This window comes from Gordonia sp. ABKF26, from assembly GCF_041103195.1.
In the GTDB taxonomy this organism is placed as follows: domain Bacteria; phylum Actinomycetota; class Actinomycetes; order Mycobacteriales; family Mycobacteriaceae; genus Gordonia; species Gordonia terrae.
In genome coordinates this window covers 1-56,555 of record NZ_JBGCVZ010000005.1, presented here as the reverse complement: position 1 = coordinate 56,555, position 56,555 = coordinate 1, and the positions used below count along the sequence as shown (strand labels likewise).

The window sequence follows — 56,555 nt, the reverse complement described above, 5'->3', positions numbered from 1 at the left end:
AGCGAACACCTGTCCCGGACGCGGACGGATCGTCCGAGGAAGCGCTGAGAGTGTGAGCGTCGCATTGGCCCACCTGGTGGGCGCGGCCGTGCTGGGCGTGTTGGGTCCCTACGTTCTCGACCGACTGCCCCAACGATGGTCACCGCGGGTACTGATCACCGCATGGGTCAGCAGTATCGCCACGGCGGTAGGATTGTTGTTTCTATCGGCGCTGTCGGCGTTGTGGCCGGACCCGCCGCCGGCCGAACGCTTCGTTGACACCCTGGCTCGGTGCGCGGGAGCTGTCCTGCACGCGGTGCGCGACGATTTCAGCCAGGTGTACGGCATTGCCGTCGCCGTGGTGCTGACCGCCGTGGTAGCTCGCACCGCGATGTCGTGCGCTCGTCACACCCGCGATGTGCATCGCGTGCACCGTCTTCATCGCGACGTCGTTGCTGTGGTGGGCAGTACCGAACCCGACACCCCCGACGTGCTCTGGATCGATCACCCCCGCCCCATGGCGTACTGCGTCGGTGGTCGCAGTGGCTTCGTCGTGGCAACAAGTGCGCTGCGCACAGACGTGCCTGCCGAGGCGCGGGCCGCAGTACTAGCGCACGAGTTCGCCCATCTGAGGTCCCGGCACGACCGCGTTCTGGCGGTCTGCGATGTGATGGCACGTGCTCTGCCCTTTGTGCCGCTGTTTCGCCGGGCGCCGGCGGCAGTCGCGACCTTGATCGAAGCAGATGCCGACATGTCGGCTGCTCGGGTCACCAGCACAGCTGCCGTGCGCAGCGCACTCGCGCATGTGACCAGTCAGGGCGTAGGCCCCGAGACCCCCATGCCACGCTCGACGCGCTACCGATTGCTGATGCTCGAGAACGGCGCGATCGAGCCAACGAAGTCGACCTACGCTGCGGCGAGCGTGCTGCCCCTTCTGGGTGCTGCGCTGTGTACGGCTGCGGCACTTCCGGTGTTGTCAGTTCTCGTACATGGACTCACCGCGTAAGTCCCCGTCACGCCATATTCGCTCGACAGGCGCTGCTGCTGCTCGACACCCACGAGCGTCGCGTCAGTCTGCGCCACCGAGCGGCGGCCGTTGACCGGTGCTCGTCTCAGCGTGTCGATCGCACCCCGCGCGTGCCTTCGCTAGAGATACACCCAAGCCGGTCGTGTTATCGCGGCACCCTGCGTGATCGGTACATAGTGCATGGCGCGGTGCTGCGCAGCGCCACCTGGGCCCTAGGCCGAGGACCGTTACCCCTGGTGCACCAGCTGATGGTGGTCTCGGTCAGGCCCGGTGATCTTGGGAAGCCCTGGTGGCTGCGGGTCTCGCCGCCGCGGCGGTGCGACGGGTTTCTCTGCCGCCGGGGATGGTGGTGAGTTTCTTCGCCTACGGTCGCACCGCACGGCCTCGTGCTGGCCGCATCGCGCGGGCCGCGACCGCGGCCGCACCGCGGGCCACACACGTTGCCGCGGTCGCCGCGATCAGCCACAGCAGCAGGGGAGTGCCCTGAGCGAGGACAGAACCTGCGAGCAGGGTCAGTGCGAATGTCATCACGGCGGTGTAGCCGACTGCGAGGATGGCGAACCATCGCGGAACGGTCAGCGGGCGCCGCGATCGCGGGACGGGGGCCTGGTCGAGGGCCGGGTAGGGGTAGTTGCTCACGGTCGGCTCTCCGGGTCGGGATCTGTAGATGCTTCGTGGTCTCCGGTGGTCAACGGCGCACGACGAGCTTCTTCGGCCGCCTCGCTGGGTTGACCGTGCTGTGTGCCGACGTGGGCTTCGGCGCGCATCCGCTCCACCATGTGCGGGTAGTGCAGTTCGAACGCCGGACGCTCCGACCGGATGCGGGGGAGTTCGGTGAAGTTGTGGCGCGGCGGTGGGCAGCTGGTGGCCCACTCCAGGGAGTTGCCGAAGCCCCATGGATCGTCGACGGTGACGACCTCGCCGTAGCGGTAGCTGCGGAAGACGTTCCACAGGAACGGCAGTGTCGAGACGCCAAGGACGAACGCTCCGGCGGTGGAGATGATGTTGAGCGTGGTGAAGCCGTCTGAGGGCAGGTAGTCGGCGTACCGGCGGGGCATGCCTTCGGCTCCGAGCCAGTGCTGCACCAAGAAGGTGAGGTGGAAGCCGATGAACGTCAGCCAGAAATGAATCTTGCCCAAACGTTCATCGAGCAGGCGTCCGGTCATCTTCGGGAACCAGAAGTAGATGCCGGCGTAGGTGGCGAACACGATCGTGCCGAACAGGACGTAGTGGAAGTGGGCCACCACGAAGTAGCTGTCGGAGAGTTGGAAGTCGATCGGCGGGCTGGCCAGGAGCACACCGGTGAGTCCGCCGAACAGGAAGGTGACCATGAAGCCGACCGAGAACAGCATCGGAGTTTCAAAGGTCATGTGGCCCCGCCACATTGTGCCGATCCAGTTGAAGAACTTCACACCGGTCGGTACCGCGATCAGGAAGGTCATGAAGGAGAAGAACGGCAACAGCACCGCGCCGGTGACGTACATGTGGTGTGCCCACACCGCGACCGACAGGGCGGCGATGGCGAGGGTGGCATAGACCAGTCCTGAGTACCCGAACAACGGTTTACGGCTGAAGACCGGGAAGATCTCGGAGACGATGCCGAAGAACGGCAGCGCGATGATGTAGACCTCGGGGTGACCGAAGAACCAGAACATGTGCTGCCAGAGAATGGCGCCGCCGTTGGCTGGATCGAACAGATGCGCGCCGAACTGGCGGTCGACTTCGGCGCCGAGCAATGCCGCGGTGAGCAGCGGGAACACCAGCAAAATCAGCACACTGGTGACCAGGATGTTCCAGGTGAAGATCGGCATGCGGAACATCGTCATTCCCGGTGCGCGCAGACAGATGACCGTGGTGACCATGTTGACCGCGCCCAGGATGGTGCCCAGACCAGACACGGTCAGTCCGAGAAACCACATGTCGGAGCCGACGCCGGGTGAGTGGATGGCGTCGCTGAGTGGGGTGTAGGCCGTCCAGCCGAAGTCCGCGGCGCCACCCGGGGTGATGAAGCCGGCAATCGCGATGGTCGAACCGAACACGAACAGCCAGAAACCCAGTGCGTTGAGCCGCGGGAAGGCGACGTCGGGAGCGCCGATCTGCAGGGGCAGTACGAAGTTGGCGAAGCCGATCACGATGGGGGTGGCATACATCAGCAGCATGATCGTGCCGTGCATGGTGAACAGCTGGTTGTACTGCTCGGTCGAGAGGAATTGCATGCCCGGCGTCGTGAGTTCTCCGCGCATCAGCAGCGCCATTAATCCGCCGATGAGGAAGAACCCGAAGCACGCGACGATGTACATCATGCCGATCAGCTTGTGATCGGTCGTGGTCAGCATCGTGTAGATGAATGACCCTTTGGCCTTGCGCCGCTCGGGATAGGGCCGCGTGGCGACCACCTCGGGCGGGCGCGGGGACACCGCGGTCATGAGGCCTCCATCTGACTCGGAAAATGGCGGCCCTGATCGAAGCAACACGCGCATCGTGCGTGCGACTTCCCGGGCCGTTACTACGGACTGTAGTCGATTAACTACTAGGTAGCATAGTTGGTACTGGAATCCCGAGTCTCGACCGGGAGGCGACAGGACCGCGACGAAACGTCGCCTCCCTCATTGAGATGGCCCGACCAGTCCGTTGCGACCGTGCGCCGCAGGCACCCTTACCGCCAGAGGTCTACGCTTCCGGTGCTCGGCGGTTCATTGGGCGTGATAGTAGGTTCGGCGTCGCTGTCCGAGGGCAGACTGACGCCGCGTTCGGCGAGCCATCGCACCGGGTCGAGGGCGGCGCCGGATGCATCAGCAACCTCGAAGTGCAGGTGAGGCCCGGTCGAGTTACCGCGATTGCCCACCGTGGCAATGGGTTGACCGACCGTGACCGGCGCTGCCGCGTCGATGAGATTGTCGTCGTTGTGGCCGTAGGTCGTGATTGTTCCGTCGGCATGCCGGATGCGTACCCACAACCCGAAGCCTTCAGCTGGCCCCGAGTTGATCACTTCGCCGTCGGTGACCGCGAAAATCGGTGCCCCCAGGTCGTTGCCGATGTCCATACCCTGATGGCCGCGGCCGTCACCGAAGGTGGAGGTGACCCGGCCGTTCGTGGGAGCGACCACGGACCCCGGCGACGGCGACGAATAGACGGGTGGACCGGCTGGTGCCGGGTGCGCAGCCGCGGGATCGTGGGGACGCATCTCGAAAGCCAGAAGCGCCAGCAACCGCCCGATCGGCAGCGCGTCGACAATCAGTTCGGCGGCTGCTCGTCCCGCGCCGAGCACGGCGGCGAAGCATCCCACCGCAGTGATGGGATCATCCTCGGCTGGCACTGGCGGCTCGACTGGGCGCGCTCGATCGGCCAGACATGTGCTAACTGTTCGGATCTCGTCGGCGAGGGCTCCCATCGCCGGGCCGCCCAGTGTTGCCGAGATCGTCTCGGCGACCAGTTGGGCGAACTGCTGAGTCACGTGGGTGGCATCTGCGTCGGCTCGCGCTCGAGCGTCAATTGAGAAGCTCAGCAGAACCGCAGCAACGATTCCCGCGACCCCTAGTCTCAGACAGGGCCGCGGAGCGCCGCAGCGGCGGGTGAGAGACGACATAGGCATGCCAGCGAGACCTTCCGGAGACGGGCGCGACGCACTGACGTTCAGCACCACACGCCAGGTGCACATAAGGCCACGATCGGCAGCCCTCCATTCGAACCATAGGCCTCACAGGTCACAGCAGTAACACGATCCGATTGAGTGCCCATCGCAATTGCGGGCCTCTACTACTAGGTCATGTAGTTGCAGATGGCAGTGACTGCCAAGCCGGAAACTGGCCCGGAACAGGCCGTAATTCCAGCTAAGCGCATCTCTTTCACGGGGTGAACGCCGCAAAATGCACGTCGTGAGAAGTGAGGCTCCGGTCGGTGGGTGTCACAAAAACTATGGTCATGTTGACAATTCGAATGGTGATCTACCACGCTGCGTAGTAGATCAAGGTCGAGGAGCGCTGGTGCAGCAGGAGAGAAGGCGGGTATCCGCGGTGCGGGCGGCGGTCCTGGCGCTGATATGCGTGGTGCCGTGGGTAGCGACGGGTTGTGGTAGCGCGGGCGACGACGCCGTTGCGCAGGGGGGAACCTTTCAGTTCGTCTCGCCCGGCGGGCAGACGGTCATCACCTACGACCCGCCCGCGAGCCGTCAGAGGATCGCTGACGTCTACGGCCCTGACGTGGTGACCGACCAGACCATCGGACTCGACGACTTCGCAGGCAAAGTCGTCGTCATCAACGTCTGGGGTTCGTGGTGTGGACCCTGCCGGGGAGAAGCCGACGACCTCGAACATGTCTACGCCCAGAACAAGGCCTCGGGAGTCGAGTTCCTCGGTATCAATCTGCGCGACAACCGGCAAGCGGCGAAGGACTTCATTATCGACAGAAAGGTCGCCTTTCCCTCGATCTACGACTTTGCCGGTCTGACCCTGGCTGCGCTGACCACCCCAACGTCGGTGGTGCCGACCACCATCGTGCTCGACCGCGACCACCGTCCGGCCGCGGTGTTCCTCAAGGCCATCACCGCCGACGAACTCGGGTCAACAGTTCAGCGAGTTCTCGCTGAGCCTGTGGCACAACCCCAATGACCCCACAGTCGGTCGAAGTGCAGGCTGCGGTCGGCGAGACGTTTGCCGACCTTGTCGCCAGCGGTCCGCTCCTGCTGGCGCTGCTCGCGTGCGTGATCGCCGGGCTGGTGTCGTTCGCCTCACCGTGCGTGGTCCCCCTCGTTCCGGGGTATCTGTCGTATCTGGCTGGCGTGGTCGGCGCCGAGGCGCCTGCGGTGTCGGTGGGGGAGTCGAACAAGCGGGGTCGTTCGCGTGTGGCGCTCGCCGCAGGCCTGTTCGTCCTCGGTTTCACCGTGGTCTTCGTGGCAGCGACCGCCACCGTACTCGGAGTCACCACCACTTTCGTGGTGAATCGTGAAGTCCTCCAGCGCATCGGCGGCGTGGTCACCATCATCATGGGCCTGGTGTTCATCGGGATGGTGCCGACACTGCAACAGGAACGACGGTTCGCCCCCCGCCGCGTCTCCAACATCGCCGGCGCTCCGCTGCTCGGCGGGGTCTTTGCACTCGGGTGGACCCCATGCCTAGGGCCCACGCTCGCGGCGGTCATTGCTACGGCCAGCGGCACCGAAGGTGCCACCGCAGCCAAGGGCGTCGCGCTGATCGTGGCGTACTGCGCCGGCCTGGGTATTCCTTTTGTCGTGCTTGCGTTTTCCTCGGCATGGGCGTTGCGCAGCCTCGGCTGGTTGCGGACCCACGCCCGCATGATCCAGATCGTCGGCGGCGCCATGATGATCGCGGTAGGTATCGCCTTGATCACCGGCCTGTGGGATCAATTCATCGTGTGGGTCCGCGACGCGTTCATCACCGATACCCAACTACCCATCTGAGGCCCGTAGTGGCGGCGCCGGTTCGACGGTCGCAGCGGCCACAGGTTTCCGGTCACCGCACCGTCACGAGACCCACCACCACCGGCATCACGCCGCCGACGTCGGGCCATCTCAGCACATCCCGATTCAGTCGTGACGTGATCCGCCGGTTCCGTTCCGCCCCGGTCTGTCATATAGTCACATGCGCATGTATTGATGTATGTGGACAGCGTAGCCATCTGGGTGTGGATGAGAGGGAGTACGACGCATGGGAGCCGGACACAATCACGGACCAACCGACCCCGCATCCAGCGACTCGTCGCTGCGTGTCCGGCTGGCGATCGCGTTTGCTCTGACGGGGATCATCGTCGTGGCCCAGCTTGTCGGGTCGGTGATCACGGGAAGTCTTGCGCTGCTGACCGACACCGCACACGCCGCGACAGATGCGATCGGTTTAGCGGTTGCGCTCGTCGCAGCAACCGTGATGCACCGCCCGGTCAGCAAAACCCGCACCTGGGGACTGCGGCGCATCGAGGTCATCGCCGCTCTGGGGCAGGCCTCGCTGCTGCTCGCTGTGGGCCTCTACGCTGCTGTCGAAGGCGTACGACGACTGTTCTCGCCACCCGAGGTGCCCTCGACCGAACTCCTGCTCTTCGGAGTCATCGGACTCGTGGCGAACATCGTCGCCATGCTCGTGCTCGCCTCGGGACGCGGCGCCAACTTCAACATGCGAGCGGCGTTTCTGGAGGTCCTCAACGACGCACTGGGATCGCTGGGTGTGATCGTCGCCGCAATCGTCATCGCTACCACCGGTTTCCAACAAGCTGACGCGCTGGCCGGGTTGTTCATCGCCGCGCTCATCGCACCCCGCGCCCTCAAACTCATGGCCGAGACGACGCGGGTGCTGATGGAATTCACCCCGAAAGGGATCGATCTCGACGACGTCAGGGCCCACATCCTCGAGATGGACCGTGTGCACGACGTGCACGACCTTCACGCATCGACGGTGGCCACGGGCCTACCGATCATCAGCGCTCACATTGTGGTCGATGACGACTGCTTCCAGGACGGCCACGCCCCCACCATCTTGGATGACATCCGGACCTGCGTGGCGACTCACTTCGCCATCTCCTTCGAGCATTCCACCTTCCAGCTCGAGACCAGCGCCCAGCGCCACCACGAGGAAGCGTTAGCCACCCATCACCCGTGAAGGATCACATCGGCGTCACACCACACCTGCGGTCTGGGCGAGTGCAGATCTCTGCTACACGAGTCTGCCGTCTCGGGCCGGGCGCTACCGCGGAGGTGTCACATCAGCGTCGACCAGTACCACCAGAAACGGTGGGCGATCAGGGCGATCACTGTCAGCACCCACACCAGCGGTACCACGGTGTGCACCGTGAGGATCGCATCGAGGGCTCGGCGCGCTGCCCCGGGTGGGCAGAAATGGTCGGCATTGCGCAGGCTCACATACCAAAAGGCAACCACGACAACCACCCACACGGCCATGCAGTACGGACAGAGCGCGTTGATTCGGTACAGGCTCTGGAGGATCAGCCAGTGGACGAACACCACCGCACCCGTCAACCCACTCTGCAGCCCGATCATGACCCAGGTGGGCGGTCGGCTCCCCATCAGGACCGCGACAGCAATCAGCGCGGAGAAGCCGGCAATTCCGAGCAGTGAGTTGGGAAACCCGAAGACGACCGCCTGGGGGGTGTCCATCACCGATCCGCAATTGACGATCGGGTTGATACTGCAGGTCGGTGTGTACGCCGGATCGGTTGCCAGTTCGAACTTTTCAACCGTCAGCGTGAACGCAGCGATGAGCCCGATACCTCCGCAGACCGCAAGTATCCACCCGAGCAGTCGCGGAGACACGGGGAATCGTGTCACTGGCGCCGAGGGTGAGGATGGCGAGGCCTGGCGGGGTGGTGGTGGGACGGTCACTGGCGTATTGCGGATTCGAGCGCCGAGCTCAGATCGTCATAGCTCTCGGGTTTGATCAGTTCATCGTTGATGAAGAAGGTGGGTGTACCGGTGACACCCAGCGCTTTGCCGTCAGCGACATCGCGGTCGACAAGTTCGCGGGTGGCCTGCGAGTTGTAGTCGGCGGCGAATCGATCCATGTCCAGACCGAGCTCCTGGGCATAGGAGAAGAACAGATCATCCAGCGGTACCCGCTGCTCACCCCAGCTGCGTTGGGTGTCGAACATCTTGCGGTACATCGGTTCGAACTGGCCTTGCTCGGCCGCGGCAGCCACGGCCCGTGCCGCGCGGTCAGCGTTGAAATGCCCGGGGAGCGGGAAGTAGCGGACCACGAAAGTGACCTGATCGCCGTATGTTTGGCGAAGCTGCTCCACCGCCGGGTATGCCGCCCCGCACCCTTCACATTCGAAGTCCAGGAATTCCACGAATGTTGCCTTGGACTCGGTCGGAGTCGATAGACGTGGGGAATCATCCCGTACCGTCATGCTCGCCTGGGCGGCAGCCTGTTCGCTGTCGGCGGCCCGGGACACCACGAACACCACTGTCAGCGCCAGGCAGAACACGAACACCACGGCGAGTGAGATCTTGACGGTGCGGCTCACCGGGGCACCCTCGACTCGAGTCGAATCTTCAGCGCTTGACCTGCCACGATGTTCACTCCCGTCAAACTACTACTACGTTAGCTAGTAGTTTACAGGCGCACGGCCCCGACCGGGCGACCGCGGGCGGATCGGTGCGCTCGACAAACTTCGGTGAGGGGTGCGGTGCGCGGTGGCGAGTTCTTCGGGTGCTCAGCGGGCCGGTGCGTCGTTTCCACCGATGCTTCATCCGGTGCTGCGCAGCGCTGCTGCCGTCGGCGCCGGCGGCATGCTGTACCTGAGTTTCCCTCCGCGTCAGCTGTGGTTCCTCGCCCCGTTGGCTATTGCGGTTCTGGTGGTGACGCTGCGGGGGCGGTCGTTGTGGGCGGCATCCGGCTATGGCTATCTGGCTGGGCTGGGGTTTTTCGTGCCTTTGCTGCCGTGGGTCGGCATCTATGTGGGTGCGGTGCCGTGGCTGGTCTTGGCAGCAGTCCAGGCGGTGGCGTTCGGGATCTTCGGGGCGTTGGCAGCAGCACTGGGCAGATGGCGCGGCGCGCCGGTGTGGTTGGCAGGCGCCTGGGTGGCAGTCGAAGCTGTTCGTTCCCGGATACCGTTTGGCGGTTTCCCCTGGGGCCGAATCGCATTCGGTCAACCGGACGGGTTGCTCCTGCCGTTGGCGGCGCTGGCCGGCGCGCCGGGGTTGTCGTTCGTTGTGGTGCTGCTCGGCGCGGCCCTGGCCGCGGCGGCGGGGGCCGTGGTCCGCCGGCAGCCTCAGACGTTGGCCGGGCCTGCGGCCACGGTTGCCGTGATTGGACTGCTGGTGTGGACGATGACGCCCGCGGGGGGAGGCGATGACGCGGGGGAGCGGGCGGTGACGGTGGCAGTGGTGCAGGGCAATGTGCCGCGGCTGGGGTTGGATTTCAATGCTCAGCGACGCGCAGTCCTCGACAATCATGTCCAACGCACCCTCGACCTGGCAGAGGAGATCCGCTCTGGGCGGGTCGTGCGTCCCGATGTGGTGGTGTGGCCGGAGAACTCATCCGACATCGACCCGTTCGGTAACCGCGATGCTGCGGCGCAGATTGATCGTGCCGCGCGGGCGATCGGGGTGCCGATCCTGGTGGGAGCGGTGATCGCCGGGAGCAACGGCACGTCCCGCAACACATTGGTGGTGTGGGATCCGGTTACCGGTCCTGGTCAGGAGCACGACAAACGTCAGCTGGTGCCGTTCGGGGAGTACTTGCCGCTGCGGGAACTGATGACACAGCTGTCGTCCTACGCCAGCCGGGCCGGCAACTTCGTTCCTGGCACAGGCAATGGTGTCGTCGATCTTGCAGGTGAACCGGTGGCGGTAGCGACCTGCTACGAAGTCGCGTTCGACGATCTGGTGACCGAATCGGTGCGCGCCGGCGCGCAACTGATCGCCGTACCGACCAACAACGCGACGTTCGGGCGCACCGAGATGACCTACCAGCAACTCGCGATGTCGCGGGTGCGGGCAGTCGAGCACGGTAGGGCGGTAGTCATCGCAGCAACCAGTGGGGTGAGCGCGGTCATCGAGCCTGATGGGACCGTTGCACAACGCACAGCGCTGTTCACCCCCGATGTCCTCATCGCGCGGGTGCCGCTGAGGACAACGACGACCCTGGCGACGCGGATCGGAGCAGCAGGAGAAGGGATCTGTGCTGCCGCGGTCCTGGCGGCACTGGTTGTACGCACGTGGAGATCACGCCAACGAACCTGACGCGGCCGTGGTGCCCTCAGTGGCGTTCGCGATGAGACGTTGGCGAGCTACTCGGTGTGTCATCGGCGTCATCCGACGGGCTCGAACAGCAGCTGCACCCTGGTTCTGTTGTGGCAGCACAACTCGTGCTGGTCGCCGCGCCGCGGAATCGTGGAGTCGGCAGCAGGGGCGCCTCGGGCACCGGCCGTGGTTGATCGGTGGTGGTGGCTGATACCGGGGCGCAACAGGCGTCGCCTGTGTCGTGGTAGGCCGCCACCGAGATGTTGAGCTTGCCGGGGGTTACCCGGGGCACGGCGCCAGCGCCTGGCAGTGCTTTCGTCCGGGCGGCGCGAATCGCGTTGGCGATCACCAGCACTTCTGCGAGTTCGTGGACGAAGACCACTGTGGCCAGGCCGAGGACGCCCGTGGCGGCCAGCGGAATCAGAACACCGATGATGGCCAGAGAGAATCCTATGTTCTGCACCATGATTCGGCGTGCGCGCCGAGCGTGGGACAGCACTTGCGGGAGATGGCGGAGATCTTCGCCCATCAACGCCACATCGGCGGTTTCGATGGCGACGTCGGTACCCATCGCTCCCATCGCGATTCCGACATCGGCGGTGGCCAACGCTGGGGCGTCGTTGACGCCGTCGCCGACCATGGCGATCGCCTGCCCGCGCGCCAGTGTGGGCAGCAAGTCGGCTTTGTCTTCGGGAAGCAGCTCGGAATGGACGGTGCTGATTCCGGCCGCCGTCGCCAAGGCGTGTGCGGTGCGGTCGTTGTCCCCGGTCAGCATGACCGAGTTGACACCCAGCGCCGTCAGCTGAGCGACCGTTTCAGCGGCCTCGGGGCGGAGCTCATCGCGGACGGCGATGGCGGCGACGACGGTGCCATCGCGTTCGATCAGCACGACGGTGGCACCGTCGCTCTGCAACCGGGTGACATCGCCGGCGAGCGCGCCAGGATCGAGCCACCCGGGTTTGCCCAGGCGCAGGTGCTGTCCGCGTATCTGGCCGGTGAGTCCGTGACCGGCGATCGCGGTGACGTCCTCGGCAGGTGAGCCCAGAGCAGGTGCGGCCGCAAGAATCGCGCTCGCCAGCGGGTGCTCGCTGCGTGCCTCGAGCGCGGCGGCATAGGATAACGCGTCCTCGCGGGTGATCTCGGGGGTGCTCACCACAGCGATGACCTCCGGAGTGCCGCGTGTCAAGGTGCCGGTCTTGTCCAGTGCGACGACGCGAACCCGTCCCAACTCCTCCAGGGCAGCACCGCCTTTGACCAATGCGCCCTGGCGGCTGGCGGCGCCGATCGCGGCGACCACCGTCAGCGGCACCGCGATCGCCAACGCACACGGGGACGCAGCAACGAGGACCACCAGGCCGCGTTCGAGCCACACCAGGGGATCACCAAGCAGCGCACCGATACCTGCCACGAGCGCCGCGAGCACCATGATGGCCGGGACCAGGGGGCGGGCGATACGGTCGGCGAGACGTTGGCCGGCGCCTTTGCGTTCCTGCGCTTGCTCGACGATGTGAACGATGCGGGCCAGGGAACTATCGGCGGCGCGGGCGGTCACGCGGACTTCGATCGCACCGCCACCGTTGATGGCGCCGGCGTAGAGCAAGTCGCCCGGACCTGCCTCCACGGGAACAGATTCGCCGGTGATCGCCGACAGGTCCACGCTGGTAGTGCCCGCGGTGATCGTCCCGTCGGTCGACGCGCGCTCACCGGGACGCACCACCAGCAGATCGCCGATGATCAACTCATCCGGCGACACGGTGATCTCACGTCCCTCACGAATCACCGAAGCAGTGGGCGGAACCAGCGCGAGCAGCGACCGCAGCCCGCGCCGGGTCTTGGTGACCGCGTAATGCTCGAGTCCTTCAGCGACCGAGAACAAGATTCCGAGTAGCGCAGCTTCGGGTATTTGGCCCAGCGCCACAGCCCCGATCGCGGCGATCGTCATCAGCGTTCCGACACCGATGCGCCCGCGGCGCAGCGACCTCAGCGCCGACGGCACGAACGTTGAGGCGGCTACAACTGCCGCCAGCAGTTCCAGGACGACGCCCGCGGTCTCTGATAGAGAGCCTCCGATGATCCAGCCGAGCGCGAGGAACACTGCTGCTGCGGCGGCGAAACGCAACTCGCGCACCTGCCACAACCGGACCGGGCCCTGATCGACCTCAGCCTCGAGGTCGGCGGAATCGGAGGGTCCGCAGCATGCGTCAGCCATGAGCATGTCCCTGCACTGTGGCTGCCGACGGTGTCGTCATGGCTGCGGTGGAGAGTCCTGCAATCGCTAGGACCGCTGTCACGAGAGCGTGGCCGGAGGGGGTCAACGCATACATCACTAACCGTCCGTGGCGGCGCCCGGTCACCAGGCCGGCACCCTTGAGTAGGCGCAGATGGTGCGAGACGAGGTTCTGCGCCAGGCCTACCACCCACGCGAGGTCGCAGACACAGAGTTCGTCCCCCGACAGCAACGCCGTTGCCACTCGCAGCCGGGTCGGATCACCGAGTGCACGAGCTCCGGTGGCGGCACGGTCGATTGCGGTCACATCGGGTAACGCAGTCCGGATAGTTTCCGCGTGCGGCAGATCGAGACACAGCAGATCGCACGTGTCCACCGACTCCTGAGTCATATCAACATCCTTACGTTCATTGATATGACCCATGTTAGGCATGCCAGTACGGATATCTCAACACCCGTCGATATGTCGAGTGGCGTCGACACGCTCTCGAGCCAGGGGGCGGGGCGCTTAGGTGTCGGTGTTGCCCTTCTTCCACTGTGACCACGGGATGTTCCAGTCGCCGAGTCCATCGACTCCCGACAGCGTGTCGGCGTTGGTGTTCTTGACCGTGACGGGGTCACCGCGCAGGGTGTTCTTCACGAGCCATTCCGCGTCTGCGGGACTCAGGTTTGGGCAACCGTTGCTGACGTTGCTGTTGCCTTGGGCCGACATCGACCACGGCGCGCCGTGCATGTAGATGCCGCTGTAGGACATCTGCACCGCCCATTGAACGGGTGTGCGGTATCCCGCTGCGGACTCGACAGGCACTCCGTAGGTGGACGAGTCCATGATGATGTGCTCGACGCGATCTCCGATCATGTAGATGCCGCGGGGCGTCGGAGTGCTGTCTTTGCCGAACGAGGTCGGCATCGTGCGGATGACCTTGCCGTCTCGTTTGACGACGATCGTTTTGGTGTTGTCGTCGGCAACGATTTCCTGAGCTCTGCCAATGGTGAAGTCGTAGGACAAGTTCTCGTCGCCGTAGAGCCCGTCGCCGAGGTTGACTCCGTAAATGTTGACGGCGACACTGACTTTAGTGCCCGGTGTCCAGAAGCGTTCGGGCCTCCACCGGACCTCGGAGTCGCTGATCCAATAGAACGCACCCTGCATCTTGGGGTCAGACGACACGGTGATCGCCGCCTGCGCCTTCTTTCGGTCGGGGATGGGATCGGCGAACCGCACGCCGATCGTGTGGGCGATCCCGACGGTTTTCTCGCCGAGGATGGCCGCGCTGGTCAACGATTCCGGCGAGGTCGTGGTGAAACGTTGCGAGACGACCGATCGACCGCCCACGCCCACAGCCTCGGCTTGAACGGAATACCGCTTCGAATATCCCAGGGGCTGGGTGCTTGTCCACGTTGAGCCGTCCTCGCTCAGCAAGCCCGCCAAGGGACGGCCGCTGGCTGTGGGAATACGGACGTTAGTCAACGCGCCGCGACTGGCCGTGACAACAATAGGAAGCCCAGGTTCGACAACCGCGTTGGGCGCAAGTCGCCCGCCACCTTCAGTGGCCACAGCGATGGAAGGCTGTGTGATGTCGGCGAAGCTGTCGACGGCCTGAATCTCGTTGCTGAAGGCGGCACCTCCGGTCGAGCTGCACGAGGTCAACACCATCACCACCGCCGTCAGCGTTGCGAGCATCAGCAGTCGCGGAATACCGGCCCGGACCGACCAGCGACATTCACGAGAGCCCGAGCACTGCGGCTGCCCACCGTGAGTCGCCCGGCGATCACGTGGCTCTTCGGTAGCTCGAGTCCCTCTTACGCGGCCCATCGATTGTCGAACCCTCCCACTCGGCGCTGGACTAGGTTTACTAACCACGATAGTAGTTGAAGGCTGTGGGCTCCTTTACCCGCTGCACCGCGTGAGAGAAGGTTCGAAACGTCTCGTGGTGGGCGACCGCCGAGCCACCACGTCGACCTCACTATTGCCGTGTGGCGACACCCAACAGGTAGTCGCCGCCGATGCGTGTTCGCCACCGCTCGCCGACGTCGAGACCGTGGTGGGACAACTCGTGCAGGAATTCACCGGCGGTGAACCGATCCTCGCTCGGATGGTCAAACAGCACTTGGTAGGTCGGCCGAGCAAGGGCGGTCGCGGTGACCTCGTCAAAGAAGAACCGCCCACCCGGTTTGAGTACGCGGGCCACCTCGTCCAAGGCTTCCCGCCAGTTCGGGATGTGGTGAATGATCGCGAAGTCGAAGACTGCGTCATAAGTACCGTTCTGCCCGCCGCCGACGTCGTGAAATGCTGAACGCAGGTCCGTTGCGCTACCTCGGGCGAGGTGTGCCCTGCCGGTGTGTCGGCGTAGGCGGTGGTGAGCGCGAGAAATCATCGCCGGATCGAGGTCTACCGCGTCGACGCGCGCGGCGCCGAACTCGTCGAGGATCAGCCGGGTGCCGTACCCCGACCCGCACCCCAGCTCAGCAACGTGCGCTCCCGGGGTCCGTCCGCCCAGCGCAGTCAAGACACGCGCCTCGTAGCGCTGCAGCCACCGCCGGGGCGGCGAGTTCACCAGGACAGTCTCCATGCGGTTCATCAACATTGTTGACCACCCTCCCTCATCATCGGCGGAGACCGCTTATTATCGTCTGGTGACGATCAATAGCATGGATGGGTGTTGCACGTCGAGAGCCGGAACGAATGTGGACGCGGCGGTGGCGTTGTTTCACAGCCTGTCCGATAGCACCCGTTTGGCGATTGTGCGTCGTCTTGCCGGCGGGGAGGTCAGGGTCGCCGACCTGGTAGGGGAGTTGGGTTTGGCGCAGTCGACAGTGTCAGCGCATGTGGCATGCCTTCGCGACTGCGGGCTAGTTGAGGGACGCCCACAGGGTAGGCAGGTGTTCTACCGCCTCACTCGGCCCGAGTTGATGGACCTGCTGGCCTCGGCGGAGACCCTGCTGGCGGCCACTGGTAGCGCGGTAGCGCTGTGCCCGAACTATGCCGGCGACGCCGCCGCAGCGTCAGCGAGTTCTACCCCGGCTGGAGCCTTTACGTGACCGACGCGACGCCGGCAGTGACGAAAACACTCCACCCCCGAGGCGTTCTCATGGCCCTGGTTGTCGTGGTGACCTCCGTCGGGCTGGCAGTCAACTCCTTCGCTGTCAGCCGACTCACCGAGGGCAGTGCGGCCGATCTGGGAGTGCTCCAATTGCGGTTAGCGTTCAACCCCGGTGTTGCATTCAGCCTCGGTGATCAGCTGCCCAGCTGGGCCATACTCGCCGTGGCCGGGTTCATCACCCTCGCACTGGCCGGCTACGCAGTGCACGTCGCACCCGACGCGGGGGTCGCCGGCCGGATCGGATTTGCCGCGGTCCTCGGCGGCGCACTCACCAACCTGATCGACCGCGCCGCCGACGGCGTCGTCACCGACTACTTCCATACCGGCTGGTTCCCCACGTTCAACCTCGCGGACACATTCATCACCATCGGCGTCGTCCTGATCGTGCTAGATGTGTTGCGGCAAGAATGGTCAGCTCCGCGCGACGCCTAGGGGATCGAACCGTCGCGCGAACTCGCTTAACCGGCGACCGTCAGGTAGATCAAGGCGACGTTGAGCACGATGATGACCGCTGCAGTCAGCCAGGCCAGCGACGTGGTGACTCGATTGTTCACATCCTCGCCCATCAGCATCCTGTCGCTGGTGTAACGCACTAACGGAACCAGTGCGAAGGGGATGCCGAAGGACAGAACGACCTGCGAGACAATCAGAGCTCGGCTGGGATCAATTCCGATGGCCAACACTGTGATGGCAGGTATCAGGGTGATCAGGCGTCGGAGTATGAGCGGGATCCTGCGCTGCAACAGCCCGTCCATGATCATCGCGCCGGCGTACGCCCCGACCGAGGTTGATGCCAGACCCGAGGCAAGAAGCCCCAACGCGAACAGCAACGCCACCACTTGCCCCAAGGTGTCGGAGACCGCCGCATGCGCTCCGTCTATCGAATCAACCCCTTCACGGCCACGCAAAGTGGTTGCTGCCACCAGCAGCATGGACAGGTTGACCGCGCCCGCCAGCAGCATCGCCAGACCGACATCGATCTTCGTCACACGCAACAACCGCGACCGGATCGGCCCCTCCGGTTGATGGCCGTGTCGATCCCGCACCAAGCCTGAATGCAGATACACCGCGTGAGGCATCACCGTCGCACCCAACATGGCGGCCGCGATCAGCACGCTTTCCGATCCATCGAACCGCGGCAAGAGGCCCCCCACGACAGCCCCGGGGGGAGGTGGTGCCACGACGGTGCTTGTCAGAAAACCGATGGCAATGACAGCCAGCAAGCCAATGATCACCCGCTCGAACGGTTGCTGCCCTCTGCGGTCTTGGACAAGAAGTAAGACCATAGACACCGAACCTGTGACGACCCCACCGATGAGCAACGGCAGATCGAAGAGCAGATTCAGCGCGATAGCTCCGCCCACCACTTCGGCGAGATCGGTTGCCATAGCGACAATCTCAGCCTGCACCCAGTAGGAGAGCCTGGCGGTCCGCGACGCGCGCAGACGCACCGTCTCCGGCAATGACCTGCCCGTGACCACCCCGAGCTTGGCAGAAAGGAACTGCACCAACCCCGCCATCACGTTCGCAACCACGATCACCCACACAAGGAGGTAACCGAACTGGGCGCCGGCGCTGATATTGGACGCGACATTGCCGGGATCAACATAGGCGATGGCTGCGACGAACGCCGGACCAAGCAGTAGGGACCCCGACCGAGCTCGCGCGAGCCGCGGACGAGCCGAAGCCATGACCTCTCGCATTGCCGCCCCTCAGTCACAAAGTTCGGTCTACCGAATAAAACTATTCGATACACCGTAGTTGATGGGGCGGCACATGACGAGACTTGGGGAGCTTGGCTGGTGGGGCGACGTCTTCGACGGCCCGGAAGTGCGAGCGCGCCGCAGCGGGGCGCATCACCGCTTGTTATCTACGCGCCGAAATACTACGCTACGTAGTATTTCGATGTGGGCAGGAAGAGCAGGTGAGACCCGGATGGCGATGCGGGCGAGGAAGTCCCGGCGGCCGATGGTGCTGGGAGTCGACTGGCAGACAGCTAAGGACCACGTCGCCGACCGCGCACTCTGTTCTCTCGCGAGTGATGACGACTTCCAGGGTGCGGCGTTACCCATACGACGACGATGATGCACACCGGCACCATCGAAGCGCCGACGCCGCGACGACCACGCCGCCGACTCAGCCCCCTACCCAGATTGTGGCGCTCGTTGACGTCGATGAAAACAGCACTCATGCTGCTGTTCCTGTTGGCCGCGGCGGCAATCCCGGGCGCTCTGCTGCCGCAGCGCCCACTCAACGAACAGAAAACAACCCAGTACATTGCCGACCGCGGCGCCCTCGGCACGTGGATGGACAGACTGCAGCTTTTCGACGTCTTCGCCAGCTCGTGGTTCACCGCAATCTACGTCCTGCTGTTCGTGTCGCTTGTGGGCTGCCTCACCCCCCGCATCCTCGAACATCTGCGCGCGGTGCGAGCCCGTCCAGTTCCCGCGCCGCGCAACCTCACCCGCCTGCCGCGGCACCTCGAGGACACCGTAGAAGGAACACCCGAAGAGGTTGCTGCCCTCATCAACGCCAACCTCCGGGGCTGGCGCCGAGCCACCACCACACGACCAGCGACTACGCACCGACCCACCGCAGCCGTCGAGATCTCCGCAGAAAAGGGTTACCTCCGCGAGTGGGGCAACCTCGTGTTCCACTTCGCCCTACTCGCCTTGCTGATATCGATCGCGGCCGACAAACTCTACGGCTACGAAGGCACCCGCAGTCTCGTCGCCGATGGCACACAAGGGTTGTGCAACACCTCGACCGCGGTTTATGACTCATTCCGCGCAGGCAGCCTCGTCGATGGCACCGATCTCTCACCATTCTGTGTCCGCGTCGAGGGCTTCGATGCCCGGTTCCTGCCGAGCGGTCAGCCCGACATGTACGAAGCCGACGTCACCTACACCGGGGACGTGCGACAGTCCGATCCCGATACGTGGAGCACTGCACGCATCCGAGTGAACGAACCGCTGCGAGTAGCTGGCGACCGCGTCTATGTCCTCGGCAACGGCTTCGCACCGACGTTCACCGTGACGTTCCCCAACGGTGAGCAACGCACTCAGACAGTGCTGTTCATTCCCGACAACTTGCAGACGATGCTGTCCTCCGGCGCGGCCCGTTTCGATACCCCAGCCGGCCTCTACCCCGACGCAGACGAACGTCGCAATCGACAGATCGCGATCGAGGGCCTATTCGCGCCCACCGCAGCATTCCAAGGAACCCTGCTCACCTCATCGTTTCCCGTGCCGAATGATCCGTATGTGGCGATCAGGATCTACCAAGGCGACACCGGACTGGATACCGGTCGCCCGCAGAATGCGTACTCCTTGAACCGAGCGCTCATCGAGCAGGGTCGGCTCCAGCAGCGGGCACAGGTCAATCTCAACCCGGGACAGACTCACACCATCGCCGATGGCACCGTGGTGCGCTTTGATGGGTATGAACGCTTCGTGTCCATGCAGGTGTCGCACGGGCCGGCACAGAACTGGGTTCTGGTGTCGGCGACCGTGATGCTGGCTGGGTTACTTGTGTCTCTACTTGTCCGGCGTCGCCGAATCTGGGTGCGGCTAGTGCCCGTCGAAGTCGACGGCCAACGAGGCACCGCAGTAACGATCGCGGGACTGGCCCGCACCGATCAGGCCGGGTGGGGCGAAGACTTCGACCAGCAGGCGCGGCGATGGCTGACCCAGCCAGGGCCGACAAGCCGCCGACCACGGCGCGCACCTCGGCCATGAACTTTCACATCCGTACAGATCTCATCTATGAACCGCCCCCTTCAGGATGCGGCACCGAGCCAACTGTCGCGTCACAATCCATCCCGATCGCATTCAGCCACACGGAGGCACATCGACCATGCGCAGAAACACTTCTCACGGCGCCGCCACCACGCCGGCCTCTTCGGCCAGATCTCTGATCGCCATCGCGCTGCTGTACAACGTCGCGCGCCTAGCACTCGCTGCTGCGCTAACTGGACTAATTCTGTTGGTCGCCTACCTGATTGACGTGGACGTCCCGTTTTTCGTAGCCGTCGTGCTCGCCGTGATTCTCAGTAGTCCAGTCTCGATGATCGTCCTCAAACCCCTACGAACTCGTATCAATCACCGGGCCGAAGCAATGGACTCCCGCCGAGCAACCAAGAAGGGACTCGCCAGACCGGACGCGCCATGAGCTGCTACCAGACCAGCAAACATGATCAGCAGGCCGCCTGTCCGACAGGTGCCGGAACATGCAGTGCAGTCTGCCGGATCGGTGAAACCAACGCAGTTCACCCTCAATGACCACAACCACCCGCACACCGATCCTCTCAATCGATCGGACTAGGCATCAACTGTGTGGCCGTCGAACCGATCACTGCGCCCGAGGATTTGGCCCGACCAAGTCCCGCCTCGAGCTCGCGACACCTGAGCGGGACCACTCGTCGTCACACCTCCCGCGCCGATGAGGCGGGTCATCCGACGACGTAGACTCCCCGGGTTCTCAGCCACTGTGCAGGATCGAGTTTGGGTCCATCTTGCTGCCAGACCTCGTAGTGCAGGTGTGGGCCGGTGGAGTAGCCGCGGTTTCCTACCGTTGCGATCTGCTCGCCGGCCAGGACTCGCTGCCCGACGCTCACCAGCGTCTCGTTGATGTGCCCGTACACGCCGATCGTGCCGTCGTCTTGCAGCACTCGTATCCATAGACCGAAACCATCAGCCGGACCGGATTCGATGATCTGCCCGTCGCTGGTCGAGACCACCGGTGTGCCTATCGTGTTGGCGATGTCGAGGCCATAGTGCGTGGTACTCCATCGCGCTCCGTAACTCGAGGTCACGGTGCCGTAGGTCGGTGCCGCCGACCGCGGCCGTTGTGGCACCGGGGGTTCAGGCGGCCGCGCGCGATCTGGCTGTGTCAGTTCTCGCATAGCCGTGGTCAGCTCATCGCGTGACGATGCCCGTGCCGACGTGCGGCTTCGCTGTTCGTCCGCCGATCCGACGATTACAGATCGTGGGGCTGCTGCGGGCTGGACGTCGACGGGCACGCCAGCCTGGGTCAGGGGAGTGACCGTTGGGTCGTGTCGATCGGCGACCGCAGTGGCCGCAGTCCCGCCGGCAGCGCATAGAACCACCGCGGCCATGAGTGATCCACTCAACCCGGCCGCAGCCGCCGACCGAGTTGAGGTACCCGAGACCTCCTCGCCGTCAAGCACCTCGAGAAAGCCTGACTGAGCTTGCTCGCTGGACTGAGGTTCAACGACACACAACGCCCGCTCCCACGGTGCGGTAGGCGCTGCCGATAGATGCCTGCCGAGGTCGAGCGGGCGCTGTGAGCGAGGCGGCCCGAAAGCTCGATGGCCAGGCCCGGCTTGGCGGGGCAAGGCAGTACGCGAGCGCGCAGTGTATGGACGGCCACTGCGTGGTGGGTATGACGGCGACGCCTCGGGCGCCGTCGTCGATCGCGCATGGGGCGAGTAGGAGGGCACTGGGGCGCCCGAGAAGATGGGCCGCGTGAGCCCGGCCGACACCTCGGGTTGGACAGGCATTCGGTGTCGCCCGGCCGCACGCACGGTGGGTGAATGCTGGAGCCCTGCGAGTCCGGGGGTGAGGCTCGCCGATGCGTCGCGCCGGAACGCAGGGATGCCAGCGGAGGGTGGGCTGGGATCAGCTTTGCGATGCCGTGCCAAGGGGAGTCCTTCAGTCCAAGCGTCAGTCCGGATGGAAACAGTTCGATATCGAACGCGCCACAGACAGGTTACTACTATCCCGGTTAGTTTCTCCGCGTTGGCCCCAGGATCACCCCTTGCGCGCTGCGCAGCTCCAGTCGTGCGCCCGGTTGACCAGCAATATCGTCGTGGCCGACTACGGGTTGGCGTCACTGCGTGCACGAGTTCTCGCCTGGGCTGCTGCGTCGGCAACGAAGCGTCCGGCTCGTAACGGGCACCATAGATCGAAGCGACTGGTGGCTTGGCTGACAGCCCCTGTCGCCGACAGCCTGCACTCGACGATTGCCCGCCAGAGGGCGTGACGGTGATCGTGGCATGATCGGCCGCATGCGTGGACTGCTACGAGCGCTCGGGTGGGGTGCGGTCCTCGCCGCTGCTGCCGGTGTTGCTGCCCACTATTCTGGCCTGGTTAGCAATCTCGTGTCCCGGGTGGCGGCGTTCACGCCGGTGCTGATCATCGTCGGTGTCCTCGGTCTGCTGCTGCTGCTCGCCGCGCGCGCCTGGCTTTCCGCGGCAGGAGCTGTGCTCGTCATCGCCGTGGGCGTGACGGCGCAGGTCCCGCTGTATCGGGGGGTCGACGAACAGGTCTCGGACTCGGACTTGACCGTGATGCAGGCCAATATCTATCTCGGGCAGGCTGATCCGGACGCGCTGGTGTCGCGGGTGCGCGACTCAGGCGTTGACGCCCTGACGATAGTCGAGCTGACGCCTGAGGCGGTGGGAGCCCTCGAGCGCGCCGGGTTGCGCCAAGCCTTGCCGTTCGCGTTTCTCCGTCCCCGAGACGGTGGAGGTGGAGCTGGCATCTATGCGCGGGCCCCGCTGACCGACGGGCAACTCCTGCGGGGATTCGAACTGTCGAATCTTCGTGCGCGCTTGCTGCTTCCGAACCGCTCGCCCATCTCGATCTATGCACTGCACCCGTTGCCGCCGTATCCCGAACCGTCGTGGCGCTGGGATGCCGAGCTCCGCGAGTTGCGCTCGATCCTCTTCGCCGACACAGATCCACTGATCATCGGCGCCGATGCGAACTCGACCTACGATCACCGCTCCTTCCGGCAGCTACTGTCGGGACCCTCGAATTCGCCCCAACTGACCGACGCCGCCGAGCATCTCGGATCGGGCGTCGTCGCGACCTATCCCGCCGGCCGGCCCTACCCGTCGCTGCTTGCGCTCGACCGGGTGCTGACACGCAATGGCCCGACACCGACATCGTTCCGGCGGATCGATCTGCCGGGCTCCGATCATCACGGGGTGCTCGCGAGCATCCGGCTCAGCGAAGGATGACGTCCCCGAGCATTCTCGAACCATCGGAACACCTCGGTTTGTGACCGACAGCCTTATGTCAACTCGATTGAGCCTGGCAAGCTACCTCCCCCAACGCTTTCCATATGCCGCCACTGGCTACTTCATGATTCAGCCGGGTGGCGCCGGTGAGGGTGGAGGGGGGTTGCGGTCGCCGGGTTGGGGTATCGGGAAGGTCATCGACGGGCTCGGTGGGTCCGGTGGTGCGAGCCGGCTTTGGGGGTTGGCGCGCACCGCGGCCTCAGCCGCGGCTAGGGGCGCGGAGGCTCTGTCGCGGGCTTGTTGTTCGGTCACCGGTTTGCGGCCGTCGACCGGGATGAGGGTGTTCCACTTCTCGGACTCGAGGTAGCGGGTGGCGAACAGGTACCACTGGCCGACCTCGAGGGGTGTGTCGCCGTTGACGGAAATGTAGACACCGTCTTTGACTCCGCCTTGCTGGTTGACTACCACGCTCTCGGGGACTTCGCCCTTGATCGCTGTTTTGGTGAGCACGCTGTACTGAGTTTCGGGGAGCGGCCCGAGTGCCTTGGTCCCAGCAGCTGATTCGACACGGCCGGTGAAGACGTGTGTGGAGATCGCCATCAGATTACGTAAGTCAGAGGTGTCGGTGATCGAGTCCGCATGGGCGGTCGAGGTGGCCGTGGCCGATTCGAGGGGCGGGATGCCCTCATTGACGGTTTGTTCGCCGCACGCGGCCAGGGTGGCAGCGGCGAGGATGCCGGCGATGCCGAGCGTGAGGGCCGCCGGTCGTGTTGCTCGGTGGTGGGTCATCAGAATCCCCACTTGTTGTGGTACAGGTCGCGGGTGAGGCCGGTGGGTGTGTAGGACGTTTCGCGGGCCCCGTCATTATCTGCCATCAGGTCGTTGGAGCAGGTGTGGAACAGCCCCAGTGCGTGCCCGACCTCAGTCCGAGTTATGTCACTTTCTAGCAAAAGTTCCTGTCCCCCAGCTATTTTAATGTGCCGATAATGTACCTTATGTCAGGTAAACCTGACGGGGGCCTTCTCTAGTGTCTGGTTTTCCTGACATCCCAGGTCTACCCTATCTGCATGGGTTGGATGCACGAGGGCGACACGCACTTGCACGAGGCGGCGTTGGTGGCGGTATTCGAGGACGGGGCCGAGAGCCACGGGTCGACCATGGTTGACGGCGTGGACCACGAGATCGTCGAGTGGAGCCGGCGCCAGGGCGAGGATCGTTTACGGCCGTCAGCCGAGATTGTCGGCTGGCGGTTGCGCTGCGAGTGCGCCCGGCGAACCAGTTCCGAGGTGTCGATCTGGACCGATCCCGTCCAGTGGACGCGAGTCCCCTCCGCGTCCCTAGAGGACATCGCGCGGCATCGCGTGTTCGCCCCCGACACCGACACCGACGCCCACGAGCGGCCTGAGGTCGCGAAGGCCGCCCAAGCGGTGTGGCGGCGTGAGCATCTCGACCCGATCGACGTCGACGACGAGATCCAGGCCGCAGCGGAGGCCCGCAGGGACGCCGACGCGCGACTCGACGCCGCGGTGGCCAAGGCTCGCCGGCTGGGCCGCTCGTGGGCCGATATCGGGGCTGCGGCCGGGATGACACGGCAATCGGCGAACGAGCGATGGAGAGACAGAGCATGACGCGCTTTCGCAGCATCTGGCGTGGGTGGCGTGTGGCCGCGTGGTGAGACTACGGTCGGTGCCGTAGCCAGCCCATTGCGGTGGGTTTGGAAGTGAGCCACAGGATTACTCGCCGGACGACGAGGCCTGTGGCTCGCGGCTTTAGGGGCCGATGGTGTGTATTTCGACACCGGCGCCAAGTATGTCGAGGGACAGGAGCGAGCCCGCGCAGCAGCGGTGCTGTCCAGTTCAGCGGCACAGAACGCACCCACGGTGGGCTATGTGGCAACCGACCGCAGTGCGGGAGGGCGGCAGCGCAGCGCAGCGCAGCGGAGACGCGTTGGCGTAGACATGGTTACCTGCTCTGGTAGTCCTCGGCCCGGTAGACGCTGGGCAGGGTGAGAAGTGAGCTGAATCCGGCGCCGGGGTCGCTGGTGCCGAGGGCGGCCGCAGCGCGGGTTGTCGTGGCGATCAGTACCTCGTCGTCGATCGCCCTGGTGAAGGTGGCGTGATCGCGCATCCGGTTGGTGTCGGCGGTGACATCGAAAGTCAGGAACCGTTCGAAGTTGTCCTGCATGTGGACGACCCGGATCGGTTCAGCTCGGTGGGGTCGCATCCGCGGGGAATCAACGCCGGTGACCCGCCAACCCTGGCCGGCGTCGATCAGGACTGTGAACGGGTGGTTTTCCAGGAATCCCCATTGCGGTGGCCGTCGCCAAAAGCTCTCACCCACTTACCGGGCTCCTCCCCTGTCGTCAATCGGGTATCGCTGCTGATCGCACCGACGATGTCATACGCCGCTGACAGGCTGCTCTCCTAGGTGTTCGGGCAAGGTTCTGTACACGTCGCGACTGTCCTTGAGACAGTGAGGGTGTGAGCCCGTCAACTCGTCCTGGCCGTGCATGGTTAGAAGAACGTGCCGAGCGTCTGATTGAGATGGTCAACGACCGTGGTATGACTATGACCGACCAAGCAGCACAACAGCTTCTAACCGAACGTGTGCAGGCCGTGGCCGAACGCATGCGTGTCGGTGTCCGGCAAGCTCAGACCTACCTGACCGACGAGGCGTTGGCCGGTGTGGTCGACAGCATGGTCGAAACCCTTGCCGATGAAGCACCCGGGGCCGACCTCGCCACCGAACCCAGAACCACCGCGCTCACCGTCGGCACCCTTGGGCGGCTGATCGCGGGGCTGGCCGAGGTCGCCCTGCTCTACACCGATCCCACCACCGCCCTGCCGGCCAACGACCGGACGCGACGCACCCACGAGGTGCTGACTCTGCTCTCAGTGACCGGACTCATCCAGGCCGACACCTCAGGTAGTGGACCAGTGCCAGCCCCACCGGCCCTGTTGACCCGTATCGCTCGAATCCTGACCACCGCAGCCGAGCACACCGACAACACCGACCTGGCCGCAGCGCTGCGCCGCGATGCCATGCGCGCCTCCGGCTAGAACTGAACAGATACGAGTGAAGCCCCGAACCGTGCGGTTCGGGGCTTCACTCGTGTATGTTCTGCTGTCTCCGGGTGAGGCCGAGGCCAACATGTACCCAAAGCTAGTGCTACACATTGTAGGTGTTTCATGCTGTCGCCGCAATGACGCCCGACGAGGTTGCATCTGTACGTGCAACGATCACCGCTGCTCGGGTGTCGACCTACGACGCTTCTGTGCCCACCGGTCACGAGCACACGCGTCGAGCGTTGGCGTTGTATGTATGGAATGCCGAGATCGCCAGCGAATTCCTCGTCCCGCTGCACCTGTGCGAGGTGGCGATCCGTAATGCGGTGTCGGATGCGGTCAGCGCCCAGTACGGGCCGCGATGGCCGTGGGTGGATGGGTTCGTGAAGTCGCTTCCTGATCCGAAGAAGGGGTACAACCCGCGGCGAGACGTGATGACTGTCCGCCACAAGGTCGCCACCACTGGCAAGGTGATTCCTGAGGTCAAGTTCGTGTTCTGGCAGAAGATGTTCACCAGCCGATACGACAATGCGGTGTGGGACCACCAACTGAAGTATGTGCTGCCGGGCGCACAGAAGGGCGCCTCAGTACCCGAACTGCGGGCGCGCGTGTACGCCGATCTTGACCGCATTCGCCTTCTGCGCAACCGGATTGCCCACCACGAGCCCATCATCGCTCGCGACCTGCGGGCCGACCTCGATGCTATTGCCGATCTGGTCGCTCTCCGATGCCCCGACACAGCGAAGCTGCTGTCGACTGTGGAGCGGGTGTCGAAACTGCTTCCGCAACGACCACAGTAGGTGCGGCGATTACAGCTGCTCGACGCCCCGCGCCCCCGCTTCTTCGGCGTAGGCCTGGGCTTGGTCGAGTTCATCGGCGGTGTAGGTGCGGATTCCGGCGGGCCGGCCAGGTGGCCGCACGATGAGTGTTAGGCAGGCCAGCTCGACGCGGCCGCGTTTGGGTGCGACACGATTGGTGGGGCCGACCCCGTCGTTGTTCTCAGTCATTGCGGCGCTTCGTCCTCTCGCGGTTGCAGCGCCTCGGGCGGCACCCACATGGTGATGGTGGCCGAGGAAACGTGGTTGGCGCTCTCAACCGGCATCTGACATATCCCGCGCCACAGGCCGTTTGACATTCTCAGCCAGGCGACGAGCAGCGCGGGCATGGTCGGTTCGATCCGCGCGCCGGATGCACGAACTCGCAGTGACACTCCCCCACCGGCCGTTAATGGACGTCCGCATAAGGGGTCCGCGATCGCCATGTCGATCAGCACGGGCCTCGGCGGGTCGAACACGCGCAGTGTTCGGGTGTCGGGCCAGTGGTCGAACATGCACAGATTCTAGCCCGGGTGTCGAATGCATGTTCGACCACTGGGGTAGACTGTTCGAGTGGGCGGGGGTGTTCCTGGAACGGGAAGTCTGGGACCGCACGCACCCCCGCCTCACTCCCCCAGCTGCTTCACGGGTGGGCCTTTTCAGTCGCGATAGCTGCGGTAGCGCTGTGGGTGCTACTGGCGGTTCCGCTTGCGTTCCTCGACTGCCATTTGAGAGAGGCTTTTGGTGATCCCTTTGGGGATTCCAGCAAATGGCTCTCCCCCGTTGTGCTCGTTCTCGAGTTGGCGGACTCTGTCGAGGATGGTTTCGGCAAGGAAGTCGGTGAAGCTGCCTGCGGAGGTACGGAGGTAGCCGAACTGGTAGGCGGCTCGGATTCGGGCTGCTTCGTCTTCGTCGACGTAAGGACCGACACGGACTCGGCGGCCGCCGGCGACGGGGGCCTTCTTCTCTGCCGCGGGCGGAGTCGGAGTCGAACGTGCGCGGTCTGCCGGCTGGGTCTGTGTGTTCGTAGCCGGTTTCGGGGTCTGCTCCACGGTCGGCGGAGCGGGCTCTTGGGTCTGGATGGGCGACTGTTGGGCCAGGGCACTCTTGCGACGTTCTGGGCGGCTCATGCGGTGACCGCCTGCGCCGGGGTTTCGGCGACGATATGCCGATAGATGTCGCGGTAAAAGGCGTGGAGGTTGCGGGCTTTCGATGTGCCCCAGTCGGTGAGGCTAACCGATGCTTCGGAGGCGTCGCGGATGACGACAGCCTTCGGGATGGGAGTTCCGAGGATGTCGACAGCTGCGCGGATCTCGGCGAGTTGTTCGCGCGCGCCGATGGTGTCTGCCTCGATCTTGTTCACGACGGTGCCGCTGTGGATGAGCGCCGGGTTGTAGCTCTCGGCTACCAGGGTGATGTTCTTGCGCAGCTTCGCTAGACCGTTGACGCTGAACAGCGCAGCCTCAGTGATGATGACGGCCCTGTCGGCGGCAGTGAGAGCATTGATCGTGAGTTGGTCCAGTGCTGGCGGGCAGTCGATAAGGATGAGGTCGTAGTCGTCGCGGACTGCGTCGCATTCGGCTTTAAGTCGCCGTTCGCGGCCGGCACCGGCGACGACGAGCTGGTCCCGGACGGCGCTGAGGACGTCGTTGTCGGGCACGGTGGGCGCGAGAGTGACGTTGGGAAAAACGGTGTCGACGACAACGTCGGCGAGGGTGTCAGAGGTACTCGCGGCGATCGCGTCGGCGATGCCGACAGAATCGTGCTCAACACTCCCCTCTGCGGCCAGGATGCTGGTCAGATTGCCTTGAGGATCGAGGTCGATGGCCAGGACGCGGGCACCGTCTTTGGCCGCGGCGTCAGCCAAGTTGAACAGAGTGGTCGTCTTCCCCACCCCGCCTTTCTGATTGCAAATCGCGCATACCAAAGCCATAACCTGGTCCTTTCATCCAAACGTGTGCGATGAGTGCAATAGCTCTATGGCCGCTGTCGCATCTACTGGGACGTTCGCTCTATGGAAACGACGGTACCGATGGTAGTCACGGCTGCGGTAGAGCTACTGGGTGTCAGCCTACCAGTAGCGCTACAGCTGCGATAGTACGACACTCTCGATAGTTGCGATAAGCGCGATATTTTCAGTAGCTGCCGCGGCTGCGGTAGTTGTTATAGATGCAGTACGTGCGATAGGTGCAGTGGGTTCGATAGCCTCAGTGAGTGCAGTAATACCCATAGCTCTACAGCCGCTTCCGACCGTAGACTGGCGCGTAACCGCGCATCGTTCGACATAGGCTGCCCGGATGGGTGAGGCAACGAGCCGAATCCATTATCAACGTCAATGAGAAGGATCATCTAGCGGTCACGTGCCCCGCTCGGCCCCTGTGACGGTCCACGATCAATGCGGCCTGGGTGGTAGCGCAATGGTCTCTGCGCCGCGACAGAGGCGAAGAGGCTGCCCTGGGCGCGGCCAGCCACGTCAGTGTGCGTCAGACGGTCCCGTAGGACCCTCAATCCGGTCCTCATGCGGGCCCGCTCACCTGGCCCTTCTGCGTGGTAGGTCTTACGTTCGCCCACGATCCGCGCCCGAAGTTCTTTCGCCCGCTCGAAGGCACCGCTGGCCGTAGCCGCCGAGTCGACGGCTGCTTGCTCTGCCTGTTCGGGGGTTACTGACCAGCGGGTTCCCTTTCCTGTTCCCGTCCGTGTGACCAACCCGAACGAACCGAGGGTGGCGAGGAGACCAAGCAGTCCCCAGCCAGTCCCACCAGTGCGGAGGGGGAGGAGGGCAGCAGCCGTGGAGGTGGGGATCGCAGTCTTCTGGGCGCAGAGCAGTGCCCACAGGGTGTGGGCGGAGTGACCTAGTTGCCCCCAGAGGGGGTGGAGCCGTAGGGGGTCTGTGACGTCATGGTCACCATCTCCCCGGTAAAACTCATCTGGCACCCGCAGTGAGTACAAGGCAGCCTCGTTGGCTGGCCCATCGCGCCAATCTCGCGTCCGAACAAGCAGGCCACGCTCCTGGAGGCGTTGGAGGTGGACGAACGCGCGGCTGTCGCATACCGACATCCAGGTTGCGAGGCAGCGTTTGGCGATCGGACGATCGACGAGGCCGTGGCCATCGGTGAACCTGTGGGTGATGACCGCAACCGCGGCCGCGACCAACTCGGGTTCATCCCAAGTGGCGACCTCGGCGAGTGCGTCGTCGACGAGGGACTGGTCGGCGGGGTCCAGCGGCGGCCGGTGGCTGCTAGCGCGCTCGGCGATGCTTTGCCAGTGCGCGGCACAGGCTGAGCGGGCGCGCCGGCGGTCACCATCACGGTCGCGGAACTTCGCGAAGGCAGGGCAGTGCGCATAGAACCAGCGGACCGCAGCAAATGAGCGCAGACCGACGTCCCACAGCACCCACGCCGCGGCCGTCGCCGCAGCGGAGCGGTCCTCGCCTCCGGTGTCGTTGAGGATGCGCCACTGTTGGGCGGTGATAGGTGTGCGCCGCCGCCAGGCTCGTGGAGCCTGCCATTGCAATTCGCCCGGACCGTCGGTGTCAGGGGCGAGTTCGTGCATCTGCGCGGCCGCGGACAGCGCGACCATAGGCCCCGGGGTGGGGGAGTGGGGGGTGAGGTCGTCGGTGATCGCGGCGCGGACCCGGTCGCCGGCATGGGAGACGACGGCGCCGATGCGCACCCGCTTGACCTGACCGTCGCGGCGGTGGACCTCTACCTCGAGTCCGGGGCGGTACACCTCGGCGTCGAGCTGCACGCACCACCCGTCGTCATGGCGGGTGAACGTCGCTTGCACCGGTCCTGGTTCATCACTGCCGAGGGCTGAGCGCAGGCGTTTGGCCGTTTCCACTGCCGTGATGGCTCTGAGGTCATCGTTGACGGGTGTGCAGTGGCGGCCGCCGGGTTTCAGCGATGCGCTGCCCGGCAGACGCAGGAGATGTCCTGGGCTCAGCACGTCGATGCGGCGAGCCGACAAGTTGAGGTGACGGCGCAGATCAGCAAGAAACTCGCGTATCCCCAGATCAGACGAAGGGGAGTCGCATTTAAGGATCACGTGCAGCGAGTCCGGGCTACCGGAGCGGGCGAGGTAGGCAGCGGTCGCGGAGTAGTCGCCGAGCACATCGCGCAGGCGTGGCCACACCTGCTCAGCGCAGCGGTCGAGGTCGATGACCAGCAGATCACTGCGGATCGGGGCCACAACTGCCCAGATGGCCTTGCCACCGCCGGCGCGCTCGGCCTCGGTGATTAGCTCAATCGGGCTACCGCTGCGCTCCCGGCGAGCCTTGTTCGCCGTAGCAGTGCCGGCCAGCGCGAAGCTCTCACCACCGGGCGCAGGCAGCAGCCGGTACACCTCGGACCACCGCGACTCAGTAACCGAGTCGTGATCCGACACGCGTTCATCAGAACTAGCGCGAGCAAAAGGGTGCGCGCTATCCTGAGACCAGTCCGACACAGACTGTCCCTCCGGGGATCAGGGAGCGAGATTGCCGCCTCGCCCCTCAAACTTCACGAACGCCCTCGGTTGCCGCCGGGGGCGTTCGTCATTTCAGCTATGCGCTGTCGCGCAGCTTCAGTACCTCCTGACGCATCGGCACGACCGTCGAGGGCAACCGATCTCGGTTGTCCTCAGCGATCAGCAGGCAGACGTAGTCCGTCAGCGTCAGACCACGGGATAGTGCGGCGGCTACTGCCGTCTCTTTGACCTGCGCGAGGACCTTAAGGTTCATCGGCGCAAGATCCGCTCCGGTTGGGTCCTTTCGGGGGCGTCCTGCCATGCCTGCCATTCTGGCTACACAAAACCCCCGGACGGAGGCGACACGCCGTTAACGTAGGGGCCAATTCTGTAGGCTGCACTTACATACACACTAACGTACGAGGATGGGGATGACGTCTTTCAACGGGGTTGTGCACATTGACACAGACTGCGGTGTTGATGACGCGCTCGCGCTAGCGGTACTAGGCCAGGAAATCAACGTCGCAAGCGTCTCTACCACCTGGGGGAACTGCTCGGCTCTACAAGCAGCAGCGAACGCCAGGTACATCCTTCAAAGAACGAAAGCAGCCCAAACTGAGGTAACCCCCGCGTACAACGACCCGCCGGCATCCTGGTCGCCCTCTGATGTTCACGGGCCGGACGGGATGGGAGGTGTCTTCCACCTGTCACCGGCTGAGAGGTTGCGGAGTAGCGACACAGCGGTCAGTACGATCGTTCGCTTCGCCGAGCGAGCAGGCAAGGGTGGACGGTTGCTTGCGATTGCTCCACTGACGAACGTCGCGGCCGCGTACCGCGCGGCGCCCGAGGCATTGCGGTCGCTAGACCGAATAGTCGTGATGGCGGGCCAGGGGCTCACGCCTCGGTCGGCATGGCTCGACGAGACCGGCGATACCAACACCCGGCATGATCCTTCGGCGACTGCGGAGATCGCGGCCAGTGCGCTGCCGATCACATGGGTCGGCATCGACGTGACCAGACATGTTCTGTTGAGCGCGGATGTGTTCGGCGAGTCAGAATTTGGCAAAACTATGCGTGCGGTGAGCGAAGGCTACGGCGCCAGCCGGGCAGCTTCTTACGGCTATGCCGCCAGTGGCCCGGGATGGCGGGTGCCGGCCCATGACACGGTGGCGGCAATGGTTTTGCTGGGCGAGGGCGGCGCAACAACCTCTGACGCACGGGCGGTGGTAGACCGCTCCTCAGGAACTCCGGTGCTGAGAGGTCGGACTTCTCGGCCGTCAGACACCACACACAAGTTCGTGACGGCCCCACCTGATCACCTCGCTGTGCACGCTCTACTCCGGAAGGCGTTCGCGCAGTGAAGATTCGTGACCGGATGCTGATTCGCCTCATTGTCCGCGGAGCCGTACGTCGACGTGCTCGGACTATTGAGGATCTGAGCGCCTACTGCGCAGCAAGAACCGGCAAGGAGATACAGCTGACCCCATTGCGGGGGCTCACATCTGTCTCCGGCGTCGTCGCGAGAGACGACGACAACAACCGAGCTGACATCTTCTATGCCGACTCAGACGGCGAGTGGCGGAGACGCATTACGATCACGCACGAACTTGCGCATCTGTTCCTCGACCACACCTGTGCGCACTCGGACGCGCCAGATGTCCGCGACATCCTCGCAATGATCACGAGAGTGCCGCGCGCGGCGGTAATCCGGGCCTTGGAGAACGCATCGTTTGAGCAGCGACCTTTATCCGAACGCGCTCATGGACTGGCAGACTCTCACTTCGACAACCCTGACGAACGTGCCGCCGAGACCCTAGCCAGCAAGCTCCTGGTACTGACCCTCGTCTCAGATGCGGACTTCAACTCCTTAAGCACCTACCAGAGCTTGGTGTCGGACTCTTCGGTCGTGACGACCTTCTTGGGACCTCGATGAGAAATACCATCCCACTGTGGTTAGACATCTTCATTGTCGTAGCCGCGTTCGCGATTGTTGCTGCGCGAGCAATGCTGATGCGGTCAGCTTCGGCGCGCTGGTTCACAGTGCTGGTCGCCTGCTTCGCGGTAGCCGATCTGATCAAGATGGGCGTGGTCAATGACGCACTGGTGTCCCTGACCGACGCGCGTGCGGTTCGCGTAGCGGCACAGATCTTCACCATCGCCGCGGCCCTGGTGGCCGCGGCGGCCGTCCGGGACGCGCGCACAGCATGGGCAGGCCGTTCGGTCCGACGTACTAGACGAATCATCTTGCGCGCATTTGCCGTATGGCTGGCCACGTCGGCTGTGCTGATCGTCCTTGACGCAGCAGCGGGTGATCGCGAGCTGCCAATCGAGGCAGCAAGCCCAGGGTGGTCGATTGCCTATTTCGTCGTGTACGCCGGGGCCATCGTGCTTGGCGACGGGTACGCGCTCGCGCACGTGATACTGGCGTTGCGGTCCCACGATCGCAACGAACGGCCCCCGGCCGCGATTATCGCGACGGGAATAGGGATCTTCGTGACCACGGGACTGAACTCCCTGAGCCTGTTGTGGTACGCCGTTGCTCACGCGACGGGGACAATCGGTACCGCTGAGCGTTTGCAACGGGACAGCAATGGCAACGTGTTTGCCTACTTCACACTCGGTATGACGGCGATCGCGCTGGCCGGTTTGGTGAACTGGTCGGCGCGACAACGGCCTACCGATTCCGATCTCGCCTCAGCGATACGAGGGCTGCCGATCCTCTGGCAGCATCTGGTCGAGCGAGTTCCTTCCGTGCGGTTAGACCCAGCTGTTCCGCTCGATCGCGATGAGGCGACGGTCCGGATGATCACCGAGTGCATCGACGCTCTCGTGTTCCTCCACGGCAAAGGCGACGACCCGGACCAGAACGACGTAGCCACAACGCCGGCGGAAGTGCTTCGACTCGCGCGGCAGGTAGACCCTATGACGGATCGTCAGACGGATGTGCCCGCCCGCGAAGTTTCAGGTTTTCCGGCCCGCTCTTAACAAGGGCCTCCAGCAAGAGCATTTCTGAGTCCATGGTGGGGTCAGCCCCGCGGAACCACTCCTGCGGCAGTTCAAGATGCTCGGCAAAACGCGCGATAGCTTCCTCGGGAAGGTCGCCGCCGTCCAGGGAGCTATCACTAGCCCCGGTCAGCTCGCGCACCTCCACGGGCGACAGTCGGAACACGCTCATCGCGCACTTCACGCGGTCAGCTGGCGTCATCATCGTCCGGGTCCCCACTCTCTTCTTGTGCATCGCGGGTTCGCTCCTCTGAACGAGTAGAGGGTATCAACCGTGAATAGAGCTCTCTACGCTCTACGTTCGCGGCAGTTCGTGCCGGCGTCTCATCGTCAGGGGGCTGTGCCATAAAGGCCTCCACGGCTTGCGCCACTCTCGCTGCCGGTACTCCTTCGCCGGAGTTCGAGGACAACATGGCGGAAACCACTCTGCCTACCAACGGCGACAGCGCGGAACGCAGTTCTGCAACGGCGGAGGTCAATGGACCGCCGTTCCGCTCGTAGTGAGCTGCGGCCGCAGCTATAGAGTTCGCGGCCTCTACAAGTGCGGTCAGCGTCCCGACGGCCACCTGAAGGTCTCCCCGGGCAACCGATGCCCTGCGTCCGGCGTCATCCCCAAGTTCATCAGCAAGAGGTTCCCCACCTGCGTAAACACTTCGGGCGCTACCCTCTGGCCAGCGCAAGATGTGGTCAAGCTTCTTGAATGTAGGCGCCCGCAGGGGTGGCGTGTGACCGCTCTCGATACGCACCATTGTCGGCTCTGACGGGCCGCCCCCCGCGACCACTGCGGCGAGGCTTAGCCCCAGGTCTTTTCGCCGACGGTGTATGACGTCGGCGAAATACTGAGGGTCAGACACGACGAGGGCTACCGATCGTATGGACGCGCTTACATATGCGCGTTATATTAGTGCCGTGGATGCGCCTACTCCCTCTCATGATGGTTCCAGGGTAAGTCTGCGGCGGCCGTGCACTCACGTATGGCGCGGTTTCCAGCCCTATTCAAGACCATCACACAGAAGAGGCTTGGTGTGACCCGCGACCGGGGCGAGGCCCAGATTTGCCGTCTAACCTCGCCCCGGTCTCGAGCGCCTTTTGGATACCCAGCTCGGTTGCCGTAGGAGCGGCAGCGAGCTTGGCGTTCATAGTCTACCGCCGCTGTTGACTGTTGAATGTCGGGTTCGTCGTTCCTGCTGCTGCCGTTCGGACAGCGAGGATGCGACGTGACACATGTTGTGAGCAGTACCCAGGGTCGGCGCGAGGCCGACTCCCTGATTCCCGGGGTACAACTTCTGGGCCGGGCATCGTTCGAGTGCGCCGCCCGGCACCCAGGAATGGTGTGCGTCATCGGCTCGGAGCCCAGTCCCGACGCGCTGCTCGGTTCGGAATCCCGTTGTGCGGTGGGACATTTGCTGGTGCCCACTGGGTCGGAGGATGAGCTGAGTGCGTGGCGTCGGGCGTGGCGGGCGTCTCGTCCTGTTTCTTGCGGCGGTGTGTGGTGACGCGGCGCGCGAGCGCGGCGTCAATCGCGCTGGCGGTGATCGTGCCGGTACTTCTGACGGCAGCGCCGTTGGGCGGCGCCGGGACGGCGGCTGCCCGGGTCGACTGCAAGGACGTATTCGTGCTTGCGGTGCCGGGTACGTGGGAGACCAACGCCAAGGCACGCCGCGATGTGGTTCCGGGAATGCTGTCGAAGGTCACCAACCCGGTGCGGGCGGCGGTGGAGCGGGGGACGCCCATCGTTGGTCCTACGGCCGCACCGGTGCAGATCGGGCAGGAGCCGAACGGCGCGCCGTCGAGTGGCGGTGCGGTGAGTTCACTGGTGGGCGGTCTGCTGGACACGGCAGGGCAGATGTCCTCGCAGTCGAGCCCGACTCTTCCTGACGGGCAGCAGCTTCCGGGAACGACGCTGCCGACGACTGGTGCGTTGCCTACTCTGCAGCCGGCATCGAATGGCGCTTCGGTCAAACCCCGTATTCAGTTGGTCGACGACACCCCGACCACCTCAGCCCCCGCCCCGGATGATGAGGACAGCGATTCTCTAGCCCCGTCGGGCACTGCGAGCATCGACGGCGGCGCGATCGGCAAGAGCGTTGGCTTTGAGCAGATCCCGTATGTGGCACAGGTGGGCGGCCCGATCGCTGGTGTGGTGAAGAACGACCCGCTGACGTTGGGACAGTCACGGGCTAACGGGACCGCCGCCCTCAAAGCACGCTTGACCGAACTGAGTAAAGCCTGCCCGTCGGCGAAATTCGCTGGTCTGGGCTACTCGCAGGGATCGTTGGTGCTCGGGGACGTGTTCTCGGACATTGGCAATGACCGTGGGCCTGTCGAAGCTGATCGCATTCTCGCTGGCGGGTTGCTCTCGGACCCGGCGCGGACGCCGACCACGGCGAACCTGGACTCAGAGGCCCCGGCGCCGACACCACAGGTGTTGCCGGGGTCGGAGACCTTTGTCGGGCCGAACGTTGCCGGCCAGGGCGCTGTGGGCGCTCGCCCGGACGGATTCGGCACGCTGGCCGACCGGGTGACGTCGTTCTGCGCCGAGGGCGATGCGATCTGCGCCCTGACCGGTAAGAGCAAAGCGATTCAGGCGGTGGTCCCGCTGCTCAATCTGCGCAGCCAGGACATCGGACCGTATGTATCGGGTCGGGCGAAGACGCTGCTGACCAACGTTGCCTCGGCCAACCCCGAGGACATCAACCGAGCGGTGGTGTCGGTGATCAACGCCGCCACACAGATCGGTGTGGCGGGCGCGACCAACCCCTATGCGATCCCGCTGGAACTGGCGCGGGTGGTGTTCGCCTCGTCGATGCTCGACGACATCGGCCGCGTCGTGAAGATGCCCGAGTACGACGCCTTCCTGTCTCTGGTCAAGCCGGATGAGCTGGCGACACAGGTGGTTCAGGTGGCCAGCTACAGCCTTCTTGGTGTGCATCAGGCGTATGACCGCCGGCCGGTCAACGCCCAGGGCGACACCGCCACCGTCTTCTTGGCCAAGTGGCTACTCGGCCGGATCGAGGCGTCATGAGCTGACGACGCGCAGCGGCGACTGCGCCCGGCGGACGGCGATGTATGGGAGTGCATCACCGACCAGCACAGGGCGCGGCCACCGACGTCACTGCCTGACTCGAACCGAGCCAGGCGCAGGTTAGTCCATCAGCTGGGGAGTGAACATGAACAAGGCGACGATCGCCACGGTACTGGGAGCGGTGTTCCTGGTGCCTGTGCTGATCGTCGTCTTTTTCGTTGCCGCCAGCTACAACGCCCCCACCGAGGAAGACTCCTCGGGCGGATACTCCCAAGCCGGGTTGAAGACCGGGACGGTGCCGCCTGAGTTCGAACCGTGGGTGATCAAGGCGGGCAAGCGATGCCCGGAAATCTCCGCCCCGGTGATCGCCGCGCAGATCGAAGTGGAGTCCGGGTGGGACCCGGAGGCCGTCAGCCCGGCGGGCGCACAGGGACTCTCACAGTTCATGCCCTACACGTGGCCGTCGTATGCCGTTGATGCCAACGGCAACGGCACCGCCTCACCGTTCGATCCTCCGGACGCGATCATGGCCCAAGCCAAATTCGATTGCGACACCGTCGCGCAGGCGAAAAAGGACCTGGCCTCGGGCCGGATCAAGGGCGATCTGCTCGACATCGTGCTCAACGCCTACAACTGCGGCTACGGCTGCGTGCTGGCCAACGGCGGACCGAACATCACCAACGGCGAGACCGAAGGCTACGCCCCCGCGGTCAAGCAACGAATCCCGAAGTACGCCTCGATCAATCAATCAGCGACCGGGCGCGGCGGCAAGCTCGCGGGCCCGACGAACCGCCGGATCATCCAGGCCGCATTGCGGTGGCTGGGTACCCCCTACGCCTGGGGCGGGGGCAATCAAAACGGGCCGACCAACGGCATCAGTGATGGCGGCGGCGCCGCCGATGCCCACGGCGACTCGGGCAAAGTCGGTTTCGACTGCTCCGGACTCACGCTCTATGCGGTGGCCCAGGCCACCAACATGAAAATCGTGCTCCCGCACTTCACCGGCGACACCGGCAATCCCGGGCAGCTCTATGACCCTCGGGGCAAAGAGATTCCGGTCGCCGAGAAGCGGCCCGGGGATCTCATCTACTTCGGCTCGGGGGGCAACACCCATCACGTCGGAATCTATTACGGCAATCAGAACGGGCAAGACATGTTGCTCAACGCCCCCCAGTCGGGGGATGTCGTCCGAATTCAGCCCCTGTCGGGGTGGAGTGGAGAGGAGTGGTATGTCCGCCGTTTCGGATAGCACCATCCATCGTCGGTGCGCGGCCGCGAGTCTGTTGGCGGTCGTCACCGCGGCCGGCCTCGCGGCGTGTTCGACGCCTGACCGGGTGGAGCCACAGGGGCCGTCGTCGGTAGCTTCGCAGCCGTTCAGCACGCCCCCGACGGTGTCGTGGCCGTTTGCACCGCCGACGAGCCCGACACATGCGAACGCACCCACACAGCTCCCTCCGGGAGTCAGTGTTGACCGGTCGAGCGCCGATTCGGTGGCTCTGGCCGCAACCCGCATCTGGTACGGGTGGGACACCACCCGCGACCGCAGCCCCTATGACGCGGCGTTACGGGCAGCACCGCTGATGGCCGATGAATGCCGGACCCGGCTCACGGCGACACCGCCGACGGGCTCACCCGGCAACTACTGGACACAGCTGGCGTTGGTGCATGCCAAAGCGCAGTTGGGTCCAGGCGATGTGCGGTTCGGGTTCGAGGACCGCCCGCCGGACACCGCCGCCCGTGCGCTGCGCATTGTGACTGTGACGCAGCGTTTTCGCGCAGATCGCCCGGTGACACCGCGCCGTTATGTGGTGACAGTGCAACTGACGGCCCGGGCGGGTCAGTGGTCACTAGGCAACCCCGATACCGACCAGTGCGGGGTGAGGCCGCGATGACCGCAACCATTCCGCGTCGCCCGCGTATCGGCGCGGTGGCTGGGGGAGTGGCGACCTCGATCGTCGCTGCACTGATCGGTGGCGAGGACCTGGGCGTGGTCGCGCCCGGCGACGACGTCGATGTGCTGGTGTGCCGATCGGTAAGCCATCAGCTGAGCTTGGCCACCCGCATCGCCGCTGCCGCCCCAGTGGCCCCGGTGGTCGTGATCAGCGCTGACAGCCCCAATCGCGCACCGCACCAGGTCCGTGAGCGTGCCCGCATGCTCGAGCCCAATGTGCCCGCGGTGGTGTGGCTGGACTGGATTGAACAGGCCCGGTCGATGAGCAGCCCGCCCGCGGATCTGCGGGCCGCGGCGATCAGCGATGACCCGGAAGCGTGGTCGATGCGCCTGCGCGCGTTCCGTCACGCCCTGATCGCTGCCGTCACCGATGTGCTGTCGTCGGCGCCGGTGTCCGCCGACCACGACACCCCTCACACTTCCTCGCCGGACGAGGAACACCCGCGGCTTCGCCGCACCTCCTAAAACCCCTCTGTTGGAAGGAAGTACGCCCCATGTCCACTGCCCTAGCCGTATGGGATCACCTGACCGTCATCGCCGCCTCGCACCCGGGAGGCAGCAGCGGCACCGGCCAGCACCTGATCCTCGCCGCCCCTGGCGACGGGGATCAGCAGCTGTTCCCCGATCCGCCGCCGCAGCAGCTGCCCGAGGATGCCCAGAACGGCGTCAACATGTTCATCGGCTACCTGAAAACGATCATCTACTCGGCTGCGGTGATCGCGATGTTGTTCGTGGCCGTCGGCATGATCCTGGGTATGCGGGGCCGGTCGAACTTCGCCAAAGATGCGGTGACACACCTGCCTTGGCTGTTCGGCGGCGTGATCGGAGCCGGGGCGTGCGTCGGAATTCTGGACGCCTTCGCATGAGTGCGACCCGCCGCGTGCGTGGGGTTGCGGTGGCGCTGGCGGGCGCATGGATCGCTGTGCTCGTGCTGTTCGCCACCGGCGGGTCAGCGGGTGCGGTGCCCCCACCCACCCCGGGAGAGTCGTCGGTGCCGGCCACCTCGGACCCGGCCGCGCCGCCGGCTCCCGAGGAGTCGGCTGGCGTGGAGGGTGAAATCAAGATGGGCACCCCGAAACAGGGCGAGATCCACTGGGAGCAGTTCGGCGGCGACCGCACAGAAGCGCCCAGGGACTTGCAGTCGTTCTCCGACACCATGATCGGCTACGCGCTGACCGGTTTCGGTATCGCCGCGGTCGTAGGGGGACTGGTGGGCTTCGCCGCCATGATCGTCGGTTTCCGGGGTCGCTCCCAGGTCGCGAAAATGGCTCTAGAGCAGAGCATCTGGCTGTATCTGTCCGTGTTGATCGTCGGTTCATTCAGCACGATCGGCGGGATTCTCGTCGCAAGTGCGCTGTGACAAGAGGAAACGAGTGTCATGGGTCTCACAACTAAGGAATTCGCACAGCGACGGCCGCGGTGGCAGTGGCTCGCGGGCGCGGCGGCGGTGGTCGTTCTGGCCGCTGCGGTCGGGCTGATGATGCGTGGCGGCGAGTCGAGCGACGTCGCGGAAGCGCCGAGCCGATCGGCCACGCCGAGTTCGTCGGCGGGTAAAGGGTCGGTGCTGGTTCAGACACCGACGTTGCAGCGTTCGCCGACTGATCCGGAGTGGCTGACCGGCCCGCCGCACCGGGTGTCGTGGCAGCGGGTGGATGGGGTGCCGTTCCCCTTCTCCGACAGCGACGGCCCCGCGCGGATCACCGGCCCGATCGCCTCGGGCTACTCCCACACCCCTCAGGGTGCGGTGCTGGCCGCCGCGCACATCACCTTCCGCCTCACGTGGTCACCGGACTATGCAGCGGTCATCGACGCGCAAGCCAAGGTCAGTGCCACCACGCGCCGACAGCTTCTGGTGGCTCGTGACCACGGCGCGACGATCGACCCGGCGGTGCTCGCGCAGGTCGCCAGTGCACCGGTCGCGTTCAAGATCGCCGACTACACCGAGTCCAAAGCATCGGTGTACCTGGCCTTCCCGAGCCGCGGCGAGAACTTCCGGTTCGCAGCGGTGCCGGTGGTGTGGGACGAGGGGGACTGGAAGTTCAGCGGCGAATGGGACCCCGACTCAGCACCGGACCTTCCTGATTCCCCGTCGTTGTCGGGGTTCACCTCACTACGGGAGCAGCCATGAAGTCACGGCCACCTCAGTTCACAACTCGTGAATTCGCCGAACCGGCGACCGAGGGCAACCGCACGTGGCGGTGGGTACTGGTCGCAGTCGTGGTGGCCCTGGTCGCCGTGATCGCCGGAGTGCTGATCGTGCGTGCGACGTCCGGCCCGGACACCCCGGCCGACACCACAGGCCCGCTCGTCGACGCCGGGGAGGACGGCCAGCACGAGGTGTCGTTCGGAAACCTCCGATGGGAGGCGGTGGGCCGCACAGAGATGCCGTTCTCCGACACCGCCGGTCCCCGCACCCTCGATGGAGTCGCTGCGGCTGGATTCGCCCACACCGAGGCCGGGGCAATTCTGGCGGCCTGGCAGATTCCGATGCGCTTGGCGGTGTTGGCCGGTACCGATTCCATCTACCGCAAGCAGGTCCTCGGCACCCCCGGCGACATCTCGAAGCTGCGCCAATCGGTCGCCGAGCTACAGGCCAGTTTGGACCCCGAACAGACGGTCCCGCGTGTCATCGCCTGGCGCGCTCATCAGCCCTACAGCGAACAGGTCGCCAGCTACGACTTCGCGCTGCCCGGCGAGACCTCCACGGCGGTGTCGCTGTTGCGGTTCTCGGTGGTGTGGATGCGTGGGGACTGGCGCTATCAACCGGGCCTGTTCGGCAACGCCACCACCCGTCCCGTCGATGCCACCTCGGTCCATCCCGACAACGGCTGGCACCGCTTCCCGCAAGGAGCGAGCTGATGAGCATTCGGTCACGCACCCTCGGGGCGTTCGTCCTGGTCCTGCTGAGCGTGTGGGGGATCGGGGCCACCGCCGTGGTCACGCCCGCGGCCGCCGACCCGGCCAGCGCGCCGGGCTGGATGCCCGAGGAACCGCCACCACTGACCGCCGAGCAGCAGCAGTGGCTCAAACCCCTCGACGGCACCGACGAGGACGGCAAATACCTGGTGATCACCTGCCACGATCACCGGGAGTTCGCCGGCTGCGCCACCCACGACCCGTCCGAGCAGTCCAAAGACATCGACGCCTACGTGTTCAACGCCTCCGACCGCAGCTACGCCGGGGTCAAGGCAATGGTGCCGGAACAGCTGGCCAAGGAGCACCGCGAACTGCTCGACGACAACGGTGTCCTCGACTGTGAGAAGGCGCGCAACAAGATCCCTGCCTGCGCCAACCCTGGCGGTGCACCCAAACCCGCCCAGTTCGACGAGCAGGGCCGCTTCGTCAAGCTCACCGAAGGTGGTGTGGGACAGGCCGATACCAACGTCGACCTCAGCGCACTCAACCCCGCCAACGCGGCGAAAGATCTCCTCGACAACTGGTTCGCCCAGGCGTGTGAGAGCGTCGGCAAGTTCGCCGGCGACCTGCTGGTCCTGTCGATGACGTGGTGGCTGCGCACCGACTCCATCGACGTCACCTCCGGGGGCATCCTCGCCGGGGAACGGCCCGTGCAGATCCTGGTGATGATGGTCCTGGCCTTGGGCATCCTGTCCGCGGCTATCACCATGGCGATGTCCCGACGTCCCGGCCCGGCCGCCGAGCTCGGCGTCGGCGCGTTCAAATTCCTGCTGATCTGCTCGCTGTCGGGGATCGTGGTCACTGGCGCGTTGCACGCTGCCGACGACTTCGCCCGCCAGATCACCGCCAACGGCGCCGAAGAGTTCGGCCCGAACCTCAAAGCCATGCTTGGAATCGCCACCATCCGCAACCCCGGCGGCGTGCTCCTGCTGGGCGTAGTCGCGTTCGTCCTGGGCGCGGTGCAGTGGCTCATCGGCTTCGCCCGCCAAGCCGGTCTGGTGATCCTGTTCGCCATGCTGATCTTCGCCGCAGCGGGTCAACTGTCGTCGTGGGGTCGACAGTGGTTCCCGCGCATCGTGGCGATGATGCTGGCGCTGATCCTGTACAAGCCGTTTGCCGCCGCGCTCTACACCATCGGATTCAAACTGATGGGCAACGAGCAGTCACTGTCCTCAGTGATGGTCGGGCTCATGACAATCGGGCTGTGCGTGCTGACGCTGCCCACGATGCTCGCCTTCTTCAAATGGGTTTCTCCCGGTGCTCAGGGCGGTGCAAGCGTAGGGACAGTTCTCGCCGGTGGCGGTGCGATCGCCGCGGCCGGTGTGGGCCAGTTCGCCGGCGGCGGAGCAGGCGGCGACTCCCAGTCCAACTACATGGACTCCACCGGTCCCGGATCGTCGGGCGGCGGCGAAGCCGACCCGAGTCCCGGGAACAGTCCCGGCGGGTTCGGTAGCGGCGGCGGGGGCGGGGAGAGCACTGACGGCTCCTCGGGCGGCGAGGCCGGTGGTTCCTCACCCGAAGCCGATTTGGGCGCCGGTGATCTGGGTCCGGCCAGTGAAGCGCCCGACGCCGGTGGCGGCGTACCGATGCCAGGTGGTGCCGGCGGCGGCGCGGATGCCGCGGGCGCGGCCGGTGGCGCCGAAGCTGCCGGCGGAGGAGCCGCAGCCGCGAATCCGTATGTCGCAGCAGCGATGGCGGCCAAGGAAACCGTGGAGACCGCCGTCGACACCGTCGGCGAGGTCGCCGAAGGCGCGGCCACCGAAGCCACTGGCGGCGACGACACCGGACCCGACATGCAATGACCACCCGAGAGAAGGGACCCACAGACATGAACCCCCGCACACCGCACACCGCACCCCAAACCACCACCGCAACAACGTCGGCCCGGTCCCGACCGTGGCAGGGCCACTCCGCCGGGGTGCTCTACGGGCGTGAACTCGCGCACTCAGAACCGATCGGATTCGACCCGGCGCAGTGGTTGGAGGGCCAGCGATGACCACGACAGAACCGGCCTACCGGTCCGGGCGCCGTTCGCGCAGCGGGTTGGCGGTCGGACGGCTGGAAAACCGCCACAGCATCATCCTGGCCGTCACGGTCACCCTGGTCACGTTGTCGCTGTTCCTCGGCAACCTGGTGCTCACAGGTGTGCTCGCGCTGATCGCGGTTCCGGTGCTGGTACTCGGCGTGCTTCCGTTCGGCGCCGCAGGCAAAACCGTCGTTGAGCGCATTGCCGCGCGGATGCGGTTCGCGACGGCGGGCACCACCTCGGCGTGGTCCGACGATGTGCTCAGCGAGATCCCACGCGGAGACAACCTGCCCGGGGTCCTGGCCCCGCTGATGCCGATTGAGGTCGAGGACGGTCGTGGCGGTCACCAATGCTTGGTGTGGAACCGCCAGACCGGGATCGTCTCGGCGCCGATGTTCGTCTCACCGGTGGGATTGACCCTCGCCGACGACGGCGACGCTCTGACGTGGGTAACCAACTTCGGGGGCATGCTCGCCGACCTGGGGCACATGCCGACCGTCTCCTCGATCACGTTCACCTGTGAATCTGCGCCCACCGGCGGGATGAACCAGCGTTCCTACACCCGCAACCGCATCGAACGGGCCCGCCAACGGGCCAGGGAGAACGCCCGCATCAGCGGCGTCGACGTCGTCGAACCGCCGGAGGTGTGCGTGCGGGTGCTCGACGGGCTGGTGTCACAAAGCCGCGCCCAGACCGCCGACGTGACGTGTCTGGTCACCATCAACTTCGATCTGACCAAGGCGCAACCCGCCCCCAAGGATCTCAGCCAGGGCGCGGCCGAAGTGGTGAACATGTTGCCGCGGTTCGAATCTGCGCTGGCGGCCTCAGGGATGACGGTGACCCATCGGGCGACCAAAGGTCAGCTGATCCGCTACATCCGTACAGCATTCGATCCTGCGCTACGCAACACAGACCTCGACGAGGCCGCCGAGGAGCAGGAGTGGCGCGGCGCGGCACCCCTGCGGACAGAAGCCAGCGTGGATACCTACGCCCACGACTCGGGCTACTCGGTGTCGTGGGTCTACAGCGAATCCCTCGGCGGACTGCGGCGCTTCCGCGGCATGTTGCCGCTGGTCTCACCGGGCCGTTACCACCGCCGATTCTCGATGGTCTACCGCCCGTACTCGGCGGTCGAGGCGTCCCGGCAGGTCGAAAAGGAAGTCAGTGCTGGTGTGTTCCGCCGCATTTGGGCGCAGAAGACGAAGAAGGACGAGACCCAACGCGAGCACGACGACCGGGCCGCCGCGCGACGCATGGCTCAGCAGGAATCGCTCGGCGCTGGTCTAGGACTGTTCACCTTCTACGTCACCACCACCGTTCGCAACGAAGACACCCTCTCCGAGGCGTGCGCGGATGTCGAACGCCGCCAGGGTGAATCGAAAACGAAGTGGCGCCGCGCACGGCGGGCGATGGAAGCAACCTTCGCCGCGTCGCTGGGCGTGGGCATCGAACCGACCAGCGCACTGTCGCGGATGGCCAAAGACCGTTGGGGGGCTTAGGAACACATGGGTAACCACTCGGTGCTCACGATCAGCGAACCCGATCGCGACGTGCACAGCGACGACGAGGCAGTCTTCGGCGCAGGTCAGCGCGCCACGATGGGCCAACGCATCTTGCAGAAGATGGGCTTCGGGGCCACCCCGGCAGAGTCGGCCGACAGCGACGACGAGGAAGCGGTCTCGATCGACAACGTGCCCATGCACATGCCCTTCGACATGCTCAACGCCGCACTCGGCGCACCGCCACCGGCCAAGGGGCGCCGACGTCCGTTCGGCGGGTGGGCTCCCAACGTGGAAGCGGGCACCCTGTATCAGTCCACGACCGCCGAGCTGCCCGGCTTTTACCCGTTCCCTGCCCCGGCCGGCGCGCGGGTACGCGGCGTGCCTTTCGGTAACCACCTGCACACCGCTGAGCCGATCGGACTCGACCCGGCGCAGTGGCTCAAAGACGGGCTGGTCACCAACACCGGTATCTGGATGCAAGGCCAGCCCGGAGTGGGCAAGTCGACCGGCCTCAAACGCCTCGGGATGGGCCTAGTCGGATTCGGGTTCATGATGATCGTCCCGGGTGACCTCAAAGACGAGTACACCCGGATGGTTCGGGCGATGGGCGGCGAGGTGGTTCGCCTGGGACGCGGCCATGAATCGCTCAACCCGCTCGACCGAGGACCACTGGTCGCGGTCATCGCCTCCGCGACCGGCGGGGAGAAGCAGCAGCTGATGGCCCTGGCCAACTCACGGCGCCTGGCACTGCTGGAATCGCTGATCACCATCGTCGGTGAAGGCAAGCAGCTCACCGCGACCGAACGTCTGCTCCTGGGGGCGGCGGTGGCCATCGCCGATGCCGCCGCCGGCGACGACGAACCGATCATCCCCGCAGTCCTCACAGCGATCGACCACGGCAGCGACCCGCTGCGCAAAATCATGGCGGTCCCGTCACAGGCCACCACCGGAGCCGGAGATCTGGCCTATCAGCGCGAGGTCCGGGACTTCCGCAACGCCGTGGCGCTGCTGTGCAGCGATGACGGGCCGATCCGCGGCATGTTCGACCGCCCATCGAGCTTCAAAGTCACCAAGGACATGCCGGCGTTGTCGCTGTCGTTGTCAGCGATCGAGGACGAGTCCGACGACGTGGTGGCCTCAGCGATGCTGTGCGCCTCGACGTGGGCGACCTCGGTGGTGGAAGCGCAGCAGGCAAGTGGTCTGCGCCGCAACATCTACCAGCCGCGTGACGAGGTGTGGCGGGCATTGCGCGCGGCACCCGGGCTGGTGGAGAAGGAAGACCGTGCCACCCGACTCAACCGGCACCGCGGCATGGTGACCGCCCAGTCCACCCACTCGGTGACCGACCTCGACGCGTTGCCGACCATCGAAGACCGCGCCAAGGCCCGCGGCATGGCCGCCCGAAACGGTGTGAAGATCCTCGGTGGCCTCGACGACGCCGAGATGAAACGGCTGCACGAGATCACTCCGTTCACCAGCCGCGAACGTCGGCTGGTCACCCAGTGGTCGGCGCCGCCGACGTGGGTTCCCGGGCAGCTGCATCCCGGCCGGGGCAAGTACCTCATCAAATCTGGTGCGCGCATGGGCCTTCCGGTGCGTGTGGTGCTGCTGGAAGAAGAAATCAAGCTCTACGACACCGACAACGCCTGGGAAGGGGTTTAGCCATGTCTCCCTATGATGCGGTGCGCCGCACCGAATCCGCCGACACCGACGGCGCTACCCAGATCGTGGTGTGCCGCAGCCGGGCCAGCGTGCACGCCGTGCTCGGCGCCCACCCACCCGGGCTGGTGACGGTGCTCTCTGCGCGCAGCGACATCGACGCCCCGCGCACGTGGTGGCCACTGATCGAACAATGCTGGGATGAACGCCTCGCTGCGGTCGCCGCCGACCACCTGACGCGCGACCTGCCAGCCAACCTGCGCCTGGTCACCCCCGAGGCCACCACCCTGCTCGCGGGGGCGCTGCACGCGGCAAGCTTGGTGAATTGGCCGATCGTGACCCTGACTCACCTCCTCGACGCCGGGGCTGTGCCCACGATCGTGGAGTTGCTGGCCGGGGCAGGGGAGAACGACTTCGCTCTCGACGTCGCCAGTGTCGCCGGACCCACCGCACCCGAGGCCGAACTGGTCACTCAGGCCGCCGCGCTGGCTGCCCGTCACCTCGAGTACGCCCGGCACCTGATCACCGGCCCACCGGGGCACACACCCCGTGTCCGGGTACCGGCGCTGGCCGGCCATCAGGCACCGACAGTGTGTGTCCACGACGACCAGTCACCGGTCGCCGGGCTGATCATCGCCCGGCTGCGCCATGTGGCGCTGAGCGACCCCACCCTGACCTACGCCGAGGAGGACGCGGCATGAGCACCGGCAAAGCCGCCAGCGGCAACACCGAGACACAGTTGCGTATCGCTGGGGCGGTGGTGGTCCTGATCGTGGCGACCTGCTTGGCGATGGCAGTGGCCTCGACCCTCGGCGTGCCGCGATGGGTCGTGATCGCCGTCGCCGTCGGCATCACCGCAGTGGTGGCCACCGCCATCGTCGCCACGCGACGATGGTGGGGCCAGAGCGCGGCGATGCGCGCCCTACGCGACACCACCCACCTGGGGGATGTGACCGGCAAAGGCGCGTTGACCAAGGGCGCAGAACTCCGCGGCATCGACACCGACAGCGACGACGGCCGAACCACACTCGCCTCGATGGACGTGCGCGACGTGGCCATGTGCATCGGCCGCGTCGGCAAGAACCTGATCTTCAAAACGCTCGAAGACTTCACCCTCATCATCATGGGTCCACGCTCGAACAAGACCAGCTCCCAAGCCATTCCACGCATCTTGTCGGCACTGGGATCGGTGGTGGCGACCTCGAACAAACCCGACGTGTGGATTCTGACCGCCCACCTGCGCGGGCTACTCGGCCCGGTCTACACCTACGACCCCGCCCAGATTGCGTTCGTCGAACAGACGTGGTGGTGGAACATCCTCGGCGATGTCCGCAAGTACTCCGACGCCCGCCGCATCGCGACCCACTTCATGGCCGCGACCGGCAAGAACAACAGCGAATCGGGCAACTCCGGATTCTTCAACTCCTCCTCAAAGCAGTTGCTGGCGCGGATGATTCTCGCGGCCGCGGTGTCGGGAAACACCATGCGCGAGGTCATCACCTGGGTCGACACCCAATCCCACGAGCCTGTCGACCTACTCGCCAAGCACGGGCACCAGCGCATCGCGCTGAGCCTGGAAAGCCAATTGGAGCTGGTACCGGAAACCCTGTCCGGTGTCGTCGGCGGAGCCTCGGCAGCGTTGGAGTGCCTGCAAGACGAGGACGCCTTGCGCTGGATCACCCCGCCCGACAGCTGGGACGAACCACCGGCCGAGCCGATCGAGGAACTAGACCTGTGGACGTTGTTCACAGCGAGCCCCGGTCACAGCCCCACCCTGTACCTGATGACCCGCGACGACCAGGACAACGCCGATCCGGTCACCGCGGCGATCGTCGACCAGGTGTTCAAGCTGTCCAACCTCGCCGCGTCCGCCCACGGCGGACGGCTCGACCCGCCGCTGACCATGGTCCTCGACGAAGCCGCCAACATTTGCCGGATCGAAAACCTACCGGCGCTGGCCTCATTCGCCGGCAGCCAAGCCGTCATCGTCGACGTCATCTTGCAGTCCTACCAGCAGGGCATGGGCGTGTGGGGCCGGGAGAAGATGGGCGCGATGTGGGGGGCCTCGACCTGCCGCATCATCGGCGCCGGCCTGCAAGACCGTGACGACGCCCGGATGGTCTCAGACCTCATCGGCACCCACGAAGTGTGGAAAGACAGCTACACCTACAGCTCTGGGTCCCGCAGCCGGTCTCGCAGCCTCGTCCGCGAGCCGATCATGCCGCTGGAAGAGGTTGCCGCCCTTGACCGCAACAACGCGCTACTGATCCGGCAAGGGTCGCGGCCGATCCTCATGGACTTGATGCCGTGGTATCGCGAAGACGCCGAGGCCGCCGACATCAAGACCTACGCGAAAACCGCGACGGCACAGGTGCGGCGCAGTGCGGTGGCAGCGCTGGAAGACAACGCTCTTGGCCGCCACCTCCGCGACCTCGACGAGCCTGCTCCGGCCGCCGCGCACACCACGAGGGCGTGAGCGGCGTGGACCTGGCCAGCGAGGTCGAAGCTCTCCGACAACGCCTGGACGCGCTCACCGACAACGTCACCCGGCACGGCGACGCGCTCACCGCACTCGAAGACGGGTGGAGCTCCACCGCTGCCAACACCCTGGCCACCGTCAGCGCGGCGACCGACACCACCGCCGAGGGCGGTGACAGTGCCAGTGAGGACACCGAGCCGCACGGAGCCGAACCCGACATGGCGGTCCTGCGGGAATGGGTACGCGACAACGTCAGCGCGTGGTGCGAGCGGCGGGTGAAAACCAAACCTGCCGGACCTGGCGTCCGATGGTGCGCGCGATGGGATCTACACCCCGAAGCAATCACCCGGCTCTGGGGGTTGCGCGCCCTCCAACTGGAAGCCGCCCAGGAAGGGCCTGGCGCCGTCCTGATCTATTTGCGCGAGCATTTCGACCACCACCTGGCCATCCTCACCAGCGAAGAGGGGCCGTTTCACCGCTGCGTTCCGAAGCATGTCCCGTTCCACGACCCCGACCATCACGGCTACCTACCGACCGGAACAGCCGCCGTGCAGACCCCGCCGTCGACGGTCCTTAACCTCCCAACCCCGACCCCCTAAACCCGTTGCCCCTCAGGACACTCCCAACGCACTACCTGGGGAGCAACGACCGTGGTGGCCGGGGCCCCGACCTCCCCAGCTCGGGGTCCCGGCCACCGCACCCCTGCTTTTGCCCATTCCACGACGGGAGCAACTGAGATGAATCACCGCATAGCCCAGACCAATCCGTGGCTACAGCGACCCGGTCGAAGCGTCTGCCCAGGTGGCGGTCTGGTCACCGGCCGCGTGGGGCAGGGGCGAGCATTCCGGCTCAAGACCCGAACCCAAACCGTGGTGATCGACAGTGCCCCGGAGGACGTCGTCTGCGGGTGGCGCGACTTCGTCGCGTCTCTCGGCGGGCAGCCAGTGGCTCTCACTGTCCGCGTTGGCACGGCGAAACCGAGTCAGACACGAGCAAGGGGTGAGCATGACGGGTCCGGACGGACCTACCAGTAGTCGCGCCGCGGTGACCTTGTGGTTCTGACAGAGGAGCCACAGTGTGAAGAGAGGAACACATCATGACCATGTCTCCACGAGAGCGGGTGCGCCGCACTGTCGCTGGCGTCCTGATTGCGGGTGCGGTCGCCGCCGGGGCGGGGGTCGCCACGGCGGGGCCGGCGGCGGCCGCGGTGACTCCGATCGGCGTTGTCGACGGACATCGCGCGTTCGCGGTCGGCCCGCACGGCAGCGCCGCGCAATGCGCGCCCACCGCCGACCGGCTCACCAGGTTCGGCGCCAAGAAGTTCGGGCCACGGTTCGGCACCTGCTACCGCAGCGGTAGCGGCCAATGGTGGGCCATCAGCCCCTGGTCCGCGTAACGCCGAGAACCGCGTCGATCTACGGCAGACAGACGCGGAGCCACAACGAGTGAGGGGTGGGTGGGCATCGTCCTCGACGGTGCCCGCCCACCCCTCACTGTTGTTGCGTCTCTGACCGCTCACCCGACACAGGGGAGCGATCAGATAGGGCTGCCGAGCACTGCCCAGGTGTTGTAGGTGGTGTGGGCGATGACCGCGGTCCACACGGTGCGGGTGAGGACTGTGACGCCGACGAAGACAAGTCCCATGACGAAGGCGGGTGCCACGTTCCACATCCCGTAGTCGCTGTGGGACAGGGCGAACACTGTTGTCCAGCCGACCGATCCGACTGCCCACAGCATCCACGCGAAGCGCCGGTGGGCGAGGGTGCTCGCGCGCAGGAGTAGGTAGGCAGCCAGGACGGGGGAGCGGAACACGAGTTCTTCGGACAGGCCGTTCTCGACCAGCTGCACGAGCCACACATAGGGCGTCGAGTGACCGGCATAGATGTCGTAGCGGTCGTCGACGAGGTCCTCGGCCCGCGGGAACAGCGACGCCATGAGTTGGGCGGTGACCCACGCCAGCACGGCGGCGGCCACACCACCGACGACTACGACGGTGGCGCCGACGAGACGTCCCCGGGACCACACCGAGCTCTTGTCGCGCGGCACCGGGCCGACCCCGATCAGCCACAGATTGTCACGGGTCTGAGACATCACCGTGCGCCCATCAATGATGAACGCGACGCCCACCAGTGCGAACAGTACGACCATCGCGCCGAGCAGACCGTACGACATCGACTCCTGCACCGATGCTTTCAAGCCCAGGCCGGCGAAGATGGCGACGGGCGATACCCACACCCAGCGGGCGAGGACACCGAACCCGCCGAGGGCGGGCCGGTGATCGTCGGGTGCGGCGGTCACCGCATCGGTCACTGAGTTCGGCCGCGCGTGCGGGTCTGTGTGTGGGTGCGCGCGGCCGAGGCAGCGCGGGGTGTGCTGGCGCGGCCGCGTGACCGGTTCGCCGCCGCGGGTCCGGCGCCGCGGGTCAAAGGCGCCGTGGCCGCTTTCTGGCTGGCGGCTTGTTCGGCGCGGTCGCCCTCAGCGTCGGCGGCCAGGTCGCGTTCGTCGGCCGCGATGGCTTCGTGCGTGTCTGCATCACCACGTTCAACGGCGGGATCAACCTGCTCGTCGGCGACCGGGCCGCCGACCACCGCAAGCTCCGCGTCGGTGACCCGCTGCGCGGCGTGTGCCACTGCTTCCTCTTCGCGCACCGCTGTGTCGTCGTGGGTTTCGGCCAGATCGGCATGGGTAGATGCGCGGGCAGCGTGGTCGTGCCAGCGGTCCTCGAACTCGGACGCCGCCGGGGTGAGGATGCCCGGGTACTTCTCAGCCAACGCCCGATCGAACTCGGTGTCGATCTGCCCGACGAGTCGGCTGGCGCGCGCCCGATCGGTGGGCGTGTCCTCGGCGGTGGCCAGCCATTCGGTGGCAGCTTCGCGACGGGCCTGGTCCTCGTCGGTCGGTGCGGTATGCCCCTGGGCGGCCTTGCGTAGCTGCCAGGCGACCAGCGCCGCCGGGCTACGCACCTTGTGATCGAACGTGAGGCTGGCAGCTGCATCGGCGAGCAGGTCGGGGTCGACGCCCTCGCGCGCCAGATCCCGGAACTGACGTTCCGCGGTGGCCCATCGGGCGTCAGCGAACACACTCTGCGGGACACGGTCTCCGAGGCGTTCGCGAAGAGTGGGCGCGGTCAGTTCGTCGATGCTGATGGTCGTGCGGTCCTGCTCAGGCTGCTGTTGTCCCGAGTCATCGCCGGCCGCGGGCGCGGGTGCGTCCTCGGTGCGGTCGGCGGCGATGTCGCGGGCGGTCTGGCGTAGATCCGAGAGGGCATCGTGGTTCGGGTTGGCAGCCAACCACTCCCGGACGTGTGCCGCGGTGGCAGGGCTGCCCGCCGCCACCGTGACAGTGCGGTCGCCCAGGGTGGCTTGCACAACCTCGGTGCCGTCAGCGAGACCGGCGTAGGCCATCACCATCCCCGAATCGCCGACACGGTCGATGTCCACGTTGCCCTCGGCCACGCGCTGGTTCCACTCCTGGGCCTGGGTGGGCGTCAGCTCGTCGATCGCGGCGGCGTCGGCAGCGAGGTGGATGCGGGCAGCTTCGTCGGCGTCGTTCCATGCTGCCCGGCCGTGGCGTTCCCGCGCACTGCGCAGCGCACCGGCCGCTGTCCGCGCGAACATCGCGTAGGTGAGGAGTTGTTCGCGGGGCAGCCCGAGGGAGGGAACGTCGCTCTGGCGGCCCAACTCATCGAACGTGGATCGTTCTGTACTCATAGCCGTGGTCCCTTCTTCGGTGACTGATCGCCGGCCGACGGCAGACGGCGGGGCCGCGGCGGCTCTGGGTGGCCACGCTCGGTGCGTGGCCGCACCGCAGTGGTGGTGCGTTGCGGTGTGGGTCGGGGTGTGGTCGTCGCCGCGGGAGCGGCAGACCGAGACACGGGGGTCAGTCGGGAGCCGGTGGTGCGCGCTGCGGTCGCGGCGTGGAGCTCGCCGCGTTGCTGATGCCAGGCAGCGACCTCGACCATCAGTTGTGCCAGTGCGACTGCGAGTTCGACGCTGGCCGCGCTCGCTGAGCCCTTCTCAGTGACGATCCGTAACGCCAGCAGATCCCGGGCGGCGGCGTTGAGTGCGTCGGCGGCCGGATTCACTGGCGCCGAGGCAGGGGAGGGCCGGGCGGTACGCGCGGCGGTGGCGCTGCGGTGCGAGGACCACACCGCCTGCGTGCGCGGGGCGTTCGCCGGGGGTGCAGTGCCGTCGGTGACACGGGAGTAGGCGGTGATCATGCGGTGCGCGGCCACAGCGATGTCGCGGCCATGGGCCGGGTGCTCGGCGTGGGCGAGCGCGGTGTGCGCGCGCTGCACTGCCGCGCGGGCGCGGTCGAACGCCCCGGCGGTCAGGTCGATGGTGACCTTCGCGGGCCGCTCGGCGACCGTCCCGCCGTGTCGCTGCCACTCGGCAGACAGCTTCGGCCACGACAAGTCCCGCGAGAGTTTGGAGCCGCCGTAGAAGATCGGGGCTTCGGTCTCGGCGCTGACATCGCCGCGCAGTGCCACCGCGTACCCGTCGATCGCGCCGTCGCGGTCGTGGTGCAGATGCACCAGCAACCCGCGTTCGCGCAACCCGGCCAGAAACGCTTCACCGTCACCGGCGACCGCTGCGGTGTCGGCGACGGCCTGGCGTAGCTGCCCACGGATCGTCTCGGCCGGATCGGTGCGGGTTGCCGCGGGCATGCCCGACGCGCGGCGGCGTTGGGTCTTCTCATGCTCACCTCGGGTCGCCTCCCGAGCGGCGCTGCGGTCGTTCTGCGCTGTCGTGGTCAGCCCGAGGCGGTCCTCCCACTCCCGCATCACCGAGCGCACTGCGTGGAAGTCGTTACGCGGGTGCAGCCGCCGGCCAGTGTCCTGGCGGACCAAGACCGCGGCGATGTGAATGTGATCGTTCCCGGCCTCCGACAGTCCGTGATGCACCGCCACCCACCGGCACCCGCCGGGGTCGTCGGCCGCGGCGATGCCGGTCCGGTCCATGACATCGCGGGCGATCTGCGCCCACGTCTCCTGCGACAGCGGCCCATGCGCAGCGACGTCCTCGGCCGAAATCGCGATCGACGCGTGCCACACGTAGCCGTGCTTGGTGTAGAACGGTTCGCCCTCGCCGGGCTGCCGGGTCGGCAACCCGGCAGCGGCCGCCGGGGCCTGCACATGCTCGCGCAGCGCGGCCAGCCCGGCCGGGTCGAAATCGAAATCGCCGGCACCGATCTTGCCCGGCTGCAACGCGCCGGGATCGTTGTGCCACGCGGCGATGACCGTCGGGTTGGTGTGTTCATTGGCCCGGCCCGGACCCATCAGATAACTGATCAAATGCGGCGCGTCCCAGCCGCGACCAATCTTGTCGATCACCGCAACCTCCGCAGCAAACTCATCAGTTCGGTGTCGAGCTTGTCGTTGGTGCGGCGCACGTAGTCGAGCACCGCCGCTGACTCCGGGGCGAGCTCGCCGGTCGAGTTCGCGTGGCGCGCCACGTCGTTGAGGTTGCCGGCCACATTGCCCAACAGCCGCCGCAAGTGACGCACATCGTCAAGGAGCTCCTGGGCCTCGGACACACTCAGCCCGACCGGTGCGCTCGCGCCATCCGGAGCGGTGTCGTCTCCGGCGACGGCGCTGCGCGCGACCAACGACCGCGCATCACGCACGGCGGCCGAAGCGACGTAGGCGCCGAAGCGCAGCCCCATCATCCCCGCGGCCACCTCGATCACCGCGCGTTCCTCTCCGTCGAAGTAAACCTTGCGCGGCTGCCTGCGCCCACTGGGCACGTGCGGACGATGACCTCGCGCAGCCGCTCCCGCCACCACCCTCACCCCTCCCATGTCCGGGCGTCGCCGCCCGACCGGACACCACCAGCGCCCGCCGCAACCGGACGCGACACCACCGAGTGTCGCCACCGCCCGCGGCCAGCGCAAGCCAAAACCGGCCGGTTTTGGGATATCTTGCTCCCGCGAAATCCGGTAGGCAGTCCTGCTACGGAAGAGCGGGGGTTCTGTCTCAAGCGCTGGGGACAACGGCAGGCCAGCCCGGGGGCCGCGAAGCCGAGCCCGGCTCGCCGCGCCGCCCGAGGTGCTTGATTTAGAACCATTAGATACATTAGAAACAATGTAGCGGGTTGAAGCCCGCTCCGACACACCGAGCAGAGGGGAGTGGCCAGCAGATGGCTTCCAAGACAACCGCGGCGCAGGAGGCGCTGGACGCCTACCGCCGCGAGCTTCTGTCCGACAGCGTCGAGACGCGCATCGCTGAACTGTCCGGGGTGGTGGCCACCTACGAAGCGACGTGCCGCGACCGCGACCGGCAGGCCAAGGCGCTCACCGCCCGGTCGTGGTGGACCGACGCGAACTCGCTGCGCGACACCTTCGACCGGATGCAAGCTCTCGCGCAGCGGCAGTGGGCAGACGAGGACGCCGTGCTCGCCGCGTTCGAGGCGGCCAAGGCAGCCGGCGCGAAACCCTCGGTGCTGGCCAGCATCGGTCTGCGCCCCGAGGCAGCTCTGACCGCCGCCCGCGCGCGGCACTCCGCATCGACCGCCACCGACGACGGCAAGGCATCAACAGGCGACCAACCGTCGGCACCCACCGACACCACACCCGCCCACACGCCGCCCGCCGAGTCATCGCCGGCCGCCGACTCACCACTGGACCGCAGCGCATGAGTCGCGCCAGG

56 protein-coding genes (1 of these 56 running past the window's edge) are annotated in these 56,555 nt (G+C 65.7%); 33 read left to right on the top strand and 23 right to left on the bottom strand.

The features are described 5' to 3' along the window. Both AB4Z55_RS26660 and AB4Z55_RS26655 read left to right on the top strand, forming a co-directional pair. Window positions 1-48: the end of a BlaI/MecI/CopY family transcriptional regulator gene (locus AB4Z55_RS26660; RefSeq protein ID WP_005199796.1), read on the top strand. The gene continues 324 nt to the left of window position 1, outside the view; 48 of the gene's 372 nt are visible here — the last part of the coding sequence; the start codon falls outside the window, past its left edge; its stop codon occupies window positions 46-48. A 4-nt stretch (window positions 49-52) separates the two neighbouring features. Continuing rightward, window positions 53-985 (top strand): M56 family metallopeptidase, encoded by a 933-nt coding sequence (locus AB4Z55_RS26655; RefSeq protein ID WP_127963958.1) that lies wholly within the window; start codon window positions 53-55, stop codon window positions 983-985. A gap of 384 nt (window positions 986-1,369) precedes the next feature. On the opposite strand, the gene AB4Z55_RS26650 is transcribed toward AB4Z55_RS26655, so the two are convergent. From AB4Z55_RS26650 to AB4Z55_RS26640, 3 genes are all read right to left on the bottom strand, one after another. Further along, the gene (locus AB4Z55_RS26650) at window positions 1,370-1,645 is read right to left on the bottom strand and encodes a hypothetical protein (RefSeq protein ID WP_005199798.1); all 276 of its coding nucleotides are present in this window, start codon (window positions 1,643-1,645) and stop codon (window positions 1,370-1,372) included. After that, window positions 1,642-3,432 carry a cytochrome c oxidase subunit I gene (gene ctaD, locus AB4Z55_RS26645; RefSeq protein ID WP_127963954.1) on the bottom strand — a complete coding sequence of 597 codons (1,791 nt, stop codon included), beginning with the start codon at window positions 3,430-3,432 and terminating at the stop codon, window positions 1,642-1,644. The genes AB4Z55_RS26650 and ctaD overlap by 4 nt, the downstream gene beginning before the upstream one ends. A gap of 230 nt (window positions 3,433-3,662) precedes the next feature. Continuing rightward, window positions 3,663-4,598 carry a M23 family metallopeptidase gene (locus AB4Z55_RS26640; RefSeq protein WP_127963952.1) on the bottom strand — a complete coding sequence of 312 codons (936 nt, stop codon included), beginning with the start codon at window positions 4,596-4,598 and terminating at the stop codon, window positions 3,663-3,665. A gap of 421 nt (window positions 4,599-5,019) precedes the next feature. Between AB4Z55_RS26640 and AB4Z55_RS26635 the strand changes: the two genes are divergently transcribed. From AB4Z55_RS26635 to AB4Z55_RS26625, 3 genes are all read left to right on the top strand, one after another. Beyond that, the gene (locus AB4Z55_RS26635; protein ID WP_159371921.1) at window positions 5,020-5,613 is read left to right on the top strand and encodes a TlpA disulfide reductase family protein; all 594 of its coding nucleotides are present in this window, start codon (window positions 5,020-5,022) and stop codon (window positions 5,611-5,613) included. Next, a complete protein-coding gene (locus AB4Z55_RS26630) occupies window positions 5,610-6,422 on the top strand; it encodes a cytochrome c biogenesis CcdA family protein (protein WP_127964027.1) in 813 nt (270 codons plus the stop codon). The genes AB4Z55_RS26635 and AB4Z55_RS26630 overlap by 4 nt, the downstream gene beginning before the upstream one ends. A gap of 247 nt (window positions 6,423-6,669) precedes the next feature. Beyond that, window positions 6,670-7,611 (top strand): cation diffusion facilitator family transporter, encoded by a 942-nt coding sequence (locus tag AB4Z55_RS26625; RefSeq protein ID WP_127964025.1) that lies wholly within the window; start codon window positions 6,670-6,672, stop codon window positions 7,609-7,611. A 98-nt stretch (window positions 7,612-7,709) separates the two neighbouring features. Here AB4Z55_RS26625 and AB4Z55_RS26620 read toward each other — a convergent pair whose 3' ends face one another. Continuing rightward, entirely contained in the window at window positions 7,710-8,282 is a 573-nt protein-coding gene (locus AB4Z55_RS26620; protein WP_159371922.1) for a vitamin K epoxide reductase family protein, read from the bottom strand. 65 nt (window positions 8,283-8,347) lie between these two features. Beyond that, a complete protein-coding gene (locus AB4Z55_RS26615; protein WP_127964021.1) occupies window positions 8,348-8,992 on the bottom strand; it encodes a thioredoxin domain-containing protein in 645 nt (214 codons plus the stop codon). A gap of 217 nt (window positions 8,993-9,209) precedes the next feature. Between AB4Z55_RS26615 and lnt the strand changes: the two genes are divergently transcribed. After that, a complete protein-coding gene (lnt, locus tag AB4Z55_RS26610; RefSeq protein WP_159370893.1) occupies window positions 9,210-10,712 on the top strand; it encodes an apolipoprotein N-acyltransferase in 1,503 nt (500 codons plus the stop codon). A gap of 16 nt (window positions 10,713-10,728) precedes the next feature. Here lnt and AB4Z55_RS26605 read toward each other — a convergent pair whose 3' ends face one another. The 4 genes from AB4Z55_RS26605 to AB4Z55_RS26590 form a co-directional block, all read right to left on the bottom strand. After that, entirely contained in the window at window positions 10,729-12,921 is a 2,193-nt protein-coding gene (locus tag AB4Z55_RS26605) for a cation-translocating P-type ATPase (protein WP_075863780.1), read from the bottom strand. Beyond that, complete coding sequence (locus AB4Z55_RS26600; protein ID WP_338858019.1) at window positions 12,914-13,330, bottom strand: metalloregulator ArsR/SmtB family transcription factor; 417 nt, start codon at window positions 13,328-13,330, stop codon at window positions 12,914-12,916. Before AB4Z55_RS26600 ends, AB4Z55_RS26605 begins: the two co-directional genes overlap by 8 nt. Before the next feature lie 117 nt (window positions 13,331-13,447). Continuing rightward, a complete protein-coding gene (locus AB4Z55_RS26595; RefSeq protein WP_075863879.1) occupies window positions 13,448-14,620 on the bottom strand; it encodes an Ig-like domain-containing protein in 1,173 nt (390 codons plus the stop codon). A 283-nt stretch (window positions 14,621-14,903) separates the two neighbouring features. Next, entirely contained in the window at window positions 14,904-15,509 is a 606-nt protein-coding gene (locus AB4Z55_RS26590; RefSeq protein WP_369521098.1) for a class I SAM-dependent methyltransferase, read from the bottom strand. Between the two features lie 64 nt (window positions 15,510-15,573). Here AB4Z55_RS26590 and AB4Z55_RS26585 point away from each other — a divergent pair, with 64 nt between their 5' ends. Together AB4Z55_RS26585 and lspA are read left to right on the top strand one after the other, a co-directional pair. Next, on the top strand, window positions 15,574-15,978 hold the full coding sequence (locus tag AB4Z55_RS26585) for a helix-turn-helix transcriptional regulator (RefSeq protein ID WP_075863877.1): 405 nt from the start codon (window positions 15,574-15,576) through the stop codon (window positions 15,976-15,978). A 50-nt stretch (window positions 15,979-16,028) separates the two neighbouring features. After that, window positions 16,029-16,472: a signal peptidase II gene (gene lspA, locus AB4Z55_RS26580; protein ID WP_075863876.1), complete on the top strand. Its 444-nt coding sequence runs from the start codon at window positions 16,029-16,031 to the stop codon at window positions 16,470-16,472. 26 nt (window positions 16,473-16,498) lie between these two features. Here the strand turns inward: lspA and AB4Z55_RS26575 are convergent, their stop codons facing one another. Next, window positions 16,499-17,743, bottom strand: a complete 1,245-nt coding sequence (locus AB4Z55_RS26575; protein ID WP_075863875.1) for an Nramp family divalent metal transporter — start codon at window positions 17,741-17,743, stop codon at window positions 16,499-16,501. A gap of 381 nt (window positions 17,744-18,124) precedes the next feature. Between AB4Z55_RS26575 and AB4Z55_RS26570 the strand changes: the two genes are divergently transcribed. Beyond that, window positions 18,125-19,777: a cytochrome c biogenesis protein ResB gene (locus tag AB4Z55_RS26570; protein WP_369521101.1), complete on the top strand. Its 1,653-nt coding sequence runs from the start codon at window positions 18,125-18,127 to the stop codon at window positions 19,775-19,777. Window positions 19,778-19,823: 46 nt separating this feature from the next. After that, on the top strand, window positions 19,824-20,210 hold the full coding sequence (locus tag AB4Z55_RS26565; protein WP_084813240.1) for a DUF4229 domain-containing protein: 387 nt from the start codon (window positions 19,824-19,826) through the stop codon (window positions 20,208-20,210). 280 nt (window positions 20,211-20,490) lie between these two features. Here the strand turns inward: AB4Z55_RS26565 and AB4Z55_RS26560 are convergent, their stop codons facing one another. Then, window positions 20,491-21,228: a M23 family metallopeptidase gene (locus AB4Z55_RS26560; protein WP_369521097.1), complete on the bottom strand. Its 738-nt coding sequence runs from the start codon at window positions 21,226-21,228 to the stop codon at window positions 20,491-20,493. An 828-nt stretch (window positions 21,229-22,056) separates the two neighbouring features. Here AB4Z55_RS26560 and AB4Z55_RS26555 point away from each other — a divergent pair. Further along, window positions 22,057-23,025 (top strand): endonuclease/exonuclease/phosphatase family protein, encoded by a 969-nt coding sequence (locus tag AB4Z55_RS26555; RefSeq protein ID WP_075863810.1) that lies wholly within the window; start codon window positions 22,057-22,059, stop codon window positions 23,023-23,025. Between the two features lie 129 nt (window positions 23,026-23,154). On the opposite strand, the gene AB4Z55_RS26550 is transcribed toward AB4Z55_RS26555, so the two are convergent. Next, window positions 23,155-23,814: a hypothetical protein gene (locus tag AB4Z55_RS26550; protein ID WP_075863809.1), complete on the bottom strand. Its 660-nt coding sequence runs from the start codon at window positions 23,812-23,814 to the stop codon at window positions 23,155-23,157. Between the two features lie 278 nt (window positions 23,815-24,092). Here AB4Z55_RS26550 and AB4Z55_RS26545 point away from each other — a divergent pair, with 278 nt between their 5' ends. Beyond that, on the top strand, window positions 24,093-24,653 hold the full coding sequence (locus tag AB4Z55_RS26545) for a hypothetical protein (RefSeq protein WP_288815069.1): 561 nt from the start codon (window positions 24,093-24,095) through the stop codon (window positions 24,651-24,653). 334 nt (window positions 24,654-24,987) lie between these two features. Here AB4Z55_RS26545 and AB4Z55_RS26540 read toward each other — a convergent pair whose 3' ends face one another. Next, complete coding sequence (locus AB4Z55_RS26540; protein WP_288815067.1) at window positions 24,988-25,365, bottom strand: hypothetical protein; 378 nt, start codon at window positions 25,363-25,365, stop codon at window positions 24,988-24,990. A gap of 227 nt (window positions 25,366-25,592) precedes the next feature. Here AB4Z55_RS26540 and AB4Z55_RS26535 point away from each other — a divergent pair, with 227 nt between their 5' ends. Then, window positions 25,593-26,084 carry a hypothetical protein gene (locus tag AB4Z55_RS26535; protein WP_288815066.1) on the top strand — a complete coding sequence of 164 codons (492 nt, stop codon included), beginning with the start codon at window positions 25,593-25,595 and terminating at the stop codon, window positions 26,082-26,084. Between the two features lie 143 nt (window positions 26,085-26,227). Then, a complete protein-coding gene (locus tag AB4Z55_RS26530) occupies window positions 26,228-26,890 on the top strand; it encodes a hypothetical protein (RefSeq protein WP_338858012.1) in 663 nt (220 codons plus the stop codon). Between the two features lie 9 nt (window positions 26,891-26,899). On the opposite strand, the gene AB4Z55_RS26525 is transcribed toward AB4Z55_RS26530, so the two are convergent. The 6 genes from AB4Z55_RS26525 to AB4Z55_RS26500 form a co-directional block, all read right to left on the bottom strand. Next, window positions 26,900-27,097: a hypothetical protein gene (locus AB4Z55_RS26525; RefSeq protein WP_288815063.1), complete on the bottom strand. Its 198-nt coding sequence runs from the start codon at window positions 27,095-27,097 to the stop codon at window positions 26,900-26,902. After that, window positions 27,094-27,420, bottom strand: a complete 327-nt coding sequence (locus tag AB4Z55_RS26520) for a hypothetical protein (RefSeq protein ID WP_288815061.1) — start codon at window positions 27,418-27,420, stop codon at window positions 27,094-27,096. Before AB4Z55_RS26520 ends, AB4Z55_RS26525 begins: the two co-directional genes overlap by 4 nt. A gap of 177 nt (window positions 27,421-27,597) precedes the next feature. Beyond that, entirely contained in the window at window positions 27,598-28,035 is a 438-nt protein-coding gene (locus AB4Z55_RS26515) for a hypothetical protein (protein ID WP_353887825.1), read from the bottom strand. Next, entirely contained in the window at window positions 28,032-28,838 is an 807-nt protein-coding gene (locus tag AB4Z55_RS26510; protein WP_288815059.1) for a ParA family protein, read from the bottom strand. The genes AB4Z55_RS26515 and AB4Z55_RS26510 overlap by 4 nt, the downstream gene beginning before the upstream one ends. 416 nt (window positions 28,839-29,254) lie before the next feature. Then, window positions 29,255-31,246 carry a hypothetical protein gene (locus AB4Z55_RS26505; protein ID WP_288815057.1) on the bottom strand — a complete coding sequence of 664 codons (1,992 nt, stop codon included), beginning with the start codon at window positions 31,244-31,246 and terminating at the stop codon, window positions 29,255-29,257. 199 nt (window positions 31,247-31,445) lie between these two features. Then, window positions 31,446-31,670: a hypothetical protein gene (locus tag AB4Z55_RS26500; protein ID WP_369521096.1), complete on the bottom strand. Its 225-nt coding sequence runs from the start codon at window positions 31,668-31,670 to the stop codon at window positions 31,446-31,448. Window positions 31,671-31,773: 103 nt separating this feature from the next. Between AB4Z55_RS26500 and AB4Z55_RS26495 the strand changes: the two genes are divergently transcribed. The 18 genes from AB4Z55_RS26495 (at window position 31,774) to AB4Z55_RS26410 (ending at window position 51,305) form a co-directional block, all read left to right on the top strand. Beyond that, the gene (locus AB4Z55_RS26495) at window positions 31,774-32,709 is read left to right on the top strand and encodes a nucleoside hydrolase (RefSeq protein ID WP_338858011.1); all 936 of its coding nucleotides are present in this window, start codon (window positions 31,774-31,776) and stop codon (window positions 32,707-32,709) included. After that, window positions 32,706-33,281, top strand: a complete 576-nt coding sequence (locus AB4Z55_RS26490; RefSeq protein ID WP_127963991.1) for an ImmA/IrrE family metallo-endopeptidase — start codon at window positions 32,706-32,708, stop codon at window positions 33,279-33,281. Before AB4Z55_RS26495 ends, AB4Z55_RS26490 begins: the two co-directional genes overlap by 4 nt. After that, entirely contained in the window at window positions 33,278-34,333 is a 1,056-nt protein-coding gene (locus AB4Z55_RS26485) for a hypothetical protein (protein WP_338858009.1), read from the top strand. Before AB4Z55_RS26490 ends, AB4Z55_RS26485 begins: the two co-directional genes overlap by 4 nt. A gap of 1,459 nt (window positions 34,334-35,792) precedes the next feature. After that, window positions 35,793-37,376: a cutinase family protein gene (locus AB4Z55_RS26480; protein WP_338858008.1), complete on the top strand. Its 1,584-nt coding sequence runs from the start codon at window positions 35,793-35,795 to the stop codon at window positions 37,374-37,376. Window positions 37,377-37,521: 145 nt separating this feature from the next. Further along, a complete protein-coding gene (locus AB4Z55_RS26475) occupies window positions 37,522-38,625 on the top strand; it encodes an NlpC/P60 family protein (protein WP_369521095.1) in 1,104 nt (367 codons plus the stop codon). A 241-nt stretch (window positions 38,626-38,866) separates the two neighbouring features. Next, window positions 38,867-39,268: a hypothetical protein gene (locus AB4Z55_RS26470; protein ID WP_338858006.1), complete on the top strand. Its 402-nt coding sequence runs from the start codon at window positions 38,867-38,869 to the stop codon at window positions 39,266-39,268. Then, window positions 39,265-39,792, top strand: a complete 528-nt coding sequence (locus AB4Z55_RS26465; RefSeq protein ID WP_369521094.1) for a hypothetical protein — start codon at window positions 39,265-39,267, stop codon at window positions 39,790-39,792. Before AB4Z55_RS26470 ends, AB4Z55_RS26465 begins: the two co-directional genes overlap by 4 nt. 29 nt (window positions 39,793-39,821) lie before the next feature. Next, window positions 39,822-40,193 carry a hypothetical protein gene (locus tag AB4Z55_RS26460; RefSeq protein WP_338858004.1) on the top strand — a complete coding sequence of 124 codons (372 nt, stop codon included), beginning with the start codon at window positions 39,822-39,824 and terminating at the stop codon, window positions 40,191-40,193. 29 nt (window positions 40,194-40,222) lie between these two features. Continuing rightward, window positions 40,223-40,687, top strand: a complete 465-nt coding sequence (locus AB4Z55_RS26455) for a hypothetical protein (RefSeq protein ID WP_338858003.1) — start codon at window positions 40,223-40,225, stop codon at window positions 40,685-40,687. An 18-nt stretch (window positions 40,688-40,705) separates the two neighbouring features. Continuing rightward, window positions 40,706-41,455, top strand: a complete 750-nt coding sequence (locus tag AB4Z55_RS26450; RefSeq protein WP_369521093.1) for a hypothetical protein — start codon at window positions 40,706-40,708, stop codon at window positions 41,453-41,455. Then, on the top strand, window positions 41,452-42,186 hold the full coding sequence (locus AB4Z55_RS26445; RefSeq protein ID WP_338858001.1) for a hypothetical protein: 735 nt from the start codon (window positions 41,452-41,454) through the stop codon (window positions 42,184-42,186). The genes AB4Z55_RS26450 and AB4Z55_RS26445 overlap by 4 nt, the downstream gene beginning before the upstream one ends. Continuing rightward, window positions 42,186-44,045 (top strand): hypothetical protein, encoded by a 1,860-nt coding sequence (locus AB4Z55_RS26440; protein WP_338858000.1) that lies wholly within the window; start codon window positions 42,186-42,188, stop codon window positions 44,043-44,045. The genes AB4Z55_RS26445 and AB4Z55_RS26440 overlap by 1 nt, the downstream gene beginning before the upstream one ends. Before the next feature lie 190 nt (window positions 44,046-44,235). Beyond that, window positions 44,236-45,768 carry an SCO6880 family protein gene (locus AB4Z55_RS26435; RefSeq protein WP_338857999.1) on the top strand — a complete coding sequence of 511 codons (1,533 nt, stop codon included), beginning with the start codon at window positions 44,236-44,238 and terminating at the stop codon, window positions 45,766-45,768. A gap of 6 nt (window positions 45,769-45,774) precedes the next feature. Beyond that, window positions 45,775-47,433: a hypothetical protein gene (locus AB4Z55_RS26430; RefSeq protein WP_338857998.1), complete on the top strand. Its 1,659-nt coding sequence runs from the start codon at window positions 45,775-45,777 to the stop codon at window positions 47,431-47,433. 2 nt (window positions 47,434-47,435) lie between these two features. Further along, window positions 47,436-48,131: a hypothetical protein gene (locus AB4Z55_RS26425; RefSeq protein WP_338857997.1), complete on the top strand. Its 696-nt coding sequence runs from the start codon at window positions 47,436-47,438 to the stop codon at window positions 48,129-48,131. Beyond that, a complete protein-coding gene (locus AB4Z55_RS26420; protein ID WP_338857996.1) occupies window positions 48,128-49,906 on the top strand; it encodes a type IV secretory system conjugative DNA transfer family protein in 1,779 nt (592 codons plus the stop codon). The genes AB4Z55_RS26425 and AB4Z55_RS26420 overlap by 4 nt, the downstream gene beginning before the upstream one ends. After that, a complete protein-coding gene (locus tag AB4Z55_RS26415) occupies window positions 49,903-50,508 on the top strand; it encodes a DUF4913 domain-containing protein (protein ID WP_338857995.1) in 606 nt (201 codons plus the stop codon). The genes AB4Z55_RS26420 and AB4Z55_RS26415 overlap by 4 nt, the downstream gene beginning before the upstream one ends. 497 nt (window positions 50,509-51,005) lie before the next feature. Further along, window positions 51,006-51,305 carry a hypothetical protein gene (locus AB4Z55_RS26410; protein ID WP_338857994.1) on the top strand — a complete coding sequence of 100 codons (300 nt, stop codon included), beginning with the start codon at window positions 51,006-51,008 and terminating at the stop codon, window positions 51,303-51,305. A 140-nt stretch (window positions 51,306-51,445) separates the two neighbouring features. Here the strand turns inward: AB4Z55_RS26410 and AB4Z55_RS26405 are convergent, their stop codons facing one another. The 4 genes from AB4Z55_RS26405 to AB4Z55_RS26390 are packed head-to-tail and all read right to left on the bottom strand — an operon-like array spanning window position 51,446 to window position 55,597. Then, the gene (locus tag AB4Z55_RS26405) at window positions 51,446-52,207 is read right to left on the bottom strand and encodes a CPBP family intramembrane glutamic endopeptidase (protein WP_338857993.1); all 762 of its coding nucleotides are present in this window, start codon (window positions 52,205-52,207) and stop codon (window positions 51,446-51,448) included. Between the two features lie 8 nt (window positions 52,208-52,215). Then, entirely contained in the window at window positions 52,216-53,619 is a 1,404-nt protein-coding gene (locus AB4Z55_RS26400) for a hypothetical protein (RefSeq protein WP_338857992.1), read from the bottom strand. Then, the gene (locus AB4Z55_RS26395) at window positions 53,616-55,241 is read right to left on the bottom strand and encodes a relaxase/mobilization nuclease domain-containing protein (protein WP_338857991.1); all 1,626 of its coding nucleotides are present in this window, start codon (window positions 55,239-55,241) and stop codon (window positions 53,616-53,618) included. The genes AB4Z55_RS26400 and AB4Z55_RS26395 overlap by 4 nt, the downstream gene beginning before the upstream one ends. Further along, window positions 55,238-55,597, bottom strand: coding sequence for a hypothetical protein (locus tag AB4Z55_RS26390; protein WP_338857990.1), 360 nt, complete (start codon window positions 55,595-55,597; stop codon window positions 55,238-55,240). The genes AB4Z55_RS26395 and AB4Z55_RS26390 overlap by 4 nt, the downstream gene beginning before the upstream one ends. A gap of 449 nt (window positions 55,598-56,046) precedes the next feature. On the opposite strand from AB4Z55_RS26390, the gene AB4Z55_RS26385 reads away from it, so the two are divergent. Next, window positions 56,047-56,544, top strand: a complete 498-nt coding sequence (locus AB4Z55_RS26385) for a hypothetical protein (protein ID WP_338857989.1) — start codon at window positions 56,047-56,049, stop codon at window positions 56,542-56,544. Window positions 56,545-56,555: the final 11 nt, after the last annotated feature.

Excerpts from the sequence above, each read along its gene's own strand:
- ctaD (WP_127963954.1), bottom strand. The coding sequence starts at position 3,432 with ATGACCGCGGTGTCCCCGCGCCCGCCCGAGGTGGTCGCCACGCGGCCC.
- AB4Z55_RS26640 (WP_127963952.1), bottom strand. The coding sequence starts at position 4,598 with ATGCCTATGTCGTCTCTCACCCGCCGCTGCGGCGCTCCGCGGCCCTGT.
- AB4Z55_RS26630 (WP_127964027.1), top strand. The coding sequence starts at position 5,610 with ATGACCCCACAGTCGGTCGAAGTGCAGGCTGCGGTCGGCGAGACGTTT.
- AB4Z55_RS26625 (WP_127964025.1), top strand. The coding sequence starts at position 6,670 with ATGGGAGCCGGACACAATCACGGACCAACCGACCCCGCATCCAGCGAC.
- lnt (WP_159370893.1), top strand. The coding sequence starts at position 9,210 with ATGCTTCATCCGGTGCTGCGCAGCGCTGCTGCCGTCGGCGCCGGCGGC.
- AB4Z55_RS26605 (WP_075863780.1), bottom strand. The coding sequence starts at position 12,921 with ATGGCTGACGCATGCTGCGGACCCTCCGATTCCGCCGACCTCGAGGCT.
- AB4Z55_RS26600 (WP_338858019.1), bottom strand. The coding sequence starts at position 13,330 with ATGACTCAGGAGTCGGTGGACACGTGCGATCTGCTGTGTCTCGATCTG.
- AB4Z55_RS26595 (WP_075863879.1), bottom strand. The coding sequence starts at position 14,620 with ATGCTCGCAACGCTGACGGCGGTGGTGATGGTGTTGACCTCGTGCAGC.
- AB4Z55_RS26590 (WP_369521098.1), bottom strand. The coding sequence starts at position 15,509 with ATGGAGACTGTCCTGGTGAACTCGCCGCCCCGGCGGTGGCTGCAGCGC.
- lspA (WP_075863876.1), top strand. The coding sequence starts at position 16,029 with ATGGCCCTGGTTGTCGTGGTGACCTCCGTCGGGCTGGCAGTCAACTCC.
- AB4Z55_RS26575 (WP_075863875.1), bottom strand. The coding sequence starts at position 17,743 with ATGCGAGAGGTCATGGCTTCGGCTCGTCCGCGGCTCGCGCGAGCTCGG.
- AB4Z55_RS26570 (WP_369521101.1), top strand. The coding sequence starts at position 18,125 with ATGCACACCGGCACCATCGAAGCGCCGACGCCGCGACGACCACGCCGC.
- AB4Z55_RS26565 (WP_084813240.1), top strand. The coding sequence starts at position 19,824 with ATGCGGCACCGAGCCAACTGTCGCGTCACAATCCATCCCGATCGCATT.
- AB4Z55_RS26555 (WP_075863810.1), top strand. The coding sequence starts at position 22,057 with ATGATCGGCCGCATGCGTGGACTGCTACGAGCGCTCGGGTGGGGTGCG.
- AB4Z55_RS26550 (WP_075863809.1), bottom strand. The coding sequence starts at position 23,814 with ATGACCCACCACCGAGCAACACGACCGGCGGCCCTCACGCTCGGCATC.
- AB4Z55_RS26545 (WP_288815069.1), top strand. The coding sequence starts at position 24,093 with ATGGGTTGGATGCACGAGGGCGACACGCACTTGCACGAGGCGGCGTTG.
- AB4Z55_RS26535 (WP_288815066.1), top strand. The coding sequence starts at position 25,593 with ATGACCGACCAAGCAGCACAACAGCTTCTAACCGAACGTGTGCAGGCC.
- AB4Z55_RS26530 (WP_338858012.1), top strand. The coding sequence starts at position 26,228 with ATGACGCCCGACGAGGTTGCATCTGTACGTGCAACGATCACCGCTGCT.
- AB4Z55_RS26525 (WP_288815063.1), bottom strand. The coding sequence starts at position 27,097 with ATGACTGAGAACAACGACGGGGTCGGCCCCACCAATCGTGTCGCACCC.
- AB4Z55_RS26520 (WP_288815061.1), bottom strand. The coding sequence starts at position 27,420 with ATGTTCGACCACTGGCCCGACACCCGAACACTGCGCGTGTTCGACCCG.
- AB4Z55_RS26515 (WP_353887825.1), bottom strand. The coding sequence starts at position 28,035 with ATGAGCCGCCCAGAACGTCGCAAGAGTGCCCTGGCCCAACAGTCGCCC.
- AB4Z55_RS26510 (WP_288815059.1), bottom strand. The coding sequence starts at position 28,838 with ATGGCTTTGGTATGCGCGATTTGCAATCAGAAAGGCGGGGTGGGGAAG.
- AB4Z55_RS26500 (WP_369521096.1), bottom strand. The coding sequence starts at position 31,670 with ATGGCAGGACGCCCCCGAAAGGACCCAACCGGAGCGGATCTTGCGCCG.
- AB4Z55_RS26495 (WP_338858011.1), top strand. The coding sequence starts at position 31,774 with ATGGGGATGACGTCTTTCAACGGGGTTGTGCACATTGACACAGACTGC.
- AB4Z55_RS26485 (WP_338858009.1), top strand. The coding sequence starts at position 33,278 with ATGAGAAATACCATCCCACTGTGGTTAGACATCTTCATTGTCGTAGCC.
- AB4Z55_RS26475 (WP_369521095.1), top strand. The coding sequence starts at position 37,522 with ATGAACAAGGCGACGATCGCCACGGTACTGGGAGCGGTGTTCCTGGTG.
- AB4Z55_RS26465 (WP_369521094.1), top strand. The coding sequence starts at position 39,265 with ATGACCGCAACCATTCCGCGTCGCCCGCGTATCGGCGCGGTGGCTGGG.
- AB4Z55_RS26460 (WP_338858004.1), top strand. The coding sequence starts at position 39,822 with ATGTCCACTGCCCTAGCCGTATGGGATCACCTGACCGTCATCGCCGCC.
- AB4Z55_RS26450 (WP_369521093.1), top strand. The coding sequence starts at position 40,706 with ATGGGTCTCACAACTAAGGAATTCGCACAGCGACGGCCGCGGTGGCAG.
- AB4Z55_RS26445 (WP_338858001.1), top strand. The coding sequence starts at position 41,452 with ATGAAGTCACGGCCACCTCAGTTCACAACTCGTGAATTCGCCGAACCG.
- AB4Z55_RS26440 (WP_338858000.1), top strand. The coding sequence starts at position 42,186 with ATGAGCATTCGGTCACGCACCCTCGGGGCGTTCGTCCTGGTCCTGCTG.
- AB4Z55_RS26435 (WP_338857999.1), top strand. The coding sequence starts at position 44,236 with ATGACCACGACAGAACCGGCCTACCGGTCCGGGCGCCGTTCGCGCAGC.
- AB4Z55_RS26430 (WP_338857998.1), top strand. The coding sequence starts at position 45,775 with ATGGGTAACCACTCGGTGCTCACGATCAGCGAACCCGATCGCGACGTG.
- AB4Z55_RS26425 (WP_338857997.1), top strand. The coding sequence starts at position 47,436 with ATGTCTCCCTATGATGCGGTGCGCCGCACCGAATCCGCCGACACCGAC.
- AB4Z55_RS26420 (WP_338857996.1), top strand. The coding sequence starts at position 48,128 with ATGAGCACCGGCAAAGCCGCCAGCGGCAACACCGAGACACAGTTGCGT.
- AB4Z55_RS26410 (WP_338857994.1), top strand. The coding sequence starts at position 51,006 with ATGACCATGTCTCCACGAGAGCGGGTGCGCCGCACTGTCGCTGGCGTC.
- AB4Z55_RS26400 (WP_338857992.1), bottom strand. The coding sequence starts at position 53,619 with ATGAGTACAGAACGATCCACGTTCGATGAGTTGGGCCGCCAGAGCGAC.
- AB4Z55_RS26385 (WP_338857989.1), top strand. The coding sequence starts at position 56,047 with ATGGCTTCCAAGACAACCGCGGCGCAGGAGGCGCTGGACGCCTACCGC.